The sequence below is a fragment of the Waddliaceae bacterium genome (genome assembly GCA_018694295.1).
Classification (GTDB): domain Bacteria; phylum Chlamydiota; class Chlamydiia; order Chlamydiales; family JABHNK01; genus JABHNK01.
This window is the reverse complement of record JABHNK010000021.1, coordinates 1-57,671: the sequence shown is the minus strand read 5'-3', so window position 1 is coordinate 57,671 and position 57,671 is coordinate 1. Positions and strand designations below refer to the sequence as shown.

The window sequence follows — 57,671 nt, the reverse complement described above, 5'->3', positions numbered from 1 at the left end:
CAAAGCTGGACTATAGAAGCGTCGTAATCTTCATGACAAGCAAGGTCTACTTCTCTAGTCTGTGCATACATATCCATTGCAGTTGCATACATATCCATTGCAGCTTCCTTAAACTTTTTAAAAACTCTTCTAGCACGCGCCCCTAAAGATTTGGGTTCTTGTTCTCTTGAAAATGTCTTTGTGCTAGTTCTGAAGTTTTTTCATCCTCGCAGGGAACATGGCATAGACCTACGAGAGGCGCTGGCGCAGCATCTACTGCATCTGAACCTTCTGTTTCTCTGCGAATTTTTCTTATTACATGAAGCATAAAAAATCCTGCATATTATAATTATTAATAAACATTATAGCATACGTTAGAATAAAAAAAATAGTAGTTTTTTATTAAAAACTTGAAATTTTAATTTGTATATCTAGTGAGATATAGACTACAGCGCAACGACAGCGATATCGTTATTTTGTGCGAGGGTGATAGCGTCGTCGTCGATGACGATAGTTTTGTTTGCTTCTATTGCTATGGCTGCTGCTTTGATTTTGATAAGTTTTTCTATGGTGTTCTTCCCTATAGTCGGAAGGTCGAAGCGCATATCCTGCTGAGGTTTCGCCATCTTTACGACGACGCACCCCGCGCCACCTATCTCTCCTGCACGTTCGAGACAACGATCTGTTCCTTCCATAGCTTCTACAGCGACGACGGCTTTGTCTTTGACGACGACGGTCTGTCCTACGTCGGCACGTCCGAGTTCTTTTGCTATGCCTACGCCGAAGCGTATGTCTTCCATGATATTCTCTGGGGGCTGTGTTTCGGTGAGAACGCCTTTTTTTGCGATATATTCGCCGATGTATTTCTTCGTCTCGACAAGGGTGATGCCTTTCTTTTTGAACACCGCCGCTATAGCGCCGAGGATGGTGTCGGCTTTGCGGTCTTTCAGTCCCCACCAGAGTCTAAGCATCGTGAGGTCCATACGCCATAGCTGCATATTATATATTATATCGTGAGGGACTCTTCCTGCCATGATGACTTCTTTGCAGCAATATTTCGATGCTGCCGTGACGGCCTTTCCAACCTGCGTTACATATATTTTTGCGACATCATCGGCGCGTTTTTCTAGCGCTTCAGGCGTTATACCTTTGAGGGCGATGAGAAGAACTTTCTTCCCCGCTTTGTGGACATTACGGATTACTAATTCGGGCATCTTGCCTTCACCAGCGATGATAGCGACATATTCTTTTTCTTTTGTCATTATACTGACAAGATTAGCTTTTTAAGAGTCTCGGCATCCTGGACGCCTACAGTACGGTCGACTTCTTTGCCGTCTTTGAAGATGATGATTGTTGGCACTGATGTCACCTGGTATTCTAGGGCTTTGTTTTGTGATTCATCGATGTCGAGCTTTACAATTTTAGCCTTGCCTTCTATATCTTTGGCGACCTCTTCAAGGATAGGACCCATCATACGGCATGGTCCGCACCATTCTGCCGAAAAGTCTACTGCTGTAGTCCCCGACGCTATTGTTTCATCAAAGTTGCTTTCGTTAACATCAGTTAAATTTGCCATAAGAACATTTCCTCAGTTATTACTGACCTTACGCGCTACTATCACTTTATTGGCGTGCTGCAAGGGCGATCTGCTACGAATTCCTCCTCGCCCAGCTCTATCTGAGCTTGGCTCGTCGGAATACTTGCATCTCATCCCTTTCACTACGCCACTAAAGCAAGATTAGCGCGTAACATCAGTTGTTAGTGTGTTTCTTCAAATTCTCTCATATTTCAACATTTTTTTCCAGAAAAACCAATACGCACTTTTTACACCTTCTCGAATCGAAGCTCGGAATAGGGTTTTTCACCACAGAGTCACAGAGAACACAGAGAGGAAAAAGGACATGGCTGGGGGAATCCCCCAGACCCCTTTTTTTGAACGGTGAACTGTGAACGTTAAATGGTGAACTATAACTCTACGCTATACGCTATTCCTATCACCTGGACACGGCAGTGCCCCATCTCGCCATTGTCGTAAGAGTAAGATTGTATCTTTACGTTTGCTATAGGGAAAACAAAGAAAGGAAGTACAATCAATGACAATGGCGACAGCTGTGCGTCCGCTGCGCGCGCTCTGCGCAGTGGGCGCGCTCTGTGTGCTCTGTGTTCTCTGTGGTGAAAATTGGGGTTTGGTGTTCGGGGCGAGAGTTTTGAGCCTTGATGGGTAATAACCTTTTGCTATATGATATATCACACAATGCGGCCATGGCGGAATTGGTAGACGCGCTAGATTCAGGTTCTAGTCGGGGCAACTCGGTGGATGTTCGAGTCATCTTGGTCGCAAAGCGAAGAGCGAGAATACATTAGTTATTCTTGCTCTTTTTTTTATCCTTGTGATAGCGCTATTATCTCGGCAACGATTTCCTCGATAGAAAGTTCTGTTGTATCGATATAGTGAGCATCGTCTGGTTGTTTTAATGGAGAGTGTTCTCGTGAGGAGTCGTAGGTATCGCGTCGTATTATGTCTTCGAGAACTTTCTTTTTATCGAAATACTGCGCGCTTTTGTAGTCGTTTTTTACGAGCTCATCATATCGGCGTTGTGCGCGTATCTCTGGTGTGGCGTCTAGGTATATTTTAACATCGGCATCGTCGAAGACGACGCTGCCCATATCTCTTCCTTCGAAGACAGCATCGACATCATGTCCTAGTCGTCGTTGTAGTGTCATCATGGCGTCTCGAACACTTTTCGCTGCCGACACTTCAGAGACATGTGTCGTCACGTTTGGAGATCGTATTTGTTTTGTGACTTCTTCATCGCCGATATAGTAGTGTTTCTCACCGTCGCGAGTTTCGATATGATATTGAAACTCTTTAAGGTAGTTTTCTATGGCGATGACGTCATTGAAAGGGATGCTGTTTTTTATAAGACCGTAGGTTACAGCACGATACATCGCTCCGGTGTCGAAGAAGGTGTATCCTAGTTTTTCCGCAACGCTTTTTGCTACGGTACTTTTTCCTGTTCCTGCTGGTCCGTCTATTGTTATTATCATTGTTTTTTTCCTATAGTATCATCAAAGTATCATCAAAAATAGATATAGTGCTGGAGTGGTAAACAGGAGGGAGTCGAGCATATCGAGGACTCCTCCAAGTCCAGGGATGTCGTTACTATCTTTTACGCCAGCGTCACGTTTTAGTAGGGATTCTGCCATATCGCCTATCTGTCCTAATATCGACAATATCATCCCCAGTGCTATTGCCAAGACGAAGCCTCCTTTTGTGTCATAAGGGAAGATCGCTGTGCCGTAGAAAAAAGAGACGCTTGTCACTGCCGCTGCTATTATTCCGGCGAAGGCTCCGAGTATTGTTTTTTTTGGGCTTATCGTCGGTGCTAGTTTTTTCTTGCCGAAGCCTCTTCCTATGAAATACGCTGCGATGTCTGTGACTTTCGTCACGGCGATGAGGTATATCAATACGAGAGGCCCCCACTGATATGCCATTGCCACAATAAAAGACATACTTACGGCGATATACACAAACCCTAGCACGGCGATAGCGACGTGTTCTATAGCTTTATCTTGGTGTATAGCGTGGTATATGAAGAATGAAAAAATTGCTGCCCAGAAGACGACACTTCCCATGATGAAGCTGTTGTCGATATAAAATATCGCGGTAGTAGCGGCGACATATGCTACGCCACAGGTGATGTATCCTTTGACGCATGGTTTATATCCTTTTGCTATGGCGAGCTGTGCATATTCCCACAATGCCACGCCAACGACAGCGGCGATGACGATAGCGACGACGGGGAGGAACGCTGGGTTTCTCACCATGATAAACATCGCCACCAATAATGCTATAACTCCGCCACCAACGAAAATTCTTTGTCGTAGTTCCTTCATCGTCCGAACCTCTGCTCTCGCTTTTGATAGTTGTATATTGCTTCGAGGAGTTTATCAGAGCCAAACTCCGGCCATAAAGCTTCAGTAATATAAAGCTCAGCATACGACAGCTGCCACAACATAAAGTTGCTAAGGCGTCGTTCTCCGCCGGTACGTATCATCATATCCGGGTCTCCCCATCTGGCGGTGTCAAGGTGCTGTGATATTATTTCTTCTGTGATAGCAGTGGCGTCATCGCTCTTATTCCCTTCTACGGCCTTGTTGACAGCACGGCATATTTCATCACGTCCGCCATAATTCAAAGCAAGGACGAGGGTTATCGCCGTACCTTTTATCGTGGCTTCTTTTGTTACTTCTATTATCTTATTAATATGTTCTGGGAAGCGTGAAAGATCGCCGATGGTATCGAAACGCACTCCTTCACGTACCATAGCAGCCCTTTCGTCGATGAGGAAGTTCTCGATAAGAGTCATCAACGCCGAGACTTCCGCCCTGGGACGCTCCCAGTTCTCTGTCGAGAAGGCATACACTGTAAGGACTTTTACGCCGAGTTCAGAAGAGGCTTTTATAGTACGCCGTAGCGCCTCACCGCCTTCCCAATGTCCGCGCGCGATATCGAGCTTATGGCTTCTCGCCCAGCGTCTATTTCCGTCCATGATGATAGCGATATGCTGAGGAACGCTTCCTCGATCAATACGTGACATGTCTTCTGCGGTGTATACAATATCTTTTTTAGTCACTATCAGTCCTTTTTTTGAAACAGCAAAAGTATAGTAAATGTTCTATTTCAGAGTAAAGGTCGAATTGTGGTATGATTACGAAGAAAACAATACCTCTGGATAACAATGGCTCTAAAAGAAACAACAGAAAAGGCTCTCAGCGGCGTTACATACCGTCTATTCCTCGGATTCAGGGCCACGATAGCGGTATCTACAGCGCTGAAGGCCAGCGCATTATGGCATGCCGACAGCGACAGTGGGTCCGCTCCGATAATAACGGCTCACCATGACGACAAAGAATATATTGGCATGGCAATGTCTTCATCGTCACCGACTATTATTGAGATCCGCGAGGCTGAGACATCTCTTCGCGACATCATCCAAGGATACTGCCCTACTCTACGCATCGACAACATACCATTAACACTTTTCCCACAGACACTGATATCATGAAAAAAAAGCTAATATTAGGCTCGGCATCACCACGAAGGAAAGAGATCCTCGGATATTTCTCTATGCCCTTCGAAGTTGCCGTTGCTGATTTCTCTGAAGACGATGTTCCTTTCGCTGGCGATGCCGCCGACTATGTATGTCGTGTTGCTCGTGGCAAAGCCGCCGCCCTTGTCGATCGATATCCCGAAGACATAATTTTCACTGCCGACACGGTGGTATTCTGCGATGGTGTTGTCTATGAGAAGCCTTCCGACGAAAAAGCTGCTTTCGATATGCTTTCGGCGCTAGTAGGCCGCTGGCATAGCGTCTTCACCGGCATTGCGGTGCGCTGTGGCGATGAAGAGCGTTACCGCCATGAAGAGACGCGTGTTCTCTTCAACGACATCTCCGCCGACAGGATAAAAAACTATCATCGGCAGCTGTACTTCCGCGACAAAGCTGGCGGCTATGCCATCCAAGAGTCTGGAAGTATCATCGTAAATAAAATCGAGGGTTGCTTCTATAACGTCATGGGTTTGCCGATAAACGCCACGGTATCGATACTCTCAGAAGTGGGGATAGATCTATGGAAAAGCATAAAATAAACTTCGGTATGGATAAAAAGTTCGTAATTCGGAATAAGAATAGAATTTTTCACCACAGAGCCACAGAGAACACAGAGAAAGAAAACAGTCTGGCTGGGGGATGCTCCCCCAGACCCCCAAAACCCCAAAAGAAAATCCTCGGGGTTCTAGGGGTGAAACCCCTAGCCCGTCCGCTGTCCTCTCTGTGTACTCTGTGGCTCTGTGGTGAAAAAGTTCGGAGTTCGGAGTTCGGAGTAGGAAATCGAAAGAGTCTTCTGTATCTTTTTGGTAAAATCAACCGCCACCATAAAACAGCATGCTTTGAACCGTGTCTAAAATTCCTATTAATAGTTTTCCTCGCGGTGTTCCTTGTGGGATGTTCTCCTCAGCGTAACGATGATGCTATCGCCAATGATATCCCCGTTGTCACAACCCTCGCTTCAGAAGCTCCTGTGGAGTACTCACCATCACAAGCTTTATTCCTTATGCAAAGCGGCGACACTGCTTCTGCGATATCATCATACCGACGATTATGTGTCGACACCGGCACTGACGACTACGACACCCTGAAAAAGATGGGTATGATACTTCTTGAGCGCGGAAGTTCGAGCCGCGACGTCGAGGACCAGCTTCTCACAGTATATGGCGCTGGTGTCGTCGCGACAACAGAGGTCCTGCCGATACTATACCGTGCTGCTATGAGCGAAAACCTCACGATACAGCTCGCAGCAATACACGCACTGTCAAACCTCAGCAACGACTACGCCGATGATATCATCAACAGAAGCATAACGTCGTCATATCTCGCGACACGTCTAGAAGCGACATACTGCCTAGCAACGAAACGATACTATACCGCCCTCGGACAGATAGAAGCCCTGATGGCGAAGTCTCCCGAAGAGCTACAGTATATCTTCCCGGAACTTCTCGCCATAGAAGGCAGCTCACGAGCTACGGCGCTACTGCGTCGGCACCTCACCGACGAAGATGAAACAATACGTATAGAAGCTATAATAAACGCAGCGCGTCACAACCGCGACGACCTCCTTCCCGACATCCGCGCCATCGCCAGCGACACGTCATCACTACACCAAGAAGCCTGTGCATGGGCGCTAGGAGCACTGAAAGACGATAAAAGCATCGGCACGCTAAAAACCCTGTCGGCATCTCCTATCGATAACGTAGCAATAGCAGCAGCAGCGTCACTACACGCCCTTGGCGACGACGACGCCCTCGATATAATATACCACCACGCCAGTAATGGGAACATCTTCGCAATAACAGCGCTAGGAGACATCCCCGCAGTAGAAAACGCCCTCGTAAAAATTCTATCGACGACATCAGGAACGCCGCGCCTCAACGCCAGCGTCGCCCTGCTACAACTCCGCAGCACAAAATGCGTCGACAGCATATGCTCAGCGCTGATAAACGACCGCGACACCATAGCAATCCTGCCACACATGTCTCCGGGGAAAGCCCTCACCGCATACAAAGTAGTAATGCCCCCCGACAAAGAAAAAGAGTTCGCATACGTTACGGCGACATCGCTAGAAGTTCGCAAAAAAATCCTCGCCGAAGCTTTACACCTCCCCGAAAAAACATTCCTAACAATAGCACAGAAAATTTTCTCCGCAAAACAGAACGACCTCGTACCCACCCTCGTCGTCCTCCTCGAAAACCTCAACACACCACAAGCAATATCACTGCTAAAACAACAACAGCAGCACCCTGGCGCACCACTGATCCGCGACTACTGCAACCTCGCCCTCTTCAGGCTACGACAAGGCGAAACCTATACAAAAAACCTCGAAGACTGGATATCACGACAGCAAGACCACGAAATAATACAATTCCAAACGTTCGTACCATGGGGAATACACCGGCAATCGCTACTATACGAACTAACACCACACGAGACTTCACAGCTCCTAATAGAATCATACCAAGCACTAGCACAAAGTCACACAACCAAAGGCGTAAACGCCATCCTCGACGCCATAGCACACGGCAACACAAAAAACTCCTACGCACTAGCAGGACTACTAATCCACTCCATCGAATAGTGGAGGGGTTCCGCACCCCTCCACCCGCGGTCAAGGGCGCTCCGCGCGCCCTTGACAATCCCGCGCCAAAGGCGGTGTCCGCCTCTGAACTCCCCATTTAGTCGACAAAGAAAAGAGCAAAGGCGCAACGCATTTGCTCTTTTCTTTGCTGCCGTTCCTCACCATCGCAATTGCGATGGTGAGGAGAAATATAAATATTTTGTGGCTATTTATAACCTGCTGTGCTATAATATATTACGAAATAAAACAATCTTTAACATAAACAAAGGGAAATGTATTATGACAGTACCTCTTACAAAAGAAGCCAGCGAACATTTAAATACTTTTTTTGTAGCTGATGGTGCGTTCAACACTGGTGATATAGCCATCAAACAACACAACAAATACAAAAAGATAGCACAAGTGGGTAAAATTGTAGCTGTAGCTTCATTGGCATTCGCCATGTTGTTGCCACTTAACGCGGCTGCCTATGCAGCAGTTGCTGTGGGAATTACGGCAAAAATCATAACTGTTCTTTGCTCTTATAAAGCAACGCGAATAAAAAACGTTATTATCGACCACATTGACCAAGCATTTAAAGCTCGAACAGAAAACTCATTTAACGAAGAAGAAAAAAACATCTTCGCTCATTTAAGAATAACACTATATTGCCGTGTTATCGTTATTTCTGATTATACTTAATATCTAAAGTATTGTCGGTGAAATCCGATTGATCTTAGCTCTCATCGTTATCGTTGTGATTGGCGATGAGAGTTTTTTTTATTCGCAATTGGTATCAGTCCTTCGTCGTAGGCGATGGAGATGCGTCGTCTTAGGGCTTCTTGTTGTACAAGGAGTTCTTCTTCTTTTTCTTTCATATGTTCATTTATTGTGTCGCGTTCTTTTTTTGCGTGGCTGAGTCCTTCGATATCGTGGAAGATACGCCCTGCGTTAGATTTCACCATCTTAGCGCTTGTGAGGAACTCGTTACGTTCCATTATTTTTAAGATTTTATCGACGGCGTCGAGGTCATATTCTTCTTTGTTGTTTTCTTCCATAGCAGCTATTATCTTATCGGCTTCGGCGATGATGATGGTCTCTATTTTTTCTGCCGTACGTAGTATCGCCAATTTTTCTGCGTTGCGGTACCGATGCCATGCTGCCATATACCTACGCTCTGTGCCGAAGAGTCCCAACAACTTCCCCCAGAAGACCTTACGAGCGAAGCCTTTTGACGTTATGCGCGCTTCGTAGGCACCTTCGCGGATGTGTTCTCCTTGTTTAAAAAGCTGTGACAGCGTGATATCATCGAAACAATGATCATAGCGCATCTTTTGTTCTTCGAAGAAAAGCGTCTGTTTTACGAGGTATTCTTTGAAAGCTTTGGTATTCATTGCGAGGCTCCTTAATATTGTTTGTGCAATTAACCTATTTACCAAAAATCTTTTTTTTAGTACACAAGATGTATACCAGTATATACCAATATAAGGATTATCGCTATGAGCTTATGTCAAGAACTTCAAGAAGAGAAAGATCTTTCTCAAGAACTTTACGAGGAATACTCCCACTGTGATGCTCACGAAGACCTCGAGAGTCTTGTCGCCCGCGACGTTCCGCGCATTGTCCTTGATGACAAGGCCATGCATCGCGACGCTGCGATAGGAAGATTTTTACGCGTAGGGAAATATAAGGCCGCCTACGAATACCGTCGCATCCGCAGAGACCTCGACGTCCAGTGTCATGACGCCGTTTTACGTATCGCCCTCAACACTCTCGACGAGATAACATCGGTCCTCGGCGCTCTCGACAGGGAATATATATCTCTAAAAAAAATCCCTGAGGAGTCGGAGCTAGAATATCTCGACAAAAGACGTATAGGTCGCTGGCTCGAAGAGACGATAGATTTCTTCGATGCCTACGAAGTCCAGCGTCTACGCGAAGATCTCGCCACCCTAACCCTCGAAGAGCTAAAAATCCGCGAACGCGCCCTCGCCAAAGAAAAAGAATCGCTGACAACCACCATCGCCGAAGCCCGCGACAAAGGCATCCTGCCACAAAGCTGTGGATAGCGTATAGTAGGAAAAGTTAGAATATTTCTATCTATCCGCTATACGCTCTTCCTATACGCTGTCGTTTTAATCGTCGGCTTTGAGTACTGCCATGAAGGCTGACTGTGGTATTGAGACTTTACCGAATTCTTTCATCTTCTTTTTGCCTTTCTTCTGTTTGTCCCAGAGCTTACGTTTTCTTGTGATGTCGCCGCCGTAGCATTTTGCTGTGACGTTTTTCGACATGGCACTGATGGTCTCTCTAGCGATGACCTTCCCTCCTATCGCTGCCTGTATAGGGACTTTGAACAGCTGCCGAGGTATGGCGTCTTTGAGTTTAGAACATAGAGAGCGTCCTTTTGATTCTGCTTTGCTTCTATGTACTAGCGACGAGAAGGCATCGACGGGTTCTTCGTTGACACGTATCTCGAGTTTTATTATATCGCTTTTTCTATATTCGTAGAATTCGTAGTCGAAAGAGGCGTATCCTCGTGTCACGGATTTAAGTTTGTCGTTGAAATCCGTTATTATTTCGTTGAGGGGGAAGCGGTATGTCATAAGGAGTCGCGTGCTATCGAGGGCGTCTGTTTTTACGCATTCGCCGCGTTTATTTTGTGCCAGGCTCATGATAGCGCCGAGGTATTCGTTTGGTGTCATGACGTGGCATGTCACCCACGGTTCTTCTACCATCGTTATCTGTGAAGGATCGGGGTAATGTATAGGGTTGTCGAGTTCTTTCGTTATACCCTTGATTGATGTTATTTTATATATGACACTAGGCGCTGTCGTTATTATATCGATATCATATTCTCGGAGGATGCGTTCCGATATTATCTCCATATGCAGAAGTCCGAGGAATCCGCATCGGAATCCGAAGCCCAGGACCATGCTCGTCTCCTGTTCTACGTGTAGTGATGAGTCGTTGAGCTGTAGTTTGAAGAGTGCTTCACGTAGTGCTTCGAAGTCTGTGGTATCGACGGGATAAATCCCTGCGAAGACGACGGGGTTGATAATTTTAAAGCCTGGCAACGGTTCAGCGACAGGAGTTCTCTTCAGCGTTATCGTATCTCCGATCTTGACATCTGCGGTATTTTTTATGTTCGAAACGATATACCCTACTTCTCCGGGGCGCAGGATTTCTACGGGCTTCTCTTCGGGGGTAAAGATTCCGAGGTCTAGGACTTCGTGGCTATTCCCTGTAGCCATCATGGTGATATCGAGGCCTTTCTTCATCGTGCCGCTGATGATACGGACGTATACCATCACACCGCGGTATGGGTCGTAATGCGAGTCGAAGACAAGAGCGCGAAGCTTATCATCTTCGGGGTCTTTTGGTGGCGGGAATTTCTCTATGATAGCTTCGAGGATCGGCGCTACGCCTTCTCCTGTCTTAGCAGAACATGGCAGTGCTTCTGAGGCATCGAGTCCTATAACTTCTTCTATCTGTCTTTTTGCTTCTGCGACGTTTGCTGCGGGGAGGTCTATCTTATTTATTACTGAGACGATCTCGAGGTCGCGTTCTACGGCGAGGTGTACATTTGCTAGGCTTTGCGCCTGTACGCCTTGTGCGGCATCGACTATGAGCAGTGCGCCTTCGCATGCTGAAAGCGAGCGCGACACTTCGTAGGAGAAATCCACATGTCCTGGTGTGTCGATGAGGTTGAACTCGTAGACGTCACCATCGGAGGCTTTGTATAGCATTGTTACGGGGTGGGCTTTTATTGTTATGCCCCTCTCGCGTTCGAGATCCATATCGTCGAGAATTTGCTCTTGCATATCTCGTGACGACACGGTACGTGTTATCTCTAGGAATCGGTCTGCTATCGTCGACTTTCCGTGGTCGATATGTGCTATGATAGAGAAGTTGCGTATCTTCTTTCTATCGTATTCGAATATCATTTTGCTCCTGTTGATTTCTTTGCAAGTTTTTCTATTATAGCGTTGCTACGTACGACGTATTCTGTTAGCTGTGCGCTGTCGAGCTCATGCTGTGCGAGGAGTGTCGACTCATATAGGTGTGCTATAAGATTTTTTGTCAGGGCTTCGTCGCCGCTTTCCAGCTCCTGTATCGCCTTCATCAGCGCGTTGTTGGTATTAACGACGAAAGACTGCTTCACTGGCATTGCAGGAATATCTCCTGGGTTGGCGACGCGCATATAGTCGCGGAACCTTCTTTGGTCTTCGTCTATTGTTATCATAGCAGGTATTGATTCCGTCGCCAAGCTTTTTGCTGTGACTTCGACGTTTTCGATGTCGAGCTTACTGCTGACATATTCCTGTAGGCGTACAGATTCTGTTTTACCGTCGGCGTCGAGGACAGTTTTTTCTTTGGAGGTATCGATTATAGCATCTACGATGCCGGCGTCGATACGTTGGAACTTCGCTGGAGCGATATGTCCTTCCAGGAAATTTATAAGGTGTGTGTCTATCATGGATGAAAGATTAAGAACTTCTATTCCTTTCTCACGATATATATCTAGGACGTGTGCGTTGTGTTTTGCGTCGGAGGTGTAGAAGACTTTGTTATCGTTTTTATCTTTATTTTTCTCGATATATTCTTCTACGGTGCCCCACTCTCCGTCGGTATTCTTCCAGATGAGGAATTCTTTTATTTTTTTATAGAATTTATCGTCTTCCATGGCGCCGAGTTTAACTATTATCTCAACGTCGCTCCATGATGCTATGAATTTCTCTTTGTCGGTTTTATATAGCGTTGCGAGCTTGTCGGAGACCTTTTTGGCGATATGCCCTGAAAGCTGTCGTACTGTCCTGTCCATCTGCAGGCAGCTTCTTGAGACGTTTAGGGGGATGTCTGGGCTATCGATAGCGCCGCGAAGGACGGTGAGGTATTCTGGGATAAGGTCTTTACAGTCGTCGTTGACGAATACTCTGTTACAGAAAAGCTTTATATTATTCTTACGGAAATCGTAGTCGCGTTTAACTTTCGGGAAGTACAGTATACCTCGCAGGTTGAAGGGATAGTCGACGTTTAGGTGCACCCAGAAAAGCGGCTCTTGCTCGAAGGGGTACAGCTGCCGATAGAATTCGCGGTATTCGTCGTCGGTGCAGTCTGCGGCGTTCTTAATCCACAGTGGTTCTTTTGCGTTGATATGGGTGTCGTTGAGGTATATCGGGTATGGAAGGAAGGCGCAATATTTCTCTAGCATGCCTTTAATCCGCGGCTCCTCGAGGTATTCTTCGTTGTCTTTGTCGACGTGCAACGTTATCGTTGTGCCTTGCTCTTTGCGTTTTCCTTTTCCTGTTGTATATTCTACTCCGCCGTCACATTCCCAGAGGACAGCTTCTGCATCTTTTTTGTATGAAAGCGTATCGATTTCGACTTTCTCTGAGACCATAAACGCCGAGTAGAATCCTAGTCCGAAGTGTCCTATTATCTGGTCTTTTTCTTCGTTAGACTGATATTTTTTTATGAACTCTTCGGCGCCAGAAAAGGCAAGCTGCGCGATATATGTATCGACTTCTTCGGCATCCATTCCTATCCCAGTATCGGAAAATATTAGCGTGCGTTTTTCCTTGTCGACGGTGATGTCGATGCGATGTTCTTGCGAGGAGGCTTCTCCTTTATCGGCGATGACCTTCACTTTGTGGATGGCATCGCAAGCGTTGGAGACGAGTTCCCTGACAAAGATATCTTTGTCGGAATACAGCCATCGCTTTATTATCGGAAGGATGTTCTCGCTATGTATTTGTAGTTTTTTCGTTGTCATTGTCGTTAATCCCGTTGTTTGTTTTTTATCCTTTGTCGATCATAAATATCGCATCTACGTCGATGATGCCAAGGTTCTGAAGCATTACTATTGCTATAGCAATAGGCACTGCCCATCTGACAAGGACGAGCCACACGTGAAATAGCTTCCCTATCTTTGGAGAGCCGTCTTGGAACTCTTCTTTAAGCATCTTCTTATCGACTATCCATCCTGCGAACAATGCTATAAGCATACCGCTGATAGGGATCAGCCACTGGTCGGTAAGCATCTCGATAGTATTAAAAAAGTTCATCCCAAAGAACCCTTCCCAGTCGAAAAGCATCGTCGGTGACCCCGACAGTGCCGAAGGTATCCCGAAGATGAATATCGCCGAACAGCAGAATATCGTCGCTTTATGGCGAGGCATATTTGTTAGCTCCATAAGGTTGGCTACAAGAACCTCCATAAGAGATATCGTCGAAGTCACCGTAGCAAAAACAAAGAGAACGAAGAACAGAGTAGAGATAATAATTGTTCCGGGGAGTTTAGAAAAAAGCAACGGCAAAGCTTTGAAAATCATGCCCATCCCCGCCTCGGGTTCTATGCCAAAGGTAAAGATTATTGGAAAGATCATCATAGCTGATAACATAGCAACGCCTGTTGTTATTCCTCCTACGAGAAAAGCTGTCTTTGTTATGCAGTCGCCACGGCGCATATAGCTGCCGTATGTTACTAATATACCGAACCCTACGCTTATAGTGAAAAACGAAAGCCCTAAAGCCTTTACTACGCTAGAAGGTTTCATCGAAGACATATTGAAAGAGAATATAAAATCAAAAGCCTGTGAGAAGCCTGGAAGTGTTGTGCTGTACAAGAAAAGCCCTATCAGCAAGATAAAAAGTGCAGGCATAAGAATCTTTGACCAGTGTTCTATACCTTTCTTTATACCGGCATATACTATGACACCGGTTAGAGAGGCAAAAGCCGCAGACCAGAAAATGTTAAGGAAAGGAGAGGCATACATACTATCAAATGTGCCACTTATCTGGTCAGGAGTGAGACCTTTTGTGAACTGTACGAGAGACAAAACGGTATAGTGCAACGTCCATCCTGCAATGACATTATAATATGAAAAGACCAAAAATGTGGTGGCCACTGCAAGCCAGCCAACGTATTTCCAGGAAGGCTTTTTCTTGGCTAAAGCAGCGAAAGCAGCTATAGGGCCACGAGAAGTGTTGCGTCCTATGATAAGCTCAGCGATGAAGATAGGTATCGCAATAGAAAAGGTGAAAATGAGGTATAGCATGACGAAAAGACCGCCACCGTTCATGCCCGTAACATACGGAACTTTAAACATACTTCCAAGGCCTACAGCAGAGCCTGCTGTTGCCAAGATAAAGCCTAATTTTGAACCCCACTTTTCTCTCTTTGCCATGGTGTTTTACTGTAACCTTCTTTTTTCTGTCTGAAATAATAATTTATAGGAATTATTGATACCACGTTATGGCATTTAACGTCAAGACATTCGACCCTTTCTTAAGGCAAACAAAAGATGCACATCGCGGTTTGTCATGTCCATCCCCCTTGACAAACTATTATTTTAGTGGTATCATTAACATATATTGAGGGTTATGTATTATGACAAGTAATAATAAAATTGGGTCGGGCCAACCAGGCAACTTTCGTCGTCCTCTTGGTCCTATCAAGAAGCGTAAAGATAAAAGCGTTGTCCGCCGCTCTTCGGAAGCCGGGTTAACGGCTTTGTCTTCCTCATCCCAAAAAAGCCCTTCTATTACCAAGATGACAAAAAAGGCATTACCAACTATCAAGGGTAGTCCTCGAAGCGCGCAGTCTTCAGAAGCGTCGAGTCCTGAAGATGGAAAAGCGAAAGTACTTTCCAGTATTGTTTTATCGAATAAAGAGTCACAAAAAATAGCGTTAGCACAGGCTTATGACAAAATGGATGCGTCGCTACAAAACCTCGAAGAGACCGACAAAAAGTTAGCTTCTTTTAATTTTTTAAAGATATCGCCATCCGTTACTGCTTTGGAAGGAAGCCTATCATCGTTATCATCCGAGGAGCTTGACGATCTCGACCGTGTTCTCGATGGCTCGTTGAAGGACATTGATTTGTTTAACCAGTTCTTAGCAGAAGCTAACAGGCATCAAGATGAAATATCGCAACTAAAAGCGGCGTTAACGAGGGCTCCTTCACCGACGAGTTCCGGTGATGACCTGGAGAAATTTTCCAAAGTTCAACAAAAAAACATTGCTTTAGAAAGAAGTATTCAAAGCAGAAAAGAATCTGTAAGAAAAGAAAAAGAGAAATGGGAGCCATTTCATGAAGGTTTTAGCGAAGAAAAAAAACAGTATGTGAAAGATCGCGGTGTTTCCCAGGTTACTATTGACAAAGCCGTTAAGGTCGCCTCAGAAATGTTTCTGGGCAGACGCACGGAGCCGATGCGCATTTTGGACTCTTCCGGTAGAGACGCCATTATACTGCCTGGAGAGGGATGCTCTCTTCCTAAGATATATTTTAAGATTAAAAAGCTCGGCCAAGGGGGCTACGGCAAAGTTTACATGGTTGTAAACGCGTCAAAACGAACCTTTTCTGCCTTCAAAGAGGCTATGACGACAGGACCGCATGCAAGACGCTCTATCGAAAGTCTTTTCAACGAAGCGCGTGTTCTCAGGGATATTGGAGAGTTTCCTGGAATACAGAGGCCTCCTCATAGAGTTGTAGTGATAAAGTCAGACGGATCGGCAAAAACCGGTGTCGTAGGACTTATGAGCACTTCTCATGAATGCACTGTGTTGGAAAAACCTCCCAAAACATACGAAGAAAAAAAACACACCTCATGTCGTCTTCTCTCAGCGCTTAGACATATTCATAGCAGCAAACGCCCTGACGGCATTACCAAACCTGCTTATAGACACGGCGACATCAAACCTGACAATATCTTTGTACCGTATAGAAAAAAATACGACCCTATTTTGGGGGACTTTGGTGACGCACACAGTTTCGACAAGCTTGAGAAAAAGTTTATTGCTGCTCAAGAAAGCATTAAAGGTTATAAAGGTTCACCCCCACCCTCTATTGTAAAAAAATTAGCTTTAGGTTTATGGGGCACACACACAGATGCTTTTTGCTCTTTTTACAATGATTCTAGCGGCGACAAAACCTTTCGCGATGTTGAAGCTATTCAAGAAGCCCTTAAAGATGGTAATTTCGAGGAGTATAAAGCCATTGAAAAAGCTCGTGACGTCTATGCTTTGGGGATGAGTTTTATCTTATCTTTTGCTTTTAAAGGAGGGTTTCGCACTCTTATCGAAAAAAGGATTCTTGAAAGAGTAATAACAAATATAAACAGCAGCAAAGTCCTTCCTGATTATATAAAAGAACTTTTGGAAAAGAGAGGCTTTAGCAGGCCTCAAAGAGAAGTTCTTGAACGGATGGTTTCCAGCAGCTGGAATAAGCGCCCTCTTGTCAAATATGCGCAGAAAGCCTTCAAACAATAGGAGTTGTGTTATATGAAAATAGATAAATCTCAACAACCTCAAGATGATAGCAAGGGCGTTCATGACGCCCCTCCTTCGCAACATGATCCTGATAAAAGTTCTACTTTTGATGGGCGTGTCTACACTTCGGAAGAAGAAGCTGCAGTAACGAAAATACAGGCTGGTATCCGTGGCAAGTTTGGCAGGATAGAAGCTAGGGAAGCACGATTCGATAAGACTTTCACTAAAGAACGCAAGGATGGGGCTGCCTATAGTACCGGCATAAATCTTGATGAGATTAACAAAATTGTAGGCATTGCCCGCGAAACGCTAAGACGATGGATTCTGCCTTCTCAACAAAATATAAACTCCTTGAAAGAAGAGGCTATATTCTCTCACGATGCGGAGAACGGTAAAACCGAGATAACGATTAATGTCGAGCCTATTGCAGAGGGAAGTTTTGGCAGTGTATACAGTGTTTTTAACATTGTCGCTGATAAACCTGCCGCTTTTAAAATAGCTTTTAACGAAGATGTTGCACTAGAAGATATCGACCATGAAATCGCTACGCTTACCGAACTCCGAGGCACTCCTGGTCTGACAAGGTGTCATAGCGTTGTAAGGATAGATAGCCGTAACAGCCAGGGCACGACGAAAACATCACCTTCAGCATCACCAACACCCACTACCGGCTATCTTAGTCCGCTTTGTTCCGGTAACCTGGAGGATATAGTCCCTGAATATATCGATCAGCAGATCTCTTGTATCCATTCTCTCCTTACCACACTTAATGCATTACATGACAAAGGCTTCCGACATGGCGATGTAAAACCAAAAAACATTTTAATGAAAGATCCAGAGCTTACGGGAAACGGCACATACGAAGCTATTTTAGGGGATTTTGGTGGTGCTCGAAAATTTGAAACTCTTGAAGCAATCTTTAACGAGGGCGTTAAAGAAATAAAAGAAGCTAAGAAACAATATAAAAAAATCACTGTCAAATCTTATGCTGATACTTTATTTGGGACAAAGACTCGTGATTTTTGTGCGCATTCTAAATATAATCGTGATTTACTCCTAGACCTTGATGAGATAAAAGAAGCTCTCGAAGCTGGCGACTTCGAAAGATATAAAGACATAGAAAAAGCTCGCGACGTCTATGCTATGGGTCTTAGCTTTCTTTTCACCTTCGCCATCGAAGATGACTATGACTATATGACTGACGACGAGATAGACGACGTTACTTTCCATATAGCAAGAACCGAAACCATCCCCGACTATATGCGTGATAAGCTGGAAGAGGACGGTTTCAACGACGGCCAAATAGACTTTATCGAAGGTATGGTTCATCCTAGATGGCATAGGCGTCCTGCCGTCAAAAGTGTTATTGAAGTTTTCGAATAAAATTATGGAGTTATCATATGCCCGGCGATGGAAATATTAAAGGTGTAGGCGGTCCTCAAGTAGATCGCGGTCATACTCGTCATGACGATAAGGAAGGTGCTGACGCTGTGGGTCGCGCCTATAAAAGAAAAGCACCAGATTCTTCTTCAGCTCCTGCTAAGAAGGCATTAGAAGGTGCAGGATCATCTTCTACAGAGATCAAATCAATATCCGACCGGCATGTGGATCCGCTGCATGACCAAGAAAACGTTGGCGCTAACAGGGGCGCTGGCATAAAAGATCAGGAACTCGAACAATTAGAAAAAAGGCTGTTCAATACGATTGATAGTCGAACGGCGGCAGCGAAATCTATTGTTAAGACTTACGAGTTATTACGTATATCAAAGAAAGAACCAATATTTGTTTCCGACGCTAAGACTACTGTATTGGAAGGCGACCTTTCAAATAAATCTATTGAAGGGCTTTCTACGATTAACGATCGTCTTAAAGCTTCCTCGGAGGATCTTAAGGAATACGGAAGGATCCTTTCAAAAATATATGAATATGACGCCGAGATAGAAGTTCTTATGAAGAAATTAAAGCCTTATGATTACAAAGCTCCTAAGATTCCTGGGGAACCAGCCAAAAAAATAAAATCGCTTTATAACCGATACAAAAAAAGAATCTCAGACAGAAAAGTTTATGTTAGTGATATGCTGGAAGCTGCCGCTGCGACAAAAATTCAATCGGCATTCCGCGGCAAGCGCGAGCGTATGCGCGGCATCACAGAAGCGCGGAAAAAGCGGTTCGACGCTATTTTCACCGAAAAGGAAAAAGATTCTGCTGTAAAGCATGGCGGGATATCGCGTGATGTCGTCGATAAGATCGTCGAAAAGGCATCGCTTTGCTGGCGGCAAGGGCAGGTGCTAGTAAGAGTACAAGACGAAGCAACGAAACAAATCTCTGCTGCCATCGTTTCTCCGGGGGTTAACGACATCTCACCGAAGATAACCGTTCCTGGCGAACAAATAGGAGAGGGTTCTTTTGGTACGGTATCAAAAGTGTTCCAATTGTCTACGGGAACGTTTGCTGCGTTTAAGCAGGTTATCATATATACAGAGGAGTATGCAGAGGAGAATATAAGAGATATCCTAACAGAAGCAGCTCGTCTTAAAGAGCTCGGTGGTCATGATGGAATACAATCCGCTCCTTATGAAGTTGTAGATATCACATCTAAAGATAGGAGCCCCGTTGCAGGACATATCAGCAAGCTATATTCCGGCACTGCAGATGATATCACACCACAGACGCCAAAGCAGCTGAAACGTTGTTCTAGAGAGCTTTTATCAGGCCTTGTTTATCTACACGAGTCTGGTTATGTGCATTGTGACATCAAGACCGGCAATATTTTCATGGAAGCTCCGGAGCTCGCAGGGGAAGGCATATACAAAGCCGTTCTGGGAGACTTCGGCGGAGCTTCCAGCTTCAAGCACTTGGAACAAGTTTTCTTCGAAAATAAAAAAGATAAAAAGACAGTAAAGTGTCTACCTCGTATTTTATGGGAAACATTTACAACGGAATTCTGCGCTCAAGCTAAAGCTATAAAACCAACAAAAGATAAATCAGTTGCTGATCAGGTTTTTGAACTTAACGAATTATTTGATGACGTTGGCGATTCATCGTTAGCTACCGAGACGTTCGCTGACGTCGCCGCTGCCACTAAAGCTTATAATGACGGTGATTTTGAAAAATATAAAGAAATAATGAAAGCTAACGACGTTTATGCTTTAGGGTTGAGCATAATCCTTGCATTCGCTTTAAAAAAAGATCATGAGGGCCTCTCCGAAGAAACACTCCTTAAAATACAAGATATAAACAGCAGAGACCGTCTTCCTAGATACATAAGAAAAGCTTTGAAGAAGAAAGGCTTTAGCAAAGAACAAATAAATACTCTTGAGGAAATGGTTTGCTGCGATTGTTACAATCGTCCTACTGCCAAAAAGGCTTTAGAAGCCTTCTCACGATAAAAATTTAGTTATGGGTATTATATTATGAATATTGATAAAGGTAAAATTCAGTGGAAGGGCACTTTTGGTGCTCCTCGGCGACCTGCTCCTGAGGCGCAAAAAGGCTCTGACAGTGTTCGCACCTATAAACAATCCAAAGAATCTGCTCTAAAACCTGCACGAAAAATATTAGAAAAAGCCGAATCAGCTTCTACATCGGGAAAGCCCCTCTCCGGCGGGCGTGTGGATCCGTTGCACGGCCAAGAAAACATTGACGCCAATAGACGCTTTGGGACGACAAAACCGTCGCCTGAAGTGTCAAAAGCTAAGATGGAAGCTGCGATAAATAGTCGAACAAAGGCAGCAAGCTCTCTCAAAGAGCCACACGAATTGTTGCGATTATTAAAGAAAAGGCCAATATTCGAATCCGACTCTGAGACTACTGTATTGACAGGAGATCTTTCAAATAAATCTATTGAAGAGCTATCTAAGATTAACGATTATCTTGACTTCTCCTCAGACAATTATCTTACCGAATTCGGAAATATCCTCACAGAAATAGAAAAATACGACACCGAAATAGCGGGTCTTCGGAAGAGCTTAAAGCCCTCTTCCTCCAAAGAACCTAAGATTCCGGGACTTCCTACCCATAAATTGAGATCGATTTATGACAAGTATAAAAGCAAAATCGCCGACAGAAAAGCTGATGTTCATAAAATGCTGAAAGCTTCTGCTGCGACAAAAATTCAGGCGGCATTCCGTGGCAAGCGCGAGAGGATGCTGCTTTCACCGAAAAGGAAAAAGATGCTGCCGTAAAGCATGGCATCTCCCGTGATGTCGTCGATAAAATCGTCGAAAAGGCGTCGCTTTGTTGGAGACAAGGGCAGGTGCGGGTAAGCGTACAAGACGAAGCAACGAAACAAATCTCTACTGCTATCGTCTCTCCGGGGGATGAAACCACCACTATGGAGATAACATTCGATGGTGCACCTATCGGAAAAGGTTCTTCCGGCAAGGTTTCTATGGTGTTTCAGTTGTTAAGAGGAAAATTCGCAGCTTTTAAACTCGCTATCATAAATCAAAAGGACGTGGCTTATGCGAATGCAGCTATTAGAGATGTCATCAAAGAAGCAAAACTTCTTAAAATTTTTGATGGTTCTGAAGGTCTACAAGCCGCTCCCCATGATGTTGTCGACATCACATCAGAGTGGAGAGACCCTGTTGTTGGGCATATTAGCCCATTATATTCGGGTCCTATTAATAGCGTGGTACCTGAAACGCGAAAACAAAGAATGTTTTGCGCCAAACAACTTTTTTCTGGCCTTAAGAAATTACACGGCAAGTTCGGTTATATACATTGTGACATCAAACCAGATAATATTTTCATGAAATCCCCAGAGCTTACAGGAGACGGCACATATAAAGCCGTTTTAGCCGATTTCGGTGGAGCTCGTAGTTTTGTTGACCTTAAAAAAATCTTCGATGCTGAAAAAAGTCAAAAACAAACAGTAAAGCTCATACCTGGTGGTTTATGGGGAACATGGTCTCCGTCTTTTTGTTCTTTTACCGACATTGACGCCGTCACCAAAGCCTACAATGAAGGTAATTTTGAAAAATATAAAAAAATCATGAAAGCTCGTGATGTTTATGCTTTAGGGCTGGGCCTTGTTTTTACTTTTGCTTTTGAAGGAGGGTACGGTAAAGCATCTTACGATATAAGAGCCTCTTTATTAACACATATATCAAATAAAGGCACTCTTCCTGATGAAATCAAAATAGCTTTAAGAAAGAATGGTCTCGGTGAAAAACAAATATTTGCCCTTGAGAAGGCGATCTCTTCTGATTGGTCGCAGCGTCCTACTGCCAAAAAAAGCTCGTCGGGCTTTCTCTTTTAGATTATTCTAGACATCGAAGACATTTCTATGTACAATATTGGAAACGTTTTATTTATAAAGGGATAGATTTATGGCAGTGGTAGACACCAACAGTTTTCGTAGTGGCATGAAGCTTGAGATCGACAGGCAGCCGTATCTTATCGTCAATACTGAGTTCGTCAAACCTGGCAAGGGGCAGTCGTTTTGCCGTGTTAAGCTTAAGAACCTCATCAGTGGCCGTGTTATCGAGAGGACATACAAATCCAACGACAAGGCCGAGGTTGCCGACATCAACGAGACGTCTATGAGGATGTTATACCGCGATGGTGAAGGTGTTGTTTTTATGGACGACAATACTTACGACCAGACAACAATACCTCTAGAGAACGTCGGAGACACAGAGCGATGGCTCAAAGAAGACATTGTCTATGGCATAGTCTTTTATAAAGGCGACGCCATCAACGTTATACCTCCTACTTTTATGGAGCTCAAGATCGATCGTTCCGACCCTGGAGCTCGTGGTGACACGGCATCGGGCCGCGTCCTCAAGCCTGCGACGCTGGAGACCGGCGCCGAGGTGCAAGTTCCTATTTTCATCGATGAGGGTGAAGTTATCAAGGTCGACACGCGCACGGGAGAATATGTCTCTCGAGCGTAAATAAGTGACCAGTGACCAGTGACCAGTGACCAGTGATAACTGATCATTTAATATCCGCTATAACTATACTCTAATAAAAAGATGGAAAAATGCGACCCAACAATTTTGAGAGACAGAGCGGCGATGTTATCGAAGGCGCGCGGATTTTTTTCTGAGCGTGGCGTCGTTGAGGTCGACTGTCCTGTGTTATCGTCGTCTGCTAGTATCGATGCTCATATCGATCTTTTTACTACGCGGTTCTGTGACGGAGCAATACGATATATGCATTCGTCGCCGGAATATGGGATGAAGCGTCTTCTTGCTATGGGGATGCCAGACATCTATCAGATGTCGCATGTATTCCGCGACGGCGAGCTTGGCAAGCGTCACAATCCCGAGTTTATGTTGGCGGAATGGTATCGTCTTGGTTTTTCTTTTGAGGCTATGATACAAGAGACCGTTGATTTCGTCGCTCTTTTCGTTGACAGCCATCCTGTTGAAGTCATAACATACCGCGAAGTCATTAAAAAACATGCCGGCATCGACTATGTGTCTTCTTCTGACGAAGAGCTTATGTGCTGTCTTAACAAGCGCGGCATCGAGATCTACGAAGGTCTTGGTGACGAAGGTCGTGATGCTATTTTAAATATGATAGTAGCGGCTATTGTTGAGCCAAATCTTGATAAAGATGTCGTTACCGTCGTGAAATACTATCCTGCCTCGCAGGCAGCTCTTGCGCAGAAAAAAACTGTTGGCGATGAGGCTGTCGCCGAGAGGTTCGAAGTATATTTCGGTGGTTATGAGCTTGCCAACGGATACCATGAGCTCGGCGACGCCGAAGAACAGAGCCGACGTTTCCAAGACGCCAATGAAGAGCGTATGCGTATGGGAAAAGATTCCCTTCCTCTCGATGAGAGCTTTTTGGAAGCTCTCGATGCTGGACTCCCTGATTGCTGTGGCGTCGCTGTCGGCATCGACAGGCTTATGATGATACGTCATGGTGCCGACAAGATCGCTGATGTTCTTCCTTTCTCGTGGTAAAACCCATTATTGCGTTTAAAGATATATATTGTTTAATATATAGAGTATATTTTTTATTACTCAACGAGGCAAAGAAATTATGATACACAAAAAGCGCGACCTAAAAAACTACGACCCTCTTCAGGTAAAGATTGCTCGCGATACTTTGGAACGCTATTCCAACTCCCCTCCTGACGACTTCTGTTCATATTTATTTATTACGAACTTCCCGAAATATTTAGAATATTTCGCCGATGCGCGTGGGCTTACCATCGTCCAGGGTCCAGGCTTTAATGTTGCTCATTCCCCTGAAGACGACATCAGCATCATTGACTTCCGCATAGGATCTCCTACGGCGGCGTTGCTTGTCGACTGCTGTGCTTTCTTACCAATAAAGGCCATCCTACATCTTGGCATGTGCGGCGGCTTACGTCGTAGTTATTCTGTAGGAGACTATTTCGTCCCTGTCGCCAGCATCCGTGGCGAGGGCACTTCGGACTTTTATTTCCCTTCGGAGGTTCCTGCCATGGCGAATTTCCAGGTACAGAAAGCTGTAACCAACGCTTTGGAGAAGAACAACACCCCCTATCACATTGGGATATGCCATACTACCAACAAGCGTTTTTGGGAGTTCGATGAAGACTTCATTGCGCGCCTCAAGGCATCGCGAGCGCAGTCGATAGAGATGGAGTCTGCGACGTTATTTTGTGCTAGCTACAAATACAAGATCCCCATGGGAGCGTTATATATCATCTCCGACCTTCCTCTCGAGAAAGGCGGGATCAAGACGAAGAAGAGCGCAAAGTTTGTTTTGGACGAATACACTGCCGACCATGTCGACAAAGGCGTCGAAGTTGTAAACATCATGAAAGACATGCTCAATAAACAATTATCATTGAACATTGAACATTGAACATTGAGTATTGAGTAGTTATCGTTGTATTCTAGAGGTTCTGATAATGCTAAATAATATTTTTCCAAGTTCATCAGCATCTGCAAAAATATTTTTATAGTCTTCTGTTTCCAAATATTTCGTATCTAAACACTCTTTATATGCTATCGAAATCTTAGCTGAAAAATCAGCTTTAGAAATCCCACCATTTGCCTCCGATACATTTGCACCTATTGACGTACCAGCACGCAAAAGTTGTTTGGTTAAAACAAATTCTTTTTTATTTTCTCGTATCCATTTAACACAATTTATAATTCTGATAGCAAAAGCATATGCTTTTTCATAAGTAATGTTTTCATTTTCAATTACCATTCTTCCCCCGTCCTATTAACTGATAAATGCTCAATGATCATTGATCAATGAAAAGGCATTCCCATACCGCCTAGTGAATCTAGCGATGGCATATTATCTGATATTTTTGAGGAGGCGTCATCTAAAGCAGCTTTTATTAGATCTTCGAGGCCTTCTACATCTTCGGGGTCGACGCATTCAGGTTTTATTGTGATATTGGTTAGTTGATGTTCTCCGTTCACAGTAACGACGACGAGGCCGTTTCCTGCCTGTCCTGTCACTTCGGTATTTTTCATATCTTCTTGCATCTTTGCGATGGTATCTTGAAACATCTTAGCTTGTTTTTTCTTCTTAGAGAATCCTGTTCCCATAATGCCCTTCCTATTTTATTGTGAAGTTGTTTTTTTCTTCGTCGCCGTTCCGTCGAGTTCTACTGCGGAGAACATCGTCATGGTATCGCGAACGCTTTGTGTATTTCGTTGTTGTGGTGTTTCTTTTGCTGCTACGATGACGTCGTTTTCGATATCGGCGAGTTTTGCTACTAGGGCTTCTATTGGTATCATTTTATGGCTACGAATTATCTTCATGAGGGCGATCTCTAGTGCCACCTGCATCGAAGGCATCGTCTTGATATTTCCGTAGAAGTCGGCGAGGTCCTCTAGGATGTTAATACACTGTTCTTTGTTGTATATTGCTGCGGACTCGCGGTAACTCATACGGTCGTTTTCGCTTAATGTTTCGTTTGTATCATTGTTTCCTGCGACAATCGTTAGTAGTATCGTGCGGTAGTGTTTTATTAGCTCTTCGAAGAAATAAGGGATATCTTTGCCGTGGGAGAATACGTCATTGGCGATGGTGAATGCCGCGGTAATATCACCTGCTGCTCCTGATTTATCGAGGTCGAAGAATACATCGCGCGGCATAAGTCCAAGGAGGTCTGCGACGATATCGCTGGTGATCTTACCTTCGGCGTAGGAGATCAGCTGGTCTAGCGTCGAGAGAGCATCGCGAAGGCCTCCATCGGCGAGGGTAGCTATCGTTGTTAGAGCTTCGTCTTCGACGTCGACGCCGAGGTCGGCGGCGATATTTTTCAGCGTCTCCATGATATCTGTAGTGGAGATTCTGTTGAGGTTATACCTCTGGCATCGGCTCATTATTGTTGGCAGAACTTTGTGTGGTTCTGTCGTGGCGAAGAAGAAAGCGACGTTTGCTGGTGGCTCTTCTAGGGTTTTAAGGAGAGCGTTGAATGCCTCCTTTGTCAGCATATGCACCTCGTCGATGATATATATCATATAGTTTCCTGCTCGCGCAGAATATCTTACGGTGTCGTTGACTTTTCTTATGTCTTCGATACCGCGGTTCGACGCCCCATCGATTTCTATTACCTCTAGTGAAGTGCCTGCTGCTATCTCTTTACATGATGGGCATTTGCTGCATGGCTCGTTGTCGTCGCTACGGTCGTGGCAGTTCAGCGTCTTTGCGAGGATACGCGCCAGCGTTGTTTTCCCTGTGCCTCGCGATCCACTAAAAAGGTATGCGTGTGCGATACGTCCTGAAGCGACGGCATTTTTCAGCGTAGTAACGATAGAGTCTTGTCCTACGACATCGGAAAAACGTTGTGGCCGGTATTTTCTTGCAAGGACTTGGTAGCTAGACATGTTGTTGTATATCCTTGTGTTAATTAAGGAATAATATTACTCTTGGAAATTATTTTATACCAGAGTAAACTTATCATTTATTGTTAACAAATGTGAGTTCGAATATTTCTTATGGGTAATAATAACGAATTTAAAAAGCGTTTCTCTCGAGGTGCTAGTGGTCTGAAGTTCCCTAGAGAGCAGGGCTTCTTCGATAAAAGCTTCATTCTTCGTGTCGTTGTTTTGCTTTTGTTCTCCGTAGGGCTTTTCGCTGTATTACATTTCAGGGAGATACACGTCGACACTCTCGAGCTCAACAAATCTGCTGACAGGTATATCGTCGCACAGACAAATTTTTCTTTTCATGACGCCAAAGCCACTGAGAGTCGTCGTGAAGAGGCGCTCCTTGATATCGGCAAGATATACCGTTTTAATAAGAAAGAAGTACACCAACGTCGTGTCGACTTTGAGAGATATCTCGTATACAATAAAAGCTGGCGTAAGCAGTCAGAGCGCAGCACTTTTGAGGAGATGTACTCTGGCATCGACGATGTTGAGAAGATGCTTCTTTCCATACGTCTTACTGACCCACGGACGATACAGAAGATCAAGCAGTTTGGCATGACAAACAGGGACTATCTGGTATACATCACTTCTGATGTTACCAAGGCGATAAACGTTCCTAAGCGCATATGGGAACATATTGAGAAGATCGCCCTTACCAAGAACATATACCAGCCTGGCACTATAGATTTCATTATAACATATTTTAAGGGCAAGGGTTGGGATCTCGTCGAAGACGGCGAAACCCTTGGCATCCTTCGTAACAAAGCTACCGATAGCATTCCTAAGCAATACACTCGTGTTAATGCTGGCGACAGGATCATAGGTTATGGTGATAAAGTTACTGAGCAACATATCGCCATGATCCATGCTATGAAGAAAACCCTCGCCGAGGGTCAGAATATCTGGCACTATACAACAATCGTCGGAAGTGCTGTTATGACGGCGCTTTTCATCATCTTGGGTATCATGTACCTTAATAAGCGTTTTCCCGACATCTTACGGTCCAACAGAAAGATTCTTCTTCTATGTAGCATCATCGCCATAGCGTTTATTTTCTCTAAACTTGCCGAGCATATCATCATAAATTCCAGCATAAACCTTTTCGAGGTGATACGGTATCCGTTATTCGTCCCATTTGCTGCGATGCTTCTGTGTACGTTGATGAACATGGAGATAGCCTTAGTTGTCAGCGTTTTCCTTGCAGTAGTGCTATCTATGACCCTTGCTCTCAACAAGGAATTCATGATAATAAACCTTGTCGCCGCTGTTATTGCTATATTAGGGAGTACATCATTCCGCAGCAGGAAGAAAATCTTCGCGGTATGTGCAAAAGCGTGGATTGGGTGTATTGTCTTTATCGTAGCTCTTGGCTTCTATAGGGGGAACATTATAAGCCGTACTGTATCCGTCGACATTTTTACTACTATGCTTTTCATGATATTCACTGCTGTCCTCGTCATCGGGATCTTACCTCTTATAGAGTTCGCCTTTCCTATCATGACCGATGCTATCCTTATGGAATACCTCGACCCCAACAACGAGATCCTTACGCGTCTTGCTATGGAAGCTCCTGGAACGTACCAACATTCTATCGTCGTCGGCAACCTCGCCGAGCGTGCTGCACAGTCTATCGGCGCCAACGGTCTTTTTTGCAAGGTTGTGTCTTTGTACCACGACGTCGGCAAGCTAAGGAACCCTCAATATTTCACCGAGAACGAGCCGCGCGGGACTAGCATGCACCAGCTTCTTACTCCTACGGAGTCGGCGCAGGTCATCACGGAACATATCAGCGAAGGTGTTGCTTTGGCGCGGAAGTTCGGACTTCCCGAGCAGTTCGTCGACGTCATAAAAGAGCACCATGGCACTATGAACGTAAGATATTTCTACAACAACCAGAAGGAGCTTATGGACGGCGACGCGTCACGCGTCAACGAGAAAGACTTCAAATACACAGGTCCTACAGCCCACAGCAAAGAGTCTGCGATAATTATGATAGCCGACGCTTTCGAGGCGGCATCACGCTCTCTCGAGGCTGTAAACAAGGCGTCCTTAAAAAAGCTTATAAACAATCTTGTCAAGGAGCGTCTTGAGTCGGGACAGTTCGACGAATGCATGCTTACTTTCGAAGAGCTCGGCACCGTAAAGGAGTCTCTAGTATCGTCGATGTTGATGTCGACACATTCACGGATAAAATATTCCGGCAACGAAGATGAAGAGGATGATGTATGAGTAACAAAACGCTAGAAAAAAACATTGCCACGAAGAAATCCCCTGAAGCTCTTCTTAAAGAGTTGAAAGAGCGTGCCGAGAAGATACAAGAAAAGCTTTCTCGCGACGACGCCGAGAAGGTAAAGGCTTGGGTCGATGTTCTCAAAGATATGACCGCCGGTAATGATGCTACTGTCGCCGACGCCAAAGAAAAGATTGAGAATGGCTTCTACCTTACTGATGATGCAACGCGTAAGACGGCACAAAAAATCCTAGAAGATTTTCATGTCTGAGAGATGAAATTCTTCAAGGATTTTCATTGAGCATTGGCAGTTATCAATACTTACTTTTATTGATAAATGATAATTGATCATTGATAAATGAGTTCGGAGTCCAAGCTCCGAACTCTGGCGTGGTAATATTCATCTAGAGCATTTCTGATTTCTTCGGACGATGACATCGTCATTATTTTCTCTGTGAGGGCGTATGCGTCTACGATATTCAGCGAGCGTATCACGTTCTTTATTATGGGGATATGCCGCATTGCCACTGACAGGTTTTCGACGCCAAGTCCTATAAGCAGTGCTGTAAAACGTGGGTCTGCTGCTATCTCCCCGCAGATACTTACCGGCATCCCATTTTTTTTCGCTTCTGTTACGATAATTTTTATAAGCCTTATTATGCTAGGGTGTGCTGGTCTGTATAGGTAGTCAACGTCTTGGTTGCCTCTATCTACTGCTAGGGAATATTGTACGAGGTCGTTAGTACCTATTGAGAAGAAGTCACATTCTTTAGCGAGGATATCACATATCAATGCCGCCGAAGGGACTTCTATCATACATCCCACCTGTATTTTCTCTCCGAAGCTTTCGCCTTTGTCGAGAAGCTCTTGTTTCGCCTCTTCTAGGAGTTTTTTTGCTTGCATTAGTTCGTAGTATCCCGAGACCATGGGGAATATGATATTAACGGCGCCGAAGGCGCTAGCACGCAATATTGCTCGCAGTTGTGTTTTGAAGAGCTCGGGGTCTCTTAGCATGAAACGTATCGATCTACATCCTAGGAATGGGTTATCTTCTCTGTTGAACTCCTGGAAATCTCCCCATTTATCACCACCGATATCGAAGGTCCTTATTGTCACGGGGAGTCCAGCCATAGTGGTGACGAGCTTTTTATAGATGACATACTGTTCGTCTTCTGTTGGGAAGGCCTCTTGTTTTAGCAGTATATATTCGGACCTGAAGAGTCCTATATTGGTGTTTGGGTATCGACGTATGTTTCCGATGTCTTCGATATTATCAACGTTAGCCGAAAGTGTTATGCTATATCCGTCGATAGTCTCAGCTTCTAGGCTTCCCGACTTCTCCAAGACGACATATTCTTCGTGTAGTCTTTCTTTTATTGCGCGGTATATCTCTAGAGTCTCTGGTGTAGGGTCTATTATGATATCGCCTGTTCTGCCGTCGACGATAACATTTTTTCCTGACTGTATTTTTTCTTCTATAACGTCGAAGTCTCGTGTAGAGACGTATGGTATTCCTTTGGCTTTGGCGACAATAACGGCGTGTGATGTCTCGCCACACCCTTCTGTGACGAAAGCTGCTACCGATGATATCTTTGCTTCTGCGACATCTGATGGCAGCAGGCTATGTGCGAAGACGACGGAGTTTTCCGGTATTTCTGCTAGAGACATTGTGACGCTTTTTCTTAGGTGTGCCAAGATACGTCGTGAGATATCTTGTATATCGCGAAAGCGTTCGCGGAAAAACTCGTCGGAGATTTTGTTAAATCTTTCTTCATATTCGTCGACGACGAGTCTAAAGATATATTCTGTATTTTTCCGTGTCTCACGGATTTTATCTTCTACGGCGGTAGTGATAAGAGGGTCTTGTAGTATGTGCAGGTGTGTTGCGAGCATATCGGCACCTTCACTGGCGCCTTCTTTCTTGAGTTTTTTCTGCAGTTTCGTGATATCTTTTTTGCTAAGGCGTAGTGCTTTGCGGTATCGTTTTATCTCGTCTTCGACTTCGTTAGCTGCTATTGAGAAATTCGGTATTATTTCATCGGCGAATGTGAATATGAAGGGTTTGCCTATAGCGACCCCTGAACATAGCGGCGATCCTTTCAGGAATATCTTCTTATCAACCATATATTTTATCCCTCTCCGAACTTATTTTCAAAGGCATCGACGAGTTCCTTCATGACGATATCAGAATCGGAACCTTCGACGTCTATTGTTATATTAGCATTTTTATGTACTGCTAGCATCAATATACTAAGTATGCTTTTGGCGTCTATCGTCTGCCTTCTATAGGTGATTCTCACCTTACTTTTACAGCTTTGCAGCATCTGTACTATCGACGTTGCTGGCCGTGTATGCAGCCCTAATGCATTCTTAACGCGTACTTTGCAGGTGTTCTTCATGTTGCGCTTTTCCTGTCTTCGATTTGCGTGCTATTACTTCTAGGAGTTTTGTGTTGAACTCTTCTGCGGAGTTATATCCCACTTTTTTCAGTCTGTGATTAAGTACTATTGTTTCTACTAGTAGTACGAGGTCGCGTCCTGGCTTAAGTGGAACGGTGTGGTGTGGAACTTTTACGCCGAGGATATCGCAATGTTTCTCTGAGAGGCCTATCCTGTCATAGAACTTCGTGTCGTTCCATGCTTCTAGTTTTATTACGAGGTCTACGCGTTTACTTTCTCTTATACACACAGCGCCGTATAGGTTAGCGACGTTTATTATCCCTATTCCTCGAATCTCCATATGGTGTCTTGTCAGTTCTGCTCCTGTTCCTTCGAGGTATGAGTATTCACGTTTTTTTATTATGACGACGTCATCGGAGACGAGGCGATGTCCGCGTTCTAGGAGTCCTAGTGCCGTCTCACTTTTTCCTACCGACGAATCGCCTGTTATTATTGCTCCTACGCCGAAGACTTCGACGAAGGTGCCGTGCATGCTGACGTTTGGAGCGAATGCTTCGTTTAGGAGTAGTGTTAATTTGCTGATGAGGTTCATCGTCATCATCTTAGACCTGAACAATGGTATCCCATATTCCGAGCACAGATCGACGATTTCTTTGGTGGGTCTATAGTTTCTAGAGACGATTACTGCTGGCACTGTCATGGAGAATATTGCCCTTAACCGTTCTATACGCATTTCTTTAGGCATATCACGGAGGTATCCCATCTCGACTTTCCCGAAGACGATGATCCTTCTGCCTGTATGCCCATAAAGATATCCCGACAATGCAAGCCCTGGCCTTTGAACGTCTTGTGAGCGGATACTTCGTTTCATGCATTCTTCGCTTTCAACGATTTTAAGGCTCAGCGCTGTGCCGTGTTCTTTATAAAGATCTTTTACTCTATACATAAGCTATACCCAAAAATTCAGCAACATTCTATAATCATAAGAATTAAAGAACAACCCAAAAAAAAACAAGGACTTTTGTTGTGAAGATAGGAGCTATCGTACAGGCACGCATGTCTTCGTCACGTCTTCCTGGTAAGGTGATGATGCCGTTACCTCGTAGTGGTGAGACGTCGGTACTAGAACATGTCATTGTAAGGCTCAGCGCGTCGAAGCTTATAGATACTGTTATTGTTGCTACGACGTCGGACCCTAGCGATGACATCATTGTCGACACTGCAGTTTCCAATAGCGTCCCATATTTCCGTGGTTCTATGGAAGACGTCCTATCGAGGTACTACCTTGCTGCTAAGGAACACGGTCTTGATATAATAGTACGAATTACTAGCGACTGCCCTTGTATATCGTCTTCTATCGTTGACGAGGTAATACGAAGGCACTGTTCTTCTTCTGTCGACTATACTTCTAACACTATAGTAAGGACATATCCTCATGGTTTTGATGTTGAGGTTTTTTCTTTCGCAACACTAGAGCGCGCATATAACGAGGCTACTAGTTCTTACGACCGCGAGCATGTAACGCCATATATTTATGATACTGGCGCTAAGGCTTTCGTATTACAGAACGTCGAAGCTCCCGAGTCGTTATGCGCTCCCGAGATACGTATTACTCTCGATACTGCCGACGACTATACTGTTCTTTGTGAAGTGTACGCTTCTCTTTATAAAGAAGGACGTCATTTTACCGGAGAGGATGTCGTAGAATTATTCCAGCACTCTGAGGTGTTATTATGAAGGCAACGATATACACAGAAGGCGGCGGAGAGTATGGCCTTGGCCATATATCACGGTGCACAGCATTGTCAGAAGCCTTCGAAGAAAAAGATGTGAAGGCAACAATGGTCATCGCCGAAGGTGGCGTTTCACCTTCGTGGCATGATGGTGATGGAATTATTGCTAGCGACATTGCCGTCATCGACAGCTACCATGCTTCCGACGCGGTGCGTGCTACGATATCGGGAAACGCCGTCACAACATTTTACGTAGAAGACGGCAAAGAAACGTTGCTTAGGAAGGCGTTCTGGGACGTTCCGAAGAAAGATATAAAAGACGCCCCGGAATCTATCCTCATAACCTTCGGTGGCAGCGACCCTATGTGTATGACCTCTAAAGTCGTCGACATCGTATGCCAGAAGTATCCTCTTATGAAAAAACATGTCGTCGTAGGTCCTGGATATCATGGCGATGCTATCGTCGGCGATGCTTTGACGACGGTAGTGACGTCGCCCAACGTCGAAGATTTCAGAGCTCTAATGGTATCATCCGACGTCGCCATCACTGCCGGCGGGCAGACATTGTACGAGCTTGCCGCCTGTGGTGTCGCTATGGTTGCTGTCATCGTCGCCGACAACCAGCAAGGGCAGGTTTCTTATTTCGTCAAAAATGGTGCTGCTTTATCTGAAGACGATAACATCTTAGGAGCCATCGAACGTCTTCATTATAAGACCCTTAGAGCTTCTATGGCAGAAGCTGGATATAATATTATCGCTGACACTCGCGGTGCCCGCGATGTCGTAGACGATATCATTTCTGGAACGCTGACGCTTCGTGCCGCCATCGATAGCGACAGTGAGATTCTGTGGCGATGGCGTAACGATTCTCATACGCGTATGATGTCGAAAAACAGCGACGAGATACCTTGGAAAAATCATTGTGAATGGTATCGCGATGCTAAGAATGTCTTCATCGGCATAGTAGGTGACGACGCTATAGGAACGGTACGTCTCGATAAGTCGACGGTGTCTGTGACTGTAGCGCCGGAATTCCGCGGTAAGGGCTATGCTCAGCATCTTATACGCATGGCGTGCGAAAAATCTGATGCCTCTGTAATATATGCCGATGTCAAGAAAGAAAATATCGCCTCAATACGGGCTTTCGAACGGTGCGGGTTTGTCAAGACCGATGAAGATGGTGATATTATATCCTATAAACTCACTTATGAAAGAATTTCAGAATAGGAATTTTTCACCACAGAGTCACAGAGGACACAGAGAAAGAAAACAATCTGGCTGGGGGAATCTCCCCCAGACCCCCATTTTTGAACTATGAACGATTAACTGTAAATGGTGAACTAAAGTGTTACCTATGTTGGTGAACTGGACCGCCCCATTTCTCTCTGTGTCCTCTGTGGTGAAAAATCCTAATCCTAAATCCGAACTTTTTAGAAAGCTTACCTCTTGCAAGTTCAATCATGGGCTAAACCGAAAGTTAGTAGATGATAAAATTACCAGATGCATCTATACTTTCATATAGTAATACTAAACACAAATGGAGTTGCATATGGTAATCTTCGATGACACAGCACCTGTTTTTCTTGTCGCCGAGCTTTCGGCGAATCATGGCGGCGACTATGATGTCGCTGCTGCGACGATACGCGCCGCTAAAGAGGCGGGCTTCGATGCTATAAAGTTGCAGACGTATACTCCTGACACTTTAACTCTCGACGTCGACAATGAACATTTCACGATAAATTGCGATTCTCCATGGGATGACAGGACGTTATACGACCTATACGAAGAGGCTCATATGCCGTGGGATTGGCAGCCCAAACTTCAGAAGGTCGCTGAAGATTGTGGGCTTGTATTTTTCTCTACGCCTTTCGATACTACTGCCGTCGACTTCCTCGAAGGTCTCGATGTCCCTATATATAAGGTAGCATCTTTCGAGATAACAGACCTTCCTTTGATACGATATATCGCTGAGAAAGGGAAGCCTGTCATTATCTCTACGGGTATAGCTTCTTTCGAAGAAGTCGAAGACGCCGTACGTACGTGCCATGATGCCGGCAACAAACAGGTCGTCCTGTTAAAATGCACGAACAACAGCGCCTCCCCTGCTTCTCTCGAAGAGATGAACCTTACTACTATTATCGACATGCGCGAGAAGTTCGGCGTAGAAGTCGGCCTTTCGGACCATAGCCTAGGCGCTGCCGCCGCCGTCGCTGCTGTGTCGTTGGGCGCCAGTGTTATAGAGAAGCATTTCATCTTAGACAAGTCTCTCGGCGGCCCTGATGCTTTTTTCTCTATAGATCCAAAAGAAGCAAAAGCGATGATCGCCATGATACGCGATGCCGAGAAGATGCTCGGCGTTCCCACCTACGAGAAACGTAACCGTGAATTTGCGCGTTCGCTCTTCGTCGCCGAAGACGTCGCCACTGGCGAGGTTTTCACATCGAAAAATATTCGCTCCGTACGGCCGGGCAATGGTTTGATGCCGAAGCATTATGACGACATCATCGGCAAAAAGGCATCGAAGAAATTAACTCGGGGCACTCCCCTTTCTTGGGAGGCGATATGTTAAACCCAATATGTCCCCTATCCTTCACTATAGGGTTTTTGCAGTGGTGAAGATACAATGCTGAAAGACGAGGCAAATGTTTATTGACATTTGCGAGGAAGGAAGCAATGGAGCTTCGCTACTACAAAAAGAAATATGGTGAAGCCAAGCAGGTGGAAAGTGTCTAAGAAACAATACCAATTGCGAATTTAAAATTCGCAATTAGCACTATAAATAATGTCTTATTTTCTTTATCATCCATAGTATCAGGCAATCTGGCTCATTTTGCTCCTCGCGAATATTTAAAAATATTCGCTTGTCACGAACTAAGCCATCTTACCTAACACTATGGCACTAAAGAAAAGATAGGAGACACATTGGGTTTTATAGATTCACATGCACATCTTACATGTAAAGAGCTCATCGATCAGGATGCCGTCGATGACATCGTCGGCCGTGCCCATGATAGTGGCGTCGAAGCTATCGTAAACATATGCACCGACGAAGATTCTTTACAAAAAGGTCTGGACCTCCACAAAAAATACTCGTGGATATATAACGCTGCGGCAACGACACCCCACGACGTCGAAAAAGATGGCGAAGCGTTTTTTCCTGTAGTAGAAAAACATGCCAGAGACGGTGCCATCGTCGCAATCGGAGAGACTGGGCTTGACTATCACTACAATTACTCCACTCCTGAGATTCAGCGCGACTTTTTTCGGCGATATCTTCGCCTTGCAAAAACTTATGGCCTTCCTGTTATCATTCACTGCAGGGAAGCTTTCGACGACCTATTTTCCATCGCCGACGAAGAATACCGCGGCCTTCCTGCAGTATTGCATTGTTTCACAGGAACGATGTCCGACGCCGAGAAGGTGTTGGATCGCGGCTGGTATATTTCTCTTAGCGGCATCGTAACCTTCAAGAGAAGTGACGATCTTCGTAAAGTCGCTGAGATGGTTCCTTTGGGGCGTCTTCTCATCGAGACCGACACGCCATATCTTGCGCCACAAAAGTATCGCGGGCAGAAAAACGAACCTGCGTATGTTATTGAAGTTGCTGACACTATAGCGCGCATAAAAAATATCCCCCGCAATATCATCGCTGAAGAGACGTCTGCCAACGCACGCGCACTGTTTTTGTAGCGTTATTTTTACGAATGCTGTATTGTTCAAGTGTTAATAAATATAAGGATTCATATATGGGCGGTTCTTTTATGCTGTTGGGTAGCAACCCCTTTTTTCAGTCGTATCTACGTTCTGACTTCTTCGGGAAGAGCATCTTCTTGATGCTGTTTGCTTTATCGATAGTAAGCTGGGCGCTGCTGATCTATAAAGGCAAAGTTCTTCGCAAGACAAGAATGATCTCGCAAGACTTCAAAGACAACTTCGAGAAGCAACAAAAGTCGCCACTATCGGTGGCATACCAACAGGGTTCTCTTTCTTCCGACGTCTGTAATGCTTTCCACGAGATATATCTCATCATCAAGAAACATACCCTCGACATCTTGGCGAAAAATAAAAATGGACACAATGATGACGAACATACATATCTATCGGCTTCTGACGTCGACCTTGTGTCATCGCATATAATGTCGACAATATCAAACCAAGCGAAGAAACTCGAGAAACATCTATATATCCTCGCTACGACGATAAGCTTAGCGCCGTTTTTAGGCCTTCTCGGCACGGTGTGGGGCATCCTCATAACATTCTCGGAGTTACAGGCTTATGGATTCTCGCAGAGCAACGAAGCCGTCCTCGGCGGGCTGTCAATGGCGCTAGCGACGACGGTGTTGGGTCTTCTTGTCGCCATCCCTGCCCTTGTGGGATACAATTATTTCAAAAGTGCCATCAGGGACTTTGAGAAAGACATGGAACATTTCTCTACCGTAATGCTTACTGCTGTAGAGCTACAATATCGTAAGATAGACACTTAGGAATATGTATGGCACGTAACAAAGCTCTTTTTTCTAGGTACCGTGAACTCGATGAAGTTGGTGTTAATCTAACGCCTCTTATCGACGTCGTCTTCGTCGTACTTATTATGTTCATCGTCGTAGCTCCTATCCTCGAGCTCGACAGGGTGCTCCTTGCTACCGGCAATAAAGGCCCTACCACCCACCCTCTCACTCTACAAGAAAAAAGTTCTCTTACTATACACGTCCATAACGACGACACCATATGGTTCAACGAGCGCCTCGTCGACATCCCACAGCTGACACTTTGCCTCAAAGAGGCTCGAGCTTTAAATCCCGGAGGCCGCCTACAGCTTATGCACGACAAGCGTGCAATGTTCGGGACGTATCAGTCGGTGAAAAACGTCGCAGAAGCCGTCGGCTTCGAAGAGATGGACGTCATCCTAAAACCAACGTAGAGGTACTGCCGTGAACGACAACCTCTACAACCTAAAGCCCCTAGGCAATCTCGAAGACTCCCCCAGGCCTTCTATAAAAAAGAAAGTCTTCGTCGGTGTTATCGTCGGACATGTTATCGTCATCATCGCCATGGCATTGTCTGGCGTTTTCACCCCTACGCGCCCTCCTATGCCCGAGAAGCTTCTCGTCACAACCATCACCCTAAAAAAACCTACTGCGACAAAGGCCTCACCACCACAAAAAAAATCTTCCCCGACAAAAACGTCTAAGGAGAAGCCTTCGTCTTCGCAGAAAGACAAAAAACTTATACGCTCTCTTAAAGAAAGTATTGCAAAAATTGACGATACCCCTCATAACATTCCTCGAGAACGTATTACTGTCGTCCCTAAAACCATCGACACCCTCAACATTGATGCTGTCGCTGCCGCCAAAGGGAAACGCCTAAGCGTCGACGATGAGAGCTACCAGGAAGTCCTAATCCGTAAGCTCAAGACATCGTTGGTGTTACCAGAATATGGTGCTGTAAAGGTATCTCTTACGATATCGCGTAACGGTACCGTTGAAGATATTGTCGTTCTCAGTGCAGAGAGTACGAAGAACAAGAAATATGTCGAACGCTCGCTTCCAAGCTTCGTCTTTCGACCTTTTGGCTCTTCGTTCCAAGGACAAGGAAACCATGCGTTCCTCGTCGTGCTTAGTAATGATATGTGAACTACAGTTTTAGGAGATATTTTTTTATGAAATCGACACAGAATTTCTTCATCGTATGTATATGTGTAGTATCGTCTTTCTTGGCATGCTACAGCCTTCACAGCGAAGAATCGTGGGACAACAACGAGATCGTCGTACACCTTGAGACTGCCAGCACGTTAAAGCCGATATACTTAGCGCCTCCATCTTCACATCACAGCGGCAGTCTATCGGAAAAATATATCTCGGCACTTATGGACGTCATGACCTTCGACCTCGACAATAATGGTAAGACACAGGTTATCCCTCCTTCTTCAGAGAAGCAAAAGCTTGCTATTTCTATGTCTCTCGATGACAGCAAGGCATCGTCTGTGTGGAAAGATGCTGGCGTGCAATATGTTGTAAAGATCGACATCAAGAACAACAAGCTTTCTGCTACGACGTTATCTGTCGGCAATGGCATTGTCAAAGCCGTCAACGACATCCCTCTTACCGGAACTCTTTCTAGCGACAGAAGACGCATCCACCAACTCGCCGACCTTTTCCATAAAGACTTCTTCGCCACTGATGGCATAGCGTCTACCCACATATTATATTCTGTACGCTCTCGAGAAAATAGCACTACTTCGTCGAAGTGGACGGCGGAGATATGGGAATGCGACTATGACGGAGCCAACGCCCACCAGGTGACACACCTCAACAACTACGCCATCACACCGATCTATGTACCTTCCAAGAAGGGCTACAGCAGCGGAAGTTTCCTCTTTGTATCTTACCAGATCGGACAGCCTAAGATCTTCACGGCATCGTTACGCGACGGTGTTGGGCAACGCCTAAGCTATCTTCGCGGCAACCAGCTGATGCCTACGATATCGCCTAAGCGTGATAAGATCGCCTTCGTCAGTGACGTCGCCGGCAATGCAGACCTTTTCCTACAGTCCTTCGACCCTGATGTCGGTCCTCTTGGCAAACCTCGCCAGATATTCTCGGCATACCGTGCAACGCAAGGAACGCCGACCTTCAGTCCCGACGGGAAACGTATCGCCTTCGTCTCCAATAAAGACGGATCTCCTCGCGTCTACATTCTCGACATCGCCGAAAGGGCCCACGAGCAGAAAAACATCTCTCCAGTTTTGGTAACGAAGAAGAACCGCGAAAACACCTGTCCATCGTGGTCTCCTGACGGTAAGATGTTAACATATAGCAGCAAAGTAGACGGTGTCAGGCAGATATATGTCTACGACTTCATCACCAACGAAGAGCACCAGCTCACCACTGGCGACAGCCACAAAGAGAACCCTTCGTGGGCGCCTAACAGCCTACATATCGTCTTCAACTCTGTGACGCCATTCTCCAATGATTTGTACCTTATAAACCTCAACAAACCCGTGGCGATGAAGATAAGCGAAGAAGTCAATGAACAGTGCTTCCCATGCTGGGAACCCATAACGCGCTAAAACGTGTATAAAAATAAAAAATAAAAAAACGTTAATTTTAGTAGAAAAAAAAGACCTTTTTACAGATAGTGAGTAACATAAAGCAACTACCTTTTGGTAGGCAAACATGATGAGGAAGTTATGAAACGTTCTTTATATACAGCTCTTGTCATCTTGAATTTCGCAGGACTCGTTTTAATGACGAGTTGTCAGCGCTCTAGCGGTGAATTTCTCGAAGACACAAAAACCGCAGGACGCTATGTCGGAAAGGGAATATATTCCATGTTCGGCAAACACGGCGACTCGCGACAAATACAAGACACCCAAGAATTCGTCGGTCCTCCCGAGGAAGACTTCGTCCCTCTTAATGACGAAGGAATATATCGACAGTTAAGCATGGGCGACACCAAGGCTCTTGATGAGATAAACGTACACACGCCTATCCCACAGTCTAAAGAGTCTCCAGGGGATATCAGCAGTGCTATCCCTGGCGTCGACGGCTTCGCCACTCCTGCTATGATGAACCTCAACGAGGTTTTTTCTATGATAACTTTTGATTACAACGACTATAGCATCACCAATGCCGAGAGTCTTACTGTCATCAAAAACATAGCAAATTATATGAAGCGCAACGATACGGTGTATATCTTCGTTGAAGGTCACTGCGACGAGCGTGGTTCTTCGAAGTATAACCTCGCCCTTGGAACACGTAGGAGCAATAGTGTCAGGAACCTTCTTATCAAGGAAGGTGTCAACCTTGACAAAGTTTTTACGATATCTTATGGAAAAGAACGCCCTATTGCCCTTGGCCATGATTCCACTTCAATGGCACAAAACCGTCGTACAGAGTTTAAAATTTTAAACAAGTCATAAGTTTTTTAAGGGGAGCGGGTGATGAAAAATAAATATTCGCGGCTGCAGACAATGTTGCCGTATTCTACTTGTGTCGTTATATTTTTTGCCACAGCGCTTCTTTTTTCGTGTACAGACCCTTCTCGTGAGCAAGACTTGTCACAGCTTGCTCATACTGTGAGAAGCATGCAAAAAAGCGTCGACGACATTTCTTACCAGATGAACTCCTACAATACCGATCTCGACATCTTGGAAGGCCGTTCTGACAACCAAGAGGCCTCGTTTTCTACCATACAGAAGCAGATAACCACAACGTTGAAGAGCGAGCAGAAAGCATTACGCGAACAAGTCTCTATCCTTGTCGACAAAGTCTCTGTTCTTGAGAGGAACAATGCCTCCATCGTCGCTGACATCAAGCAGATGCAGCAGCATGCCAACACGACGGGGACATCATTATCGCAATACAAGACAAAGATCGGCTCTCTTGAAAAGAGCATGACTGTCAACGCCAACAAGCTCAATGACGTCGTCAATACGTTAAACATCCTTAGTACCATCCTCGAAAAAGGCGGGAGCGATATCGGTCTTTATACTGTGAAGTCCGGCGACTCTCTCGACAAGATCGCCAGAAAAAACAACACTACCGTCGAAGCTATAATGTCTAATAACAGTCTTACCTCTGACCTTATCGTCGTCGGGCAGACTTTGAAGATACCATGATAATGAAAACCGGCTCTCATGCTATAGGCGTCTTCGACTCCGGAATCGGAGGGCTTACTGTCATGCGCGCTATCGTCGATGCTCTTCCTGGCGAAGACGTTATATATTTCGGTGACACCGCCCGTGTTCCTTATGGTGACAAGAGCCCCGACACCATCATAAGATACTCCATTGAGAATGCTATCTTCCTTATGGAGCATGACATCAAGCTCCTCGTCGTGGCGTGCAACACTGCATCAGCATATTCTCTAGAAAAGCTCAGGAAGATCTTCAACATCCCTGTCATCGGCGTCATCGCCCCTGCTGTAAAAACCGTAGCTACGATGAGCAAGAACCATAAAATCGCCGTCCTCGGCACCAAGGGAACGATACTGTCAGGAATATATCAACAAGAAATTCTCAGCGTCCTTCCCGATGCCGAAATCTTTCCGGTGTCGTGTCCCCTCTTCGTCCCTCTTGCCGAAGAAGGTCTTCTCGATCATCCTGCCACTTCTCTGATCGTCGAAGAATATCTTAAGGACATCAAAGGCAAAGACATCGATACCGTCGTCCTTGGCTGTACTCATTATCCTCTTCTTCGTGAAGTTATACGCCGAGAGTTCGGCGAAAACGTCACTCTAGTAGACTCTGCAACGGCATGTGCTGGCGCCATAAAAGACACCCTTTCTACTTTAGGGATCCTCGCCGACGATACTAGTCATGGCTCTCGGAAATATTATGTTTCCGACGACCCCGAACATTTCCGTTCTCTCGGCGAAGCATTCCTCGGCGAAAATATTTCCGATGTCATGCTTCAACCCAAATAAGATCATAATTTCGGGTTGAACTTTAAGCCTTCGAGATATACACTTATCGTTTATTTTAGTCCGAAATTCAGAATAGGAATTTTACCACAGAGACACAGAGGGCACAGAGAGGAAAAAGAATATGGCTGGGGGCCTTCCCCCAGACCCCCATTTTTGAACTGTGAACTGTAAACTTTTTAAAATCCTCGGGACTATAGGGGTAAAACCACTAGCCCGCACCTTTTCCTCTCTGTGTCCTCTGTGGCTCTGTGGTAAAAAATTGGGGTTCAAAGTTCGGAATTTGGAAAGATGCAGTATAATAAGCTAATTACTAAGGAGTTACAATGAGCAGAAAATTTTTCACGTCAGAATCGGTGTCTATGGGACATCCCGACAAAGTAGCAGACCAGATATCCGATGCCGTCCTCGACGCATGCCTTACCGACGACCCTGAATCACGTGTCGCCTGTGAGACTTTGGTTTCTACTGGCCTAGTCGTTATCTCCGGAGAGATAACAACAAAGACATATGTAGACTGCTCCGAAGTAGCGCGTGCTGTCATAAAAGAGATCGGCTACAATGATCCCGCTCTAGGTTTCGACCACGAATCGTGTGCTGTCCTTGTAAACATAAAAAGGCAGTCTTCCGACATCTCTCAGGGCGTCTCTAAAGGCAAAGGTCTCCATAAAGAACAGGGTGCCGGCGACCAGGGTATGATGTTCGGATATGCTTGTGATGAAACTCCCGAGCTTATGCCTCTACCTATAGAGCTATCACACGCTCTCATCAAAGAGCTTCAGAAGCGTCGCTTCGACGGTGACATCAAGTATCTACGTCCAGACTCTAAAAGCCAGGTTACAGTAGAATATGATGAAAATGACATACCTCGTCGTGTCGAAGCCGTTGTCATCTCGACACAGCACTCCGACGACGTAGAATATGATACCATTTACAATGATATGGTCGCTCTCATCAAAGACGTCATCTCCGAAGACCTTCTCGATGACAAGACAATATACCATATAAATCCTACGGGACGCTTCGTCATAGGAGGCCCTAAAGGCGACTGTGGTGTTACTGGACGTAAGATCATCGTCGACACCTATGGTGGCATCGCTCGCCATGGCGGCGGATGTTTCTCTGGAAAAGACCCCTCGAAAGTCGACAGGTCTGGAGCATATATGGCGCGGTATATCGCCAAAAACATCGTAGCGGCAGGCCTCGCCAAGCGCTGCGAGATACAGCTCGCCTATGCCATCGGCGTCGCCGAGCCTGTTTCAATAAAAGTCGATACTTTCGGAACAGGAACGGTTACTGAAGATATCCTCGGAAAGGCCGTCCGTAAGGTTTTCGATATAACACCTCGTGGCATCATCAAAACCTTAGACCTAAAAAGACCAATATATCGCAATACCGCCTACGGAGGACACTTCGGACGTACAGAGAAAAACTTCACTTGGGAACGCATCGACCGTGTCAAAGCTCTGAAAAAGGCAGTAGACACTGCTTAAGAAGTCCGGAAATAGGATTTTTACCACAGAGGGCGCGGAGAAATCACAGAGTTTTCACAGATGGTACTCGCCATCACGCTTTGCGTGACGACGAAGGATGGCAATCATGGGTTGTTTTTTCACTCTATACAAAAGTTTTTCTTTATCATATAGGTTTTTTTCTGTTGGGAAAGTTTTAGCGTTTATGATACTCTTTCGCATGTTAACACTAAAAATCTATATTACGACATGTTTTCGTTGAAAAGAGCAGTTCTTCTCGCGGTTCTTCTTGTAGTATGTTGTTATGGCGCATGGAGTCTTATCATAAGCCCTCGATACCATTCTCATCATGCTATGAAGGCGTTTGTCGCTGGAGACAACGAAAGTGCTTTCTCCGAAGTGCTATCCATCCATCATACCCTTCCAGAGGCGAAATACCACCTATATCTATCTTATCTATATCGTTGTCTTGGTGACGACGAAGAGAGCAGCAAGCGTCTCGACCTCGCATATGACCATGCATGTCGTTCTTCACAAAACGACAACATTTTTCTTGAAATCGCTGTCGGCAGAGCTATTTCTGCATACCATAGTGATGACATTATCGCCCTTGACATCGCCGTTGACGACATCTCTCATCTTTCTCCTAACAGCGGCTATTCCAATCTTTTTTCGGGCATTACTGCATACCACCACGAAGAGTATAGCAAGGCGTTAAAATTCTTTAGCGAGGATGTCGCCATCGCCCCTCTTTCTGGGTGGCTGACAAAAACTCTCGGAGGCGTTTTTTCTAAAGAATGGCGACATCGTCATATTGCCCGCTGCAACATCGAGATAGGCAACTATCATGCCGCCCATAGCATCCTAGACGACAGCACTTTGGGCGACAGTGAAAACAGCCTTTTTTTAAATGCTCTATGTTCTATTTGCGAAGCTCGTGAGAATCCTATCTCCGATGACATGTCGTGGTATCGCCGGGCGAGATCGTGTTATAGTGGAATTGCTCTCGGCAGCGAAGAAAGCAATGTCATCGCTTCTCGCCTCATTGATATCGCCGAAGTTTTTATCGAAAAAGGCTTATACCATGAAGCCGGTGATATTATTAAAGACCTAGAGCAGCGGAGCTCTTCTCCTGCAGTGCATCATCTTGTGTCGAATATCATGGGAAAGTTTAACGGCTTTTTATCCGAAGGTCGTCATGCCGAAGCCTTTACGTTGGCATCGGAGATCTCCGAATCTTTCGGCAAAGGTATCGTACTCTCTGCTATCGTCGATTCTACCGTCAATGTCTCTCTTGAAAATGTTTTACATGACAATATCGCTAACGCCATTTCGTATTGGAAATGCTCGTCTTTGATATCTTCTGATTCCGATGCTATAAGAGTCGATATAATACGAAAGACTTTGACGTTTGTCGGCAGCGCTGTCGCCAATAACGACATAGCCATGATATCTCGTGTTGTTACCTTCTGGAAAGGTCTGGAATGTTCTCAAGAATACTATCATCTCTTAGCGCTCTCGCTTCTCGATGCTTCTAACAAAGCGTGGAACACCTACGACAACCCGACTATATCGTTAGACATCCTTGCTTTTGCCATGTCCATGCCTGTTGGCGATAACAAAGGGCTCCTCGCCAAGGCCGTCGACAGCGAGCTAAAAGAACGCTTTAAAGTAGCTTCACATAATGACGACGTCGAAAGTCTTCATAGTCTGTACAACACTTTATGTCTTCTATGTCTCGACACCAACGATACTATCGTTAGGAACGAGGTCGCCAACCAGGTCGGTGATGCTTGGTTTCTTTTCACTGAAAGTAACTACTATGAGGCCTTGAAGCGTGCGCAATGGGTGCTTCGTGCCAGCCCTTCTAACCAGCCAGCGCTCCATATTGTCGGGATGATAGCATTCCGCAGCAACGACTATCCTTCTGCCCTCAAAGCCCTTACGATGCTTTCATCTCCAGACCCAAAAATCCAGGAAACCCTTGGCCTGTGTTACCTTAACACCGACAACATCATCAAAGGCAAGGATGTCCTCGAAACGCTGTCACGGGAAAACCCTCTTGCCGACGACACATATATCACGCTAGCATACCTCGCCCAGAAAGCTTACGCCTATGACGAGAGTATTTCCTGGCTTTTCAAGGTGAGGAAGCCTACCGGCGAGACTTTAACAGCGTTATGTCATGCTTTCTATGAGACGGGTTCTTGGGACAAAGCCCTGGAATGCTACAACGCTCTTCCCAGCCCATACTCTTCAATTCCTGCAGTACAGGCCATCGCGGGGACGTGTTTGGCGGAAGCTGGCTATAACACTGCTGCCGAAGAGCTTCTCATCGCCGCCATCGACAGCGATGACGACAGTTCTCTATCCATAGTGTCGGCATCATTCCGCAATCACTATTATGACGTCCTCAGCAAGAAAGACCCTGCATACCTTGCGGCGTCGTTTTTCGAGAAACACCGCAACGACAACGAAAAAGCTCTTGCATACCTAGAGAAAGCCGTAGAGGCAACGCCAGAAGTTCTTATGAAAAAAGGCGAAATACTTTTATCCCTATCCCGCGACGCCGAAGCTGCTGGGGTCTTTACAGAAATTGCCAATAGCGAGAACGCTGCAATAGCAACACACGGGCAGCTTATGCTCGGGAAGATCCTCCTAGAGAAACAGCAGCATGAAAAAGCTTTGGAACACCTAGAGATCGCTATAAAACTTTCCCCAGGCGACGACGATGCCATCCGCGCCATGTTCGAATGCCTACAATATAGAGCTCTCTCCGACAATAATAAAGAAAGCGTTTAAAAAAACATTTATCATTGTTCATTTATTATTGATCATTTATCAGCTATCAGTTAAATCAGTTATTAATGCTCAATGTTCAATGTTCAATGTTTTAGGGGGTATTTATTATGTTCACACTAGAGATAGGCTCCAAAGCTCCAACTTTCTCGTTGCCTGCAACAGACGGCGAAGTATATTCTTTGGAAGATTTCGAAGGTTCTCCTGCTCTCGTAATATTCTTTACGTGCAACCACTGCCCTTATGTAATAAACTCCGACGAAGAGACGCGCAAGACTGTAGAGCGTTTTTCTCGTCGTGGCGTTGCTTTTGTGGCGATAAACTCCAACAGTGAAAATACCTATGAAGAAGACTCTTTCGAAAATATGGTCGCGCGCATGGAAGAGAACGATTTTCCGTGGGCGTATCTCCATGACAAAAACCAAAAGGTTGCTTTAGCTTATGGCGCCCTAAAGACACCACACTTCTTCGTCTTCAACAAAAAACGCAGTCTCGTATATACTGGGCATGCTATCGACAACCCCAGAAAGCCCGCCAAGGCGACGAGCCACGACCTCGACAATGCCCTCGAAGAGCTTCTCCACGACGATGAGATCACCGTCCCTGTGACGAACCCAATAGGCTGCAATATTAAATGGGAAGGGCAGCCGGCGAGCTGGATGCCTCCAGGGGCCTGCGACCTTATATAACGAAATCTAGGACAACTTACATGAAGCCAATTCTTATGATAGCATTATACCTCCTTGCCACAATCGCCGCTGCGGCTTGTGCAATATATTTTTCCTTATACGACATCGTCATAGCAAAAGAAGTCCTGTTCTTTGGAGCTTTTAGCTTCATCATCGTCATCACTATCATGGTGACGTTACCACTAATAACCCTTCACCGCGCAGAACGTACTACGTCGCCGGGAGTCTTCGCCATGGCGAAGAAAGACGCCATCCTCTCGTCGCTAGTAGCTCTCGTCGCCGTCTTTCCAATAGCATCTATTGCGTTGGCCTTCGCCATCGACGCCGTCCCAGCGATAGCTACAGCAATAGCACCTTACTGGCTCGTCCTTCTCGGTATAGAAGTCGACGGCATACGATGGTACTGCAGGCGTATCAACGCTATCCTTGACCCACAATCGTTTATGAAGATCCTCGCTAAAAATATCGTCACAGCGGCGCGTAGCGAGAAGTTCGACGTCTTCGACAAAGACCTCGACATCATGGGTACGATGATATCGCGACATATCACCAACGGCGATGTAACCGCCACAACGACGATACATACAATGACGCAGGCCGTTATCGACGTCGTCTCTCTCGCCGAAGACTCAAAAAACATCCCCCTCATCGACAGAATGCCTCACCTGCTTTCTAAGACATGCGGACACCTTGAAACAGCAATAGCGGCATCGACGGCGAAGAATCTCAATGTCATCGCCGAGAACGGCATCCACAGCATACGCGCCCTTACAATGACGACGGCATACGCATACCCACCATTCGCTACGATACCTTTAGGGTGTATGCAGCGTGCTATAGAATCTTTAGTAAAGGAAAAGTCCGACAACATGCTCGTCGCTATAGCTTGTACGATGCTCGCCGACGATGCTTGTAACCTTCTCGATCACGTCGACAGCAACGACGATGCCGTAGCAACATTCTATGACGAAGTTCTTGGCTTCCTAGAATATTTCATAAACGTCACACAAAAACAGAAAGATGAAGCCCTTGCAAAAGAAATCGTAAAAGGCGTTGGCGTTATAGCCAATAAGCTAGCGATGCCACCGTTCTCAAAAAAAACACGGTGTCAGGAATTGCTAAAACGCGCACAGAAGATCATCGAAAAATATTAAGCACTTCTTTCTACTGATATTTATTGTTTTTCTATCGGCTTTTCTGGTATCATTTTGTCCTTTAATTCATTAATCCATTAATTTTTTAAATATGAATCCTTTACGTCCTGCAGATTCCGTTAGTTCTGATTCTGGTTCTTATTCTTATTCATCCTCTGTAATTTCCGAAACTCCTTCCACTGAAGCCTCCGCGTCAGAAATATCACCGACCTGTGCTTCTGCACCTTCGCCATCACAAACAGTACGTTCACGTAGACTGCGTATAAATAATATTACAGGTCTGTATCAGAAACGAACTAAAGGCTGCTGCAGATACAGAAGGACTGTTTCTACTGCCGAACGAGCCGCTTTTAATCGAAATGCCCAAATTGCCGCGCATAAACAATCAGTAAAAAAATATTTCAGTACTCGCACTATCGTACACGAAACTTATGGCTCATATGCTTTACCAGTTCCCTATAAATCTTGGGATATAGATGCAAAAAGTGGCAACTTTGTTGTACACAATAAATTTTATGATGAAATTGGCGACGGTGTATCAGCGTCAATACATAAGGCCTATTTTATTCCTGGCGATGTCATTGTAAGCCCCTCAACAGTCGGTAGAATACGTGATATTGCCCTTAAAATTTTCAAAATAGACTATGACGAACACGCAGGAATAACAGTTGGTGATTCATGCTTGAAAGAATTGAGATTCCACAAGCATTTAAAATTCCACGCTTCATATTATGAGATAAGACAGCCTTCTGATAAAATACCTCTTCTTGCCTCTCATCATTTGAAAATTCCTCGTATTGACGCTTCTCCTGAAAGATTCGCTTTAGCCTTTGAAATGTTTGGTGAAGATTTAGTTAAAGACCTTAAAAAAAATGGTGTTTATTCTCTTTGCAAAATCCAAGACATTGGACGACAACTACTACTACAACTTAGCTTTATGAATTCTTGTGGTATTAAGCATAGAGATATAAAACCTCAAAATATTCTTATCAGAGACGGCCGAGTAAAAATAATAGATCTTGGCTTGGCAACATGTAAATTTTTTCTTTCCTTAAATGATGATTGTCATCTTGTTGTAACACGATGGTATCGTCCACCTGAAATTTTAATGTGCCAACATACTAATTCAGATAAGGGTGGCGGTATTTATTCAGATAAAGTTGATATTTGGAGTCTCGCTATTGTCTTTATAGAGCTTTTTTCAGGAAAATTCTTTCTACCAGGAAAAGACGAAGACGATCAGCTACATTCGATTGTAAAATTATTGGGAAGTCCTGATAAAACTTTTATTGATGATGCAATATCAAAATCTAGTCATCCCGAAAAAGATAAAAATAAAATGTCCATTTTCTTTAAGCGTCTGGAAGGCAAGCCTTCTTCCTTATTAACAAAATTAGAAAAACGAGGAATAGCTGACCCCGACTTCATAGACCTTATACAGCACATGCTTTGCTGGGATCCTAAGGAACGCTGGTCGGCGGAAAGACTCCTCAGCCATCCTTTTTTCGCAAAAAGCTTTAGCCCGCCTACACCTATGTCACCGGTGGAGCCTGTCCCTACTACTAAAGAGCCTTAATTTTTTGTTGCTATAAGCTTGTTTTTTAGTGCTTTTTCAAGTATACTCTTTGTTTTTTATTAACCATAACATCAAGAGCATGTTGCCTTTACGCCGACCATCTGCAGGTTGCCACGATATCGCTTCTCAAAGAGAGCGAATAGAAAAGATAGAAAAATTCTTTGGTGCGAATTACGATATCGTATACCACAACAGAACCAAATCTCTTTTTTCTTCTAATCCCCCAGACGCATACCTTTTTCCAAAAGATCCTGATGAAATAACAAAGTATCGACTTGGGGAAGGATCATATGCATTGGTAGACCGTGTTCGTTGTGTCCCTGCTAATGTTACTCCAAAATCTATTGTAGACTCAAGAATACAAGAAGTCGCTGTTAAGAGATTTGTCCCAACAAGTGGAGACAAAGCGCTAGGAGACTCTAAACCTTCTACTTCCAAACGGCGCTTTTTTAAGAGCATCAAAAACGTCGCCTCTAGAATCTTCAATTCAAAAAAACAATAACGAGTCGACAATGCCGTGATCACGAATGGAAGGTCCTTAAACGTCTAAAGTCAGGCAACAGAGAGTCTACAGCTGCTCCCCTTCTTCCTATAGCCTGTCTTGATATCCCTGGAAAAGGTACGGTATCTACTACGCCTGCTTTAGTTTTTCCTCTTATGGATACTGACCTATCAAAATATCTCTGTGTAAACCACTTGAGATCAAGAATGCTCAAGAGAAAGCTTCCGCTTTATGAAGTTCAAGATTTAGGAAAGCAGCTCTTGGAACAGGTTGCCTCTGCTCATTCTTGTGGCGTTCATCATAGAGATCTAAAGCCAGAGAATCTTCTTTTAAAATATGATAGGACAACAAAAAGATATATCTTAAAAACCACAGATTTCGGGACTGCTATATACAAAGGACCGCCGCCTTTATTTCGTCAACATTCCTTATCTAATCGTGGTTATATTCAATCACGATGGTATCGTGCCCCTGAAGTCATTCTTACTCCAGGTCCTTTCACAGAAAAAGTCGATATCTGGAGTGTTGCTCTTGTCCTTATAGAGCTCGCATGCGGTAATCCTTTTTTTACGCGGCGAAGACTCTGAGACTCAATTAAAATTAATTAAGGCCATTTTGAATAGCGTTCCTGAAGGATCTGCTTCTCGCTTAGCCAAAAGATTAAAAGCCCTAGGAATAGAAGACCCCGATTTTATTGACCTTATGGAGAAGACACTATGCGGGGTTCCTGAAGATCGTCTTTCTGCCGAAGCGATGCTTGAGCATCCTTTTTTCACGAAACGTCTTGATCCTATATATATTGAAGAGAAGGTTGATATTCCGGCGCCTCCTGCTTTTGATGCATCTTTATTATATTGTTCTTCGGGAACTGTCTCCTCTTCTTTCTAGCCCAGCAAAAGCTTAATATATTGCACAGCAACGCCATAAACACAAACGCAAAACTTGTTTTTCCGTGGCTTTTCGTATATACTATTTCCTTTTCAAAGACTTAGCAATTATTATAATATGTCATTTCTTTTACAACTTCTTTCCTCTAGGGCCGTTAGGCCTGCCCTTGATTCTTTAGTTATGGGTCCTCCTCCTGAAGAAGAGATTGAAGCTCCTGTTGACGCTGTTCCTTCACCTTTAAAGGCTTTACCGTTGCATCCGAGACCGCCAACACAGCCAAAACCACCATCGCATCGTTCGCGTTCGTTTCGACATATTAAGCATGGCACTTTAGCAGATCGTGACAACAAGATAAGAGCATTATTTCGAAAAAATTATCATGTTGTATGTGCAAACAAAAGCTCACCCGACTCAGACATTTTTCTTTTTCCAAAAGATTCTCAAATACTAGGTGAAGGAGCGTATTCTAAAGTATTTTCTGCTTTTCTTATCCCTGCTGAAGTAACTCCAGCCTCTATATCAGGCTTGGTAGACCTAACAAACTCTAAAATATCTAGAGTCGCCGTTAAAGTTTTTTGTAAGGGTAAAAAAGAACAAGATATTAAGTTATGTGATCACGAATGGACAATCCTTAAGCACGTCGAAAGATATAGTGTAGACCAATTAGCCAACCCACTTTTACCCGTTGCTCGCCTTGATAAAACTCCTTATTATGATAGTCCGGCTTTAATATTTCCATTCGTGGACAACGATTTATTTAAATATCTTCAAGATTTACCATTATCCTCTGACCGTTCAAACCGCCTTCTTATTACTCAAGATTTTGGACGACAGCTCTTGGAACAAGTTGTCACTATGCATTCTCTTAATATCCATCATAGAGATCTAAAGCCTGCAAATATTCTTTTAAAAGACGAGCTCTTAAAAATCACTGACCTTGGATCTTCAACATTAGCATTGCCTGGCCCTATCCATAGCCACAACGCTAAATACCCATATATTATAACACGATGGTATCGCCCTCCAGAGGTTCTTTTGAAGCTTTTTCCTTACACAGAAAAAGTCGACATCTGGAGCGTTGCTCTTATTCTTATGGAGGTTGTATACGGGGAACAAATTTTACCTGGAAAAAATGCTGATCATCAGCTCCAATTAATTAGAAATTTTTTAGGCCTTTCCACAAAACAACCACCAAGCCGCATCCATATTAGCAGACGAACTGTTCCGATGCTTCCATTGCGCAAACGGCTACTAAATAGAAACATCCGCGACGCCGATTTCATCGACCTTATGGAGAAATCTCTACGGTGGAATCCTGAAAAGCGTCTTTCTGCCGAAGCGATGCTTGCGCATCCTTTTTTCACTACGCCAATTTCTGAGCATCCATACATTGACGACACAGAAAAAGAATAGTTTTATTTTCGTTGTCTAACGACTTCGTAGAGAAGTAATGTCGTCGCTGTTGCGACGTTTAGGGAGTCGGCATTTCCTAGCATAGGGATACGTAGCTGTATATCGGCGTCGTCCATCCATATATCGGAAAGTCCTAGCTGTTCCGTCCCTACTGCTATTGCTATAGGCCCTTTCATATCTAACTCGGTGAAGACTTTTTCTGCTGCAGGCGTTGCTGCTGCGACTTTTATGCTATGGTCTTTAAGCCACGGCATAAGTTCTTCTGTAGTAGTTTCTATTACGGGAACGGTAAACATTGTACCGACGCTAGCGCGTACGACGTTGGGGTTGAAGATGTCGGTGCATTTATCACAAACGATAAGGGCGTCGACGCCAGATGCGTCGGAAGAACGAAGTATTGTTCCGAGGTTTCCTGGCTTCTCTATAGCTTCTGCTACGACGAGGAATGGTGCTTTGTTATCTTTGAGGATTTTTTCTAGGTCTTGCAGTGTTTTTTTGCTCTGTGGTGCTATAGCGACGAGTCCGTCAGGCCTATCGCGGTATGATATCTTACGGAAAACGTTCTCGGCGCATTGTATTATCTCTGCTCCCGATTTTTTTATACGTTCTATAAGGGCATCTTCGTTGCTTCCGAGGAAGAGCTCGCTGCATATGAATAGCGTATCGATTTTATGGCTACCGTCAGTAGCGCGTAGCAGCTCGCGATATCCTTCTATCAGGAAGGTTTTTGTTTTGTCGCGCGCTCTTCTATCGCGAAGTTTCACACACTGCTTTATTTTGGGATTCTGCAGGCTTGTTATCTCGGGCATCATGTGTTACTCCACCGTACATATGTTCCGCTAGGGAGGTGAAATGTATCTTTTTCGCCTTCCAGGCACATCTCCCCTGCTGTTATCGTCCCTTTTTTGTCGTGCATCATCTGTGTCATGATATTCTCTAGCGTTATCGGCGTATATCCTGGAGTATGGCATGATAGTAGTAGGAATAGCGGCTTCGGGGTTAGGAGTTTTTTACACTGCTTAAGTAGGTGTGTTAGGTCTTCTTCGATTTTGAATATTTCTCCGCGGCTTCCTCTTCCGAAGCTTGGAGGGTCGAGGACGATGGCGTCGTATTGATTTCCGCGGCGCATCTCCCTGTCGAGGAACTTCGTTACGTCATCGACTATCCATCGTATAGGAGCATCTTCGAGTTTATTTAGTGCGGCATTCTCTCGTGCCCAAGCAACCATGCCTTTAGAGGCGTCGAGGTGGCACACTTCAGCGCCGGCGCGTGCTGCTGCTAGCGTCGTCCCTCCAGAATATGCGAAGAGGTTTAGAACTTTTGGCTTATTCTTAGCATTTTTTATTGTGTCGTGGATCCATCGCCACTGCTGCTTTTGTTCGGGGAAAATTCCGAGGTGCCCAAAATCTGTCGGAGATATCTTGAAGGTAATACCGTCGACATCGATGGTCCATTTTTCTGGAAGTTTGGTACGCCTTGACCATCTATTGCCATCGTCGCGGGAGAACTCAGCATTGGCGGCGTCCCATTCTTTTTTCTTGAGCTTCGGCAGCCATACTGCCTGTGAACAAGGGCGTATTATCGTGTATTCGCCGAAGGTTTCAAATTTACGTCCGTTACCGCTATCGACTAGCGAGTATGTAGTTTTTCTTTTCATCGTCTATTTCTCTGTAGTTTTGCAGAAATGTTTCTGCCACCATATTACTATTACCAGTGATAGTGCTCCTAGGCATATCGCCATATCGGCGACGTTGAAGACAGGATAGCTATATCCCCATAATATGAAGTGGAACATGTCAACGACGTGGCCATATACGAAGAAGTCAACGACGTTGCCTATAGCGCCGGCGATGATTATTGTGAAAGGGACAAACCACGAAGATTCTTTGCGGTATAAAAAGACATACCATGTCATCATGACGATGGCGGTGATACGTATTATTATGAGAGGAAGCTGATATGATCCGAACATCCCCCACGCCGCTCCAGTATTAGTAGAATGATTTATAGCGAAGCTTATGCCATAGAAATTTTCGAAGACAGCGATGCCGCCATAAGGGAAAGCTCTTGTTGTCGCCAATGATATCATCGGTATTGTGGCGTCGACGAAAGCTTTAATGGCGGTATCGGCAACGACGATAGCGATGCCGATGATGAGAAGCTTTATTGCGATTCTAGCCTTCACAGAAGCCCCTTTTCCCTTTGTTCCTGAGCTTCGACGGTAGTGACAGCATAAGGTATAGCTTCTAGGCGCGCTAGAGGTATCGCTTTTCCTGTGATGTCGCACTTGCCATACGTCCCGTCTTCGATCTTACTAAGTGCGCGGTCTATCTGCTTGACGATTACTGTCTCTTTGCTCGAGAGTTCAAGGCTTATCGTCTTATCGAAGTCGTCAGTGCCTTCGTCAGCCTGATGCTGTGAATATCCCGATGACTCGTCGGGGGTCTTCACTTCTTCTGTAGTTCCTTTCAAGGACTTAAAGAGCTGCTCGCGCGTATCCTCTAAAATTTTCTTAAACTTCTCTATTCTTTTTTTCGATATTGCCACTGACGTTATTCCTCGGATTTAACTATATATATACTGTTTTATAATAACGTTATAATGATAGCATATCTCTGATCAATTATCAATGATCAATGATCAATAATCAATGATTCGGTGATGGTATCGAGTTCTTCGCGGAGAGTCTTGATATCGTTGTTATCGCCAAAGGTCGTGATGCCTTCTTTTTTCCATAGATCGAAGAGTTTTTTTTGCACGGCGACGCTTTCTGCTATCATCGTCTTAATTTTTTCTTTTATGGCATCTTCATCGAGGGAATATTTCTTCGCTATAGCAACCGCCCATAATATCACGGTTTCTTCTCTTTCGGGGTCTTCGATGGCAACATCGTTGTCCCACTTGTACCGTGCGATTTTCTCAATAATATCTTTTCTTTTTTGCAACATCGTACTTGCACCCATGATTGCGACCTATATTTCCTTTAGCGCCATAGAGTTGGGCAAGATGGCTCAGTGAACGACAAGCGAATAGTTGTAACTATTCGCGAGGAGTAAAATGAGTCAGGTTGCCTGACACTATGGATGCTATAGGAAATAGGACATTTTTTCTTTCTAAAAAGCGTCGGTAAAAATATAAACCCGTGAAGATAAGCATCTTAAACCTTTGCTATTTCTTATTGTTTTTATTTACCCATTTACTATTATATTTGGCTTCACCATATTTCTTTTTGCAGCAGCACATCTGCTTTGATTCTATCCTCGCGAATGTTTTAACATTCGCTCGTCTTTCATCTTCACACCTGTACCACTGCAAAAACCCTATGGTAAAGTATAGGTCGCAATCATGGGTTGTACTTATGGTGTCTTATATGATAGTGTATCATAAAAAAAATACCAAGGAGGTTTCTTATGTCTGCTAACAAAAAACATGGTTTCAACACTAACGCCGTTCATGGTGGTTACCATGCCGAGTTCGGCCCTGTAAACCCTCCTATCGAGGAATCTTCGACGTATGTCTTCAAAAATTGTGACGATGGCGCCGAGCGTTTCGCCAGCAAAGACAAAGACGGTATATATTCGCGCTTGAGTAATGGCACCGTCGTTGCTTTAGAGAAAAAGCTTGCCATTATGGAACACGGTTACGGTAGCATCGCCACCAGCTCAGGGATGTCAGCGATAAGCTCTGTACTGTTTCATTATCTCAGCGCAGGAAGCCATGCCATCTGCACAGCATCGGTATATGGGTGTTCGCGTGTCCTTCTTGAAAGCGATAATTTCTTCAAAAAGATGAACATAGAGACAACCTTCCTCGACACTTCTGTCGCTGAGAACGTTGCTGCTGCGATACGTCCGAATACCAAGATTATCTTTATAGAGACTCCGGCGAATCCTACATTATCGATAACGGACATTACCGCCATCGCTGCTATCGCCAAAGACGCAGGCATCCCTCTTGTTGTCGACAATACATTCTTATCACCATATCTTCAGAACCCTCTAGACCTTGGCGCCAACGTCGTTGTGCATTCTATGACGAAATCTATCGGAGGTCATGCTGATGCTGTAGGTGGTGTCATCATCCCCAAAGAAGCTGACGACTATTACAGCATAAGGAGCACCGTCATTATGTTAGGAGGAACATTACCACCACATGAGGCATCTCTTTTCAACAAAGGCCTCAAAACTCTCGCTATTCGCATGGACAAGATGCAAGAAAACACCATTGCCATAGCTCAATATCTCGAATCACACCCTAAGATTTCTTGGGTGACATACCCTGGGCTGAAAAGCCATCCGCAACATGCTCTTGTTTCAGAAGGCAAACAAATGAAAGGACCGGGATCTCTTATTTCTTTTGGCGTTGTCGGCGGTCTCCCCAAAGCAAAAGCTCTTCTCGACAACCTTAAGATTGCCATCCTTGCTGTTTCGTTGGGTGGCGTCGAGACGCTAATACAGCACCCTGCTTCTATGACACACGCAGGCATACCGCAAAAAGGCCGTGAAGCTGCTGGCATTAGCGAAGAACTTGTCCGCATATCTATCGGTATTGAAGATTTCGAGGACCTTAGGCTAGACTTCGAGCAGGCTTTTGAGAAGGTCTAAGCCCATGATGGCTTCGA

At 44.9% G+C, this 57,671-nt stretch carries 57 protein-coding genes and 1 tRNA gene (1 of these 58 running past the window's edge); 36 read left to right on the top strand and 22 right to left on the bottom strand.

Annotated features, from left to right (window positions below):
* From HN980_02375 to trxA, 4 genes are all read right to left on the bottom strand, one after another.
* Positions 1-98, bottom strand: the beginning of a protein-coding gene (locus HN980_02375) for a hypothetical protein (GenBank protein ID MBT6928325.1). It extends 1,000 nt beyond the left edge of the window; only the first 98 of its 1,098 coding nucleotides appear in the window; the start codon lies at positions 96-98; its stop codon lies beyond the left edge, outside the window.
* A gap of 44 nt (positions 99-142) precedes the next feature.
* Positions 143-307, bottom strand: coding sequence for a hypothetical protein (locus tag HN980_02370; GenBank protein ID MBT6928324.1), 165 nt, complete (start codon positions 305-307; stop codon positions 143-145).
* A 118-nt stretch (positions 308-425) separates the two neighbouring features.
* Positions 426-1,241, bottom strand: a complete 816-nt coding sequence (lpxI, locus tag HN980_02365; GenBank protein ID MBT6928323.1) for a UDP-2,3-diacylglucosamine diphosphatase LpxI — start codon at positions 1,239-1,241, stop codon at positions 426-428.
* On the bottom strand, positions 1,241-1,555 hold the full coding sequence (gene trxA, locus HN980_02360; protein MBT6928322.1) for a thioredoxin: 315 nt from the start codon (positions 1,553-1,555) through the stop codon (positions 1,241-1,243). The genes lpxI and trxA overlap by 1 nt, the downstream gene beginning before the upstream one ends.
* Before the next feature lie 680 nt (positions 1,556-2,235).
* Here trxA and HN980_02355 point away from each other — a divergent pair.
* Positions 2,236-2,319 (top strand) — tRNA-Leu (locus tag HN980_02355).
* A gap of 42 nt (positions 2,320-2,361) precedes the next feature.
* Here the strand turns inward: HN980_02355 and HN980_02350 are convergent.
* Genes HN980_02350 through uppS form a run of 3 tightly spaced genes read right to left on the bottom strand, consistent with a single transcriptional unit; the run spans position 2,362 to position 4,580 of the window.
* A complete protein-coding gene (locus HN980_02350; GenBank protein ID MBT6928321.1) occupies positions 2,362-3,027 on the bottom strand; it encodes a (d)CMP kinase in 666 nt (221 codons plus the stop codon).
* Positions 3,028-3,048: 21 nt separating this feature from the next.
* Complete coding sequence (locus tag HN980_02345) at positions 3,049-3,876, bottom strand: phosphatidate cytidylyltransferase (GenBank protein ID MBT6928320.1); 828 nt, start codon at positions 3,874-3,876, stop codon at positions 3,049-3,051.
* Complete coding sequence (uppS, locus tag HN980_02340; protein ID MBT6928319.1) at positions 3,873-4,580, bottom strand: di-trans,poly-cis-decaprenylcistransferase; 708 nt, start codon at positions 4,578-4,580, stop codon at positions 3,873-3,875. Before uppS ends, HN980_02345 begins: the two co-directional genes overlap by 4 nt.
* Before the next feature lie 141 nt (positions 4,581-4,721).
* Here uppS and HN980_02335 point away from each other — a divergent pair, with 141 nt between their 5' ends.
* From HN980_02335 to HN980_02320, 4 genes are all read left to right on the top strand, one after another.
* Entirely contained in the window at positions 4,722-5,048 is a 327-nt protein-coding gene (locus HN980_02335; GenBank protein ID MBT6928318.1) for a hypothetical protein, read from the top strand.
* Positions 5,045-5,632: a septum formation protein Maf gene (gene maf / locus HN980_02330; protein ID MBT6928317.1), complete on the top strand. Its 588-nt coding sequence runs from the start codon at positions 5,045-5,047 to the stop codon at positions 5,630-5,632. Before HN980_02335 ends, maf begins: the two co-directional genes overlap by 4 nt.
* A 350-nt stretch (positions 5,633-5,982) precedes the next feature.
* Positions 5,983-7,674, top strand: a complete 1,692-nt coding sequence (locus HN980_02325) for a HEAT repeat domain-containing protein (GenBank protein ID MBT6928316.1) — start codon at positions 5,983-5,985, stop codon at positions 7,672-7,674.
* Positions 7,675-7,953: 279 nt separating this feature from the next.
* Positions 7,954-8,355 (top strand): hypothetical protein, encoded by a 402-nt coding sequence (locus tag HN980_02320; protein MBT6928315.1) that lies wholly within the window; start codon positions 7,954-7,956, stop codon positions 8,353-8,355.
* A gap of 47 nt (positions 8,356-8,402) precedes the next feature.
* Here the strand turns inward: HN980_02320 and HN980_02315 are convergent, their stop codons facing one another.
* Positions 8,403-9,047 (bottom strand): hypothetical protein, encoded by a 645-nt coding sequence (locus HN980_02315; GenBank protein MBT6928314.1) that lies wholly within the window; start codon positions 9,045-9,047, stop codon positions 8,403-8,405.
* A gap of 105 nt (positions 9,048-9,152) precedes the next feature.
* Between HN980_02315 and HN980_02310 the strand changes: the two genes are divergently transcribed.
* Positions 9,153-9,722 (top strand): hypothetical protein, encoded by a 570-nt coding sequence (locus HN980_02310; GenBank protein MBT6928313.1) that lies wholly within the window; start codon positions 9,153-9,155, stop codon positions 9,720-9,722.
* Positions 9,723-9,788: 66 nt separating this feature from the next.
* Here the strand turns inward: HN980_02310 and lepA are convergent, their stop codons facing one another.
* The 3 genes from lepA to HN980_02295 are packed head-to-tail and all read right to left on the bottom strand — an operon-like array spanning position 9,789 to position 14,843.
* The gene (lepA, locus tag HN980_02305; protein ID MBT6928312.1) at positions 9,789-11,597 is read right to left on the bottom strand and encodes an elongation factor 4; all 1,809 of its coding nucleotides are present in this window, start codon (positions 11,595-11,597) and stop codon (positions 9,789-9,791) included.
* A complete protein-coding gene (gene htpG, locus HN980_02300) occupies positions 11,597-13,429 on the bottom strand; it encodes a molecular chaperone HtpG (GenBank protein ID MBT6928311.1) in 1,833 nt (610 codons plus the stop codon). Before htpG ends, lepA begins: the two co-directional genes overlap by 1 nt.
* A gap of 25 nt (positions 13,430-13,454) precedes the next feature.
* On the bottom strand, positions 13,455-14,843 hold the full coding sequence (locus HN980_02295) for a sodium-dependent transporter (protein ID MBT6928310.1): 1,389 nt from the start codon (positions 14,841-14,843) through the stop codon (positions 13,455-13,457).
* Positions 14,844-15,046: 203 nt separating this feature from the next.
* Between HN980_02295 and HN980_02290 the strand changes: the two genes are divergently transcribed.
* From HN980_02290 to HN980_02255, 8 genes are all read left to right on the top strand, one after another.
* Positions 15,047-16,927, top strand: a complete 1,881-nt coding sequence (locus HN980_02290) for a protein kinase family protein (GenBank protein ID MBT6928309.1) — start codon at positions 15,047-15,049, stop codon at positions 16,925-16,927.
* 12 nt (positions 16,928-16,939) lie between these two features.
* A complete protein-coding gene (locus HN980_02285) occupies positions 16,940-18,310 on the top strand; it encodes a protein kinase family protein (GenBank protein ID MBT6928308.1) in 1,371 nt (456 codons plus the stop codon).
* A 17-nt stretch (positions 18,311-18,327) separates the two neighbouring features.
* Positions 18,328-20,316 (top strand): hypothetical protein, encoded by a 1,989-nt coding sequence (locus HN980_02280; protein MBT6928307.1) that lies wholly within the window; start codon positions 18,328-18,330, stop codon positions 20,314-20,316.
* 24 nt (positions 20,317-20,340) lie between these two features.
* Positions 20,341-21,111 carry a hypothetical protein gene (locus HN980_02275; GenBank protein MBT6928306.1) on the top strand — a complete coding sequence of 257 codons (771 nt, stop codon included), beginning with the start codon at positions 20,341-20,343 and terminating at the stop codon, positions 21,109-21,111.
* 149 nt (positions 21,112-21,260) lie between these two features.
* Positions 21,261-22,190 carry a hypothetical protein gene (locus tag HN980_02270; protein MBT6928305.1) on the top strand — a complete coding sequence of 310 codons (930 nt, stop codon included), beginning with the start codon at positions 21,261-21,263 and terminating at the stop codon, positions 22,188-22,190.
* Between the two features lie 70 nt (positions 22,191-22,260).
* Positions 22,261-22,827, top strand: coding sequence for an elongation factor P (gene efp, locus HN980_02265; protein MBT6928304.1), 567 nt, complete (start codon positions 22,261-22,263; stop codon positions 22,825-22,827).
* An 81-nt stretch (positions 22,828-22,908) separates the two neighbouring features.
* A complete protein-coding gene (gene genX, locus HN980_02260; protein MBT6928303.1) occupies positions 22,909-23,847 on the top strand; it encodes an EF-P lysine aminoacylase GenX in 939 nt (312 codons plus the stop codon).
* A gap of 79 nt (positions 23,848-23,926) precedes the next feature.
* Entirely contained in the window at positions 23,927-24,739 is an 813-nt protein-coding gene (locus HN980_02255) for an AMP nucleosidase (protein ID MBT6928302.1), read from the top strand.
* An 18-nt stretch (positions 24,740-24,757) separates the two neighbouring features.
* On the opposite strand, the gene HN980_02250 is transcribed toward HN980_02255, so the two are convergent.
* The 3 genes from HN980_02250 to dnaX are packed head-to-tail and all read right to left on the bottom strand — an operon-like array spanning position 24,758 to position 26,727.
* On the bottom strand, positions 24,758-25,084 hold the full coding sequence (locus HN980_02250; GenBank protein ID MBT6928301.1) for a four helix bundle protein: 327 nt from the start codon (positions 25,082-25,084) through the stop codon (positions 24,758-24,760).
* A gap of 50 nt (positions 25,085-25,134) precedes the next feature.
* Positions 25,135-25,440 carry a YbaB/EbfC family nucleoid-associated protein gene (locus HN980_02245; protein ID MBT6928300.1) on the bottom strand — a complete coding sequence of 102 codons (306 nt, stop codon included), beginning with the start codon at positions 25,438-25,440 and terminating at the stop codon, positions 25,135-25,137.
* 15 nt (positions 25,441-25,455) lie between these two features.
* Positions 25,456-26,727, bottom strand: coding sequence for a DNA polymerase III subunit gamma/tau (gene dnaX / locus HN980_02240; GenBank protein ID MBT6928299.1), 1,272 nt, complete (start codon positions 26,725-26,727; stop codon positions 25,456-25,458).
* 111 nt (positions 26,728-26,838) lie between these two features.
* On the opposite strand from dnaX, the gene HN980_02235 reads away from it, so the two are divergent.
* Positions 26,839-29,001: an HDIG domain-containing protein gene (locus HN980_02235; GenBank protein ID MBT6928298.1), complete on the top strand. Its 2,163-nt coding sequence runs from the start codon at positions 26,839-26,841 to the stop codon at positions 28,999-29,001.
* Positions 28,998-29,273, top strand: a complete 276-nt coding sequence (locus HN980_02230; protein ID MBT6928297.1) for a hypothetical protein — start codon at positions 28,998-29,000, stop codon at positions 29,271-29,273. Before HN980_02235 ends, HN980_02230 begins: the two co-directional genes overlap by 4 nt.
* A gap of 77 nt (positions 29,274-29,350) precedes the next feature.
* Here HN980_02230 and ptsP read toward each other — a convergent pair whose 3' ends face one another.
* From ptsP to HN980_02215, 3 genes are read right to left on the bottom strand one after another with little or no spacing between them, the layout of a single operon-like run.
* On the bottom strand, positions 29,351-31,126 hold the full coding sequence (gene ptsP / locus HN980_02225) for a phosphoenolpyruvate--protein phosphotransferase (protein MBT6928296.1): 1,776 nt from the start codon (positions 31,124-31,126) through the stop codon (positions 29,351-29,353).
* Between the two features lie 5 nt (positions 31,127-31,131).
* Entirely contained in the window at positions 31,132-31,401 is a 270-nt protein-coding gene (locus tag HN980_02220; protein MBT6928295.1) for an HPr family phosphocarrier protein, read from the bottom strand.
* On the bottom strand, positions 31,373-32,347 hold the full coding sequence (locus HN980_02215; protein ID MBT6928294.1) for an HPr kinase/phosphorylase: 975 nt from the start codon (positions 32,345-32,347) through the stop codon (positions 31,373-31,375). Before HN980_02215 ends, HN980_02220 begins: the two co-directional genes overlap by 29 nt.
* An 80-nt stretch (positions 32,348-32,427) precedes the next feature.
* Here HN980_02215 and HN980_02210 point away from each other — a divergent pair, with 80 nt between their 5' ends.
* From HN980_02210 to HN980_02120, 19 genes are all read left to right on the top strand, one after another.
* Positions 32,428-33,138: a glycosyltransferase family protein gene (locus HN980_02210; protein ID MBT6928293.1), complete on the top strand. Its 711-nt coding sequence runs from the start codon at positions 32,428-32,430 to the stop codon at positions 33,136-33,138.
* The gene (locus tag HN980_02205; protein ID MBT6928292.1) at positions 33,135-34,361 is read left to right on the top strand and encodes a UDP-2,4-diacetamido-2,4,6-trideoxy-beta-L-altropyranose hydrolase; all 1,227 of its coding nucleotides are present in this window, start codon (positions 33,135-33,137) and stop codon (positions 34,359-34,361) included. Before HN980_02210 ends, HN980_02205 begins: the two co-directional genes overlap by 4 nt.
* A gap of 310 nt (positions 34,362-34,671) precedes the next feature.
* Positions 34,672-35,703: a pseudaminic acid synthase gene (gene pseI, locus HN980_02200; protein MBT6928291.1), complete on the top strand. Its 1,032-nt coding sequence runs from the start codon at positions 34,672-34,674 to the stop codon at positions 35,701-35,703.
* A gap of 341 nt (positions 35,704-36,044) precedes the next feature.
* Positions 36,045-36,824 (top strand): TatD family hydrolase, encoded by a 780-nt coding sequence (locus tag HN980_02195; GenBank protein MBT6928290.1) that lies wholly within the window; start codon positions 36,045-36,047, stop codon positions 36,822-36,824.
* A gap of 56 nt (positions 36,825-36,880) precedes the next feature.
* Positions 36,881-37,618: a MotA/TolQ/ExbB proton channel family protein gene (locus HN980_02190; GenBank protein ID MBT6928289.1), complete on the top strand. Its 738-nt coding sequence runs from the start codon at positions 36,881-36,883 to the stop codon at positions 37,616-37,618.
* A gap of 8 nt (positions 37,619-37,626) precedes the next feature.
* Positions 37,627-38,055, top strand: a complete 429-nt coding sequence (locus HN980_02185) for a biopolymer transporter ExbD (protein MBT6928288.1) — start codon at positions 37,627-37,629, stop codon at positions 38,053-38,055.
* A 10-nt stretch (positions 38,056-38,065) separates the two neighbouring features.
* The gene (locus HN980_02180; GenBank protein MBT6928287.1) at positions 38,066-38,767 is read left to right on the top strand and encodes a hypothetical protein; all 702 of its coding nucleotides are present in this window, start codon (positions 38,066-38,068) and stop codon (positions 38,765-38,767) included.
* A gap of 26 nt (positions 38,768-38,793) precedes the next feature.
* Positions 38,794-40,203 (top strand): Tol-Pal system protein TolB, encoded by a 1,410-nt coding sequence (gene tolB / locus HN980_02175; GenBank protein MBT6928286.1) that lies wholly within the window; start codon positions 38,794-38,796, stop codon positions 40,201-40,203.
* Between the two features lie 120 nt (positions 40,204-40,323).
* A complete protein-coding gene (locus HN980_02170) occupies positions 40,324-41,055 on the top strand; it encodes an OmpA family protein (protein MBT6928285.1) in 732 nt (243 codons plus the stop codon).
* Positions 41,056-41,076: 21 nt separating this feature from the next.
* The gene (locus HN980_02165) at positions 41,077-41,754 is read left to right on the top strand and encodes a LysM peptidoglycan-binding domain-containing protein (protein MBT6928284.1); all 678 of its coding nucleotides are present in this window, start codon (positions 41,077-41,079) and stop codon (positions 41,752-41,754) included.
* Between the two features lie 2 nt (positions 41,755-41,756).
* Complete coding sequence (locus HN980_02160) at positions 41,757-42,560, top strand: glutamate racemase (GenBank protein ID MBT6928283.1); 804 nt, start codon at positions 41,757-41,759, stop codon at positions 42,558-42,560.
* Between the two features lie 323 nt (positions 42,561-42,883).
* Positions 42,884-44,050 carry a methionine adenosyltransferase gene (locus HN980_02155; protein MBT6928282.1) on the top strand — a complete coding sequence of 389 codons (1,167 nt, stop codon included), beginning with the start codon at positions 42,884-42,886 and terminating at the stop codon, positions 44,048-44,050.
* A 228-nt stretch (positions 44,051-44,278) separates the two neighbouring features.
* Entirely contained in the window at positions 44,279-46,831 is a 2,553-nt protein-coding gene (locus HN980_02150) for a DUF1347 family protein (protein MBT6928281.1), read from the top strand.
* A gap of 104 nt (positions 46,832-46,935) precedes the next feature.
* Positions 46,936-47,517 (top strand): thioredoxin family protein, encoded by a 582-nt coding sequence (locus HN980_02145; protein MBT6928280.1) that lies wholly within the window; start codon positions 46,936-46,938, stop codon positions 47,515-47,517.
* Positions 47,518-47,537: 20 nt separating this feature from the next.
* On the top strand, positions 47,538-48,671 hold the full coding sequence (locus tag HN980_02140; protein MBT6928279.1) for a hypothetical protein: 1,134 nt from the start codon (positions 47,538-47,540) through the stop codon (positions 48,669-48,671).
* Positions 48,672-48,762: 91 nt separating this feature from the next.
* Positions 48,763-50,247 carry a protein kinase gene (locus tag HN980_02135; GenBank protein MBT6928278.1) on the top strand — a complete coding sequence of 495 codons (1,485 nt, stop codon included), beginning with the start codon at positions 48,763-48,765 and terminating at the stop codon, positions 50,245-50,247.
* 708 nt (positions 50,248-50,955) lie between these two features.
* Positions 50,956-51,336, top strand: coding sequence for a protein kinase (locus HN980_02130; protein MBT6928277.1), 381 nt, complete (start codon positions 50,956-50,958; stop codon positions 51,334-51,336).
* A gap of 28 nt (positions 51,337-51,364) precedes the next feature.
* Complete coding sequence (locus HN980_02125) at positions 51,365-51,637, top strand: hypothetical protein (GenBank protein ID MBT6928276.1); 273 nt, start codon at positions 51,365-51,367, stop codon at positions 51,635-51,637.
* A gap of 117 nt (positions 51,638-51,754) precedes the next feature.
* Complete coding sequence (locus HN980_02120) at positions 51,755-53,050, top strand: serine/threonine-protein kinase (GenBank protein MBT6928275.1); 1,296 nt, start codon at positions 51,755-51,757, stop codon at positions 53,048-53,050.
* 2 nt (positions 53,051-53,052) lie between these two features.
* Here the strand turns inward: HN980_02120 and HN980_02115 are convergent, their stop codons facing one another.
* From HN980_02115 to HN980_02095, 5 genes are all read right to left on the bottom strand, one after another.
* Positions 53,053-53,859, bottom strand: a complete 807-nt coding sequence (locus HN980_02115; GenBank protein ID MBT6928274.1) for an RNA methyltransferase — start codon at positions 53,857-53,859, stop codon at positions 53,053-53,055.
* Positions 53,859-54,707 (bottom strand): methyltransferase domain-containing protein, encoded by an 849-nt coding sequence (locus HN980_02110; protein ID MBT6928273.1) that lies wholly within the window; start codon positions 54,705-54,707, stop codon positions 53,859-53,861. Before HN980_02110 ends, HN980_02115 begins: the two co-directional genes overlap by 1 nt.
* Before the next feature lie 3 nt (positions 54,708-54,710).
* On the bottom strand, positions 54,711-55,235 hold the full coding sequence (gene lspA, locus HN980_02105; GenBank protein MBT6928272.1) for a signal peptidase II: 525 nt from the start codon (positions 55,233-55,235) through the stop codon (positions 54,711-54,713).
* Positions 55,232-55,597, bottom strand: a complete 366-nt coding sequence (locus tag HN980_02100; protein MBT6928271.1) for a TraR/DksA family transcriptional regulator — start codon at positions 55,595-55,597, stop codon at positions 55,232-55,234. Before HN980_02100 ends, lspA begins: the two co-directional genes overlap by 4 nt.
* A gap of 86 nt (positions 55,598-55,683) precedes the next feature.
* A complete protein-coding gene (locus HN980_02095; GenBank protein ID MBT6928270.1) occupies positions 55,684-56,013 on the bottom strand; it encodes a hypothetical protein in 330 nt (109 codons plus the stop codon).
* Between the two features lie 447 nt (positions 56,014-56,460).
* Here HN980_02095 and HN980_02090 point away from each other — a divergent pair, with 447 nt between their 5' ends.
* Positions 56,461-57,654, top strand: a complete 1,194-nt coding sequence (locus HN980_02090) for an aminotransferase class I/II-fold pyridoxal phosphate-dependent enzyme (protein ID MBT6928269.1) — start codon at positions 56,461-56,463, stop codon at positions 57,652-57,654.
* Positions 57,655-57,671 lie beyond the last annotated feature (17 nt).

Bases quoted from the DNA above. Each gene is read 5' to 3' on its own strand.
- lpxI (MBT6928323.1), bottom strand. From the start codon at position 1,241: ATGACAAAAGAAAAAGAATATGTCGCTATCATCGCTGGTGAAGGCAAG.
- HN980_02320 (MBT6928315.1), top strand. From the start codon at position 7,954: ATGACAGTACCTCTTACAAAAGAAGCCAGCGAACATTTAAATACTTTT.
- HN980_02170 (MBT6928285.1), top strand. From the start codon at position 40,324: ATGAAACGTTCTTTATATACAGCTCTTGTCATCTTGAATTTCGCAGGA.
- HN980_02190 (MBT6928289.1), top strand. From the start codon at position 36,881: ATGGGCGGTTCTTTTATGCTGTTGGGTAGCAACCCCTTTTTTCAGTCG.
- HN980_02155 (MBT6928282.1), top strand. From the start codon at position 42,884: ATGAGCAGAAAATTTTTCACGTCAGAATCGGTGTCTATGGGACATCCC.
- HN980_02185 (MBT6928288.1), top strand. From the start codon at position 37,627: ATGGCACGTAACAAAGCTCTTTTTTCTAGGTACCGTGAACTCGATGAA.
- HN980_02165 (MBT6928284.1), top strand. From the start codon at position 41,077: ATGAAAAATAAATATTCGCGGCTGCAGACAATGTTGCCGTATTCTACT.
- HN980_02280 (MBT6928307.1), top strand. From the start codon at position 18,328: ATGCCCGGCGATGGAAATATTAAAGGTGTAGGCGGTCCTCAAGTAGAT.
- tolB (MBT6928286.1), top strand. From the start codon at position 38,794: ATGAAATCGACACAGAATTTCTTCATCGTATGTATATGTGTAGTATCG.
- pseI (MBT6928291.1), top strand. From the start codon at position 34,672: ATGGAGTTGCATATGGTAATCTTCGATGACACAGCACCTGTTTTTCTT.
- ptsP (MBT6928296.1), bottom strand. From the start codon at position 31,126: ATGGTTGATAAGAAGATATTCCTGAAAGGATCGCCGCTATGTTCAGGG.
- HN980_02295 (MBT6928310.1), bottom strand. From the start codon at position 14,843: ATGGCAAAGAGAGAAAAGTGGGGTTCAAAATTAGGCTTTATCTTGGCA.
- HN980_02245 (MBT6928300.1), bottom strand. From the start codon at position 25,440: ATGGGAACAGGATTCTCTAAGAAGAAAAAACAAGCTAAGATGTTTCAA.
- HN980_02215 (MBT6928294.1), bottom strand. From the start codon at position 32,347: ATGTATAGAGTAAAAGATCTTTATAAAGAACACGGCACAGCGCTGAGC.
- HN980_02115 (MBT6928274.1), bottom strand. From the start codon at position 53,859: ATGCCCGAGATAACAAGCCTGCAGAATCCCAAAATAAAGCAGTGTGTG.
- HN980_02135 (MBT6928278.1), top strand. From the start codon at position 48,763: ATGAATCCTTTACGTCCTGCAGATTCCGTTAGTTCTGATTCTGGTTCT.
- maf (MBT6928317.1), top strand. From the start codon at position 5,045: ATGAAAAAAAAGCTAATATTAGGCTCGGCATCACCACGAAGGAAAGAG.
- HN980_02275 (MBT6928306.1), top strand. From the start codon at position 20,341: ATGAATATTGATAAAGGTAAAATTCAGTGGAAGGGCACTTTTGGTGCT.
- HN980_02350 (MBT6928321.1), bottom strand. From the start codon at position 3,027: ATGATAATAACAATAGACGGACCAGCAGGAACAGGAAAAAGTACCGTA.
- HN980_02140 (MBT6928279.1), top strand. From the start codon at position 47,538: ATGAAGCCAATTCTTATGATAGCATTATACCTCCTTGCCACAATCGCC.
- HN980_02255 (MBT6928302.1), top strand. From the start codon at position 23,927: ATGATACACAAAAAGCGCGACCTAAAAAACTACGACCCTCTTCAGGTA.
- htpG (MBT6928311.1), bottom strand. From the start codon at position 13,429: ATGACAACGAAAAAACTACAAATACATAGCGAGAACATCCTTCCGATA.
- HN980_02310 (MBT6928313.1), top strand. From the start codon at position 9,153: ATGAGCTTATGTCAAGAACTTCAAGAAGAGAAAGATCTTTCTCAAGAA.
- HN980_02230 (MBT6928297.1), top strand. From the start codon at position 28,998: ATGAGTAACAAAACGCTAGAAAAAAACATTGCCACGAAGAAATCCCCT.
- HN980_02090 (MBT6928269.1), top strand. From the start codon at position 56,461: ATGTCTGCTAACAAAAAACATGGTTTCAACACTAACGCCGTTCATGGT.
- HN980_02285 (MBT6928308.1), top strand. From the start codon at position 16,940: ATGAAAATAGATAAATCTCAACAACCTCAAGATGATAGCAAGGGCGTT.
- HN980_02345 (MBT6928320.1), bottom strand. From the start codon at position 3,876: ATGAAGGAACTACGACAAAGAATTTTCGTTGGTGGCGGAGTTATAGCA.
- HN980_02335 (MBT6928318.1), top strand. From the start codon at position 4,722: ATGGCTCTAAAAGAAACAACAGAAAAGGCTCTCAGCGGCGTTACATAC.
- HN980_02095 (MBT6928270.1), bottom strand. From the start codon at position 56,013: ATGGGTGCAAGTACGATGTTGCAAAAAAGAAAAGATATTATTGAGAAA.
- efp (MBT6928304.1), top strand. From the start codon at position 22,261: ATGGCAGTGGTAGACACCAACAGTTTTCGTAGTGGCATGAAGCTTGAG.
- HN980_02160 (MBT6928283.1), top strand. From the start codon at position 41,757: ATGAAAACCGGCTCTCATGCTATAGGCGTCTTCGACTCCGGAATCGGA.
- HN980_02220 (MBT6928295.1), bottom strand. From the start codon at position 31,401: ATGAAGAACACCTGCAAAGTACGCGTTAAGAATGCATTAGGGCTGCAT.
- HN980_02130 (MBT6928277.1), top strand. From the start codon at position 50,956: ATGCTCAAGAGAAAGCTTCCGCTTTATGAAGTTCAAGATTTAGGAAAG.
- HN980_02120 (MBT6928275.1), top strand. From the start codon at position 51,755: ATGTCATTTCTTTTACAACTTCTTTCCTCTAGGGCCGTTAGGCCTGCC.
- HN980_02270 (MBT6928305.1), top strand. From the start codon at position 21,261: ATGGAGATAACATTCGATGGTGCACCTATCGGAAAAGGTTCTTCCGGC.
- HN980_02290 (MBT6928309.1), top strand. From the start codon at position 15,047: ATGACAAGTAATAATAAAATTGGGTCGGGCCAACCAGGCAACTTTCGT.
- uppS (MBT6928319.1), bottom strand. From the start codon at position 4,580: ATGTCACGTATTGATCGAGGAAGCGTTCCTCAGCATATCGCTATCATC.
- genX (MBT6928303.1), top strand. From the start codon at position 22,909: ATGGAAAAATGCGACCCAACAATTTTGAGAGACAGAGCGGCGATGTTA.
- HN980_02205 (MBT6928292.1), top strand. From the start codon at position 33,135: ATGAAGGCAACGATATACACAGAAGGCGGCGGAGAGTATGGCCTTGGC.
- HN980_02370 (MBT6928324.1), bottom strand. From the start codon at position 307: ATGCTTCATGTAATAAGAAAAATTCGCAGAGAAACAGAAGGTTCAGAT.
- dnaX (MBT6928299.1), bottom strand. From the start codon at position 26,727: ATGTCTAGCTACCAAGTCCTTGCAAGAAAATACCGGCCACAACGTTTT.
- HN980_02235 (MBT6928298.1), top strand. From the start codon at position 26,839: ATGGGTAATAATAACGAATTTAAAAAGCGTTTCTCTCGAGGTGCTAGT.
- HN980_02150 (MBT6928281.1), top strand. From the start codon at position 44,279: ATGTTTTCGTTGAAAAGAGCAGTTCTTCTCGCGGTTCTTCTTGTAGTA.
- HN980_02110 (MBT6928273.1), bottom strand. From the start codon at position 54,707: ATGAAAAGAAAAACTACATACTCGCTAGTCGATAGCGGTAACGGACGT.
- trxA (MBT6928322.1), bottom strand. From the start codon at position 1,555: ATGGCAAATTTAACTGATGTTAACGAAAGCAACTTTGATGAAACAATA.
- HN980_02315 (MBT6928314.1), bottom strand. From the start codon at position 9,047: ATGAATACCAAAGCTTTCAAAGAATACCTCGTAAAACAGACGCTTTTC.